Raw genomic sequence first — 56,671 nt, 5'->3', positions numbered from 1 at the left:
CGAAGGTACGGAACGTTTGGTTCTCAATATCGCGCGTCACATAGGTCAGATCCGCCACGCCAATCACCATCGCCAGGCTGGTGTTTTTAAACAGCAGCACCGTGTGGTTGATCACCGCGGGCAGCGCGTTGCGAATGCCCTGCGGCAGAATCACGCCGCGCATGGCGCGCACGTAGCTCATGCCCAGTGCGCGCGCGGCTTCGTTCTGGCCGTTGGGAATGGCGCGCAGGCCGCTGCGGATATCTTCAGAGAAGTACGCCGCCTGACACAGGCCCAGCGCGGTGAGGGAGAACAGGAACTCGGCGTTGTAGTTGTTGATCCACATCTGCAGCGCTTCCGGCAGCAGCGTGGGAATGGCGAAGTACCACATCATCAACTGGATCAGCGTCGGCACATTGCGGTGATAAGAGACATAGGCTTTGACCAGCCCGACCGCGATGCGGTTTTCAGTCAGACGGATCACCACCAAAAGCAGCGCCAGCACCATTGCCAGCAGCCAGGCACCCAACGCCAGTTCAAGGGTGATCACCGTTCCGTCAACGATCATCTGGCCGTATTGGCCGGTTATCACACTGCTGAAATCGAGAGCCATTCTGTTACCTCATGGTCGCAAATTACGCGCTGTGGTCGCCCGGTCGCATAGTGGAAAGACCGCCCGGCACCTGCAGCGTTGGGGTGATTTCGATGTTGCCAATATTCACCGCCAGCGGTGCCGCGAGCGCGAAGGCGACGCAGTCGGCGATATCTTTGGCCTGCGGCAGTTCAAAGCCATCAATGAAGCGGCGGCGCGCCTCTTCGTGATCGCCTGACACGTTGCCGAAGATGTCGGTGGCGACGCGGCCCGGACAGATTTCGGTGATGCGCACGCGTGCACCGTAGCAATCGACGCGCAGCTGGCGCGAAAGGGCATGCACACCGGCTTTGGTGGCGTGATATACCGAGTTGCCGTTGAAGTTGTAGATGGCAGCAATTGAGGTGATGTTGAAGACGTGGCCGCGATCGCGTTTCACCATGCCCGGCACCAGCAAACGGCACAGATGCAGCACCGCACGCAGATTGACGTCAACCTGGGTTTCAATCACGTTCTCATCGGCATCAAGGATCGATCCCGGATGCGACAGGCCCGCGTTGTTGACCAGAATGTCGATTTCGAGATCTTTGCACAGCGCGGTCAGCGCGTTGACGTCGCTGACATCCACCGCGTGCGGAATACAGCCGGTACGATCGGCCAGCGCCGCCAGTTGCTCTTTACGGCGCGCCACCGCGTGCACGGTGATGCCCTCTTTGCACAAGCGCTCAACGATCGCTTCGCCCATTCCCGCGGATGCGCCGGTTACCAGCGCGGTTTTGTAATCTGAAAATGGCATCTGCCTCTCCTCGTTATGGCGTCTTTTGACTGTATGCAGTTATGCCGCAAGGGCATAAGACATAAAAATTTTGAGGCAATAAGCGCCCCTTATAACCCTGTTCGCCCGCCATTTATGGCGACCGAAACGTCAACAGGTCCTCGTCATACTCCACCGCTGACAAATGCTCTGCCGCGAACGACTGCACCGTGCCACTATCCGGACTGATCACCGGCACATACAGCGGCCCAACCTGCACCAGCGCCACCACTTCACCGGCCACAATCTGCTGGCCGGGCGCGACAAAATCCTGCTGGCTATGCGGATGGCGGCGCAGCAGCGTGCCGGGCATCGGTGCGCCGATGCGTTGCGTGATGGGGAGGATTTCAGCGGCGGGAACCGTGGCAGGCGCGGGCGCGGCTGGCGTGGCGGCGAAGGTCAAGCGCACCGACCAGTGCTTGCCATCGAGCGCCAGGCTGTTCAGCCCGGAGGATTGCATCTTGCGCGCCAGCGCGCGCAGCGTCGGCAGCGGTATTGCGGTTTTATCCATGGAATTCCCGTCAAAGCGAAACACGCCCGCCAGAGCGGGCAAAATCGTAATCTAGCGCGTTCGCAATACGGGCAGTAAGAGGGTTTCGCTTTGCGGCAATAAGCGGGACTTATCCCACTAAGGTCAGTGGATGATTCTCAACGTTGCGGCGCGACATCAGCGACAGCAGGATCGATTTCACCGCTTCGGCCGGCTGTGACAGCGGCAGGTGATCCGACATGCAGAACGACAGCGATACCTGCACATCCGGATCGACGATCTTCGCCATCCACGCATCGCCGCTTTTCAGCATCGCGCGCGCAGCGGATTCAGGCATGATGGTGGTGCCGAGACCGGCGCTCAGGGCGGCATTCAGCGTGGTTTGTGACTCGATCTCGCATTTCACGCGGTACTGCAGATTGTTGTGTACGAAGGCATCGTCGAGCACTTTGCGCATGATGTTATAGACGCGCGGCAGGAACAGATCGTATTGCGCCACCTGCGCCAGCGGGATCTCTTTCACCGGTTGCGCGAGGCTGAACGGGCAGACGAAGTAGAGATCCTCTTTCATCAGCGGCATAAAGCGCAGGCCGTGAATGGTGCGGTGATCGTAAATCACTGCCATATCCATGCGGCCATTCATGATCAGTTCGCTCAGCGTGGTGCCGAAGTTCTCATTGAAGTAGAGCACGATGCCGGGATGCTGCTGCTGCACTTCCATCATTAGCGGCAATGCGAGGTTTTGTGCGGCGGTGCCCGGCGCTAAACCAACGGAGACGCTGCCGCTCAGCGAAGCGCCAACCAGCTCAATGGCACTTTGTGCCTGTTCGCACTGGCGCAAAATCGCCTGCGCGTGGGAATAGAGCGTTTTACCGGCTTCGGTCGGCGTCACGCCGCGCTTGGTACGAATGAGCAGTTGCTGATTCACTTCCCCTTCCAGCGTAGCCAGCTGCTGGCTCAGCGCGGGCTGGGCAATATGCAAAATATCGGCGGCTTGGGTAAGGCTGCCCACATCAACAATTTTAACAAAGTACTTCAGGCGACGAAGATTCATGAACGCTTCCTCCAACAGAACGCATAGCGGGTATCAAGCAAACTTGATGCCAAAATAAGCTTTCGCGAGTGAACTCAGACAGGAGGGTAGAGCCACAGTGCCTCCTAAGGCCGATGCTGAGTTGGACAGTTGCCGTGACGGCGAGGGTAAAACAGCGACCTTTGCACTGGTATGGTGCGATTCACTCATTAGATTTGGCGATGATGGGAGTGAGTAAACGGGCATTGCGCGCTGTTAACCGGCACTCAAAGTAACACTCTATTAACATTGCGTCAGGCGCTGGCGCGTGACCTGCCGCGCATTTCCACATCAGGCTCGTCACCTTTATGGCGAAAGTGTGCGGTCGGTTCAGTCATCGCTTTGTGTTATATCACCACAACAAAGCACTATTAACCGACGCTTCGGGCAAAAACCTATCCTCTGGTAAACGTCGTGTTTGCAGCTTGCTGCAAGCCGTTCATGCTGACACTGAGCCAGGATTAACCCATGCCCGAGATAGCCGATCGATTAAAGAATGTCACCGTTTCTGCCTCTGTTGCTATGACCCAAAAGGCCCGCGATCTCGCCGCGCAGGGCATTGATGTGGTAGCGCTTTCCACCGGTGAACCCGATTTCCCCACGCCACCTCATGCGATTGAAGCCGCTTACGCCGCCGCGCGCGCCGGAGATACGCGCTATCCACCTACCGACGGCACGCCAGCACTGCGCAAGGCGATCCAGCTGAAGTTCAAACGCGATAATCAGCTAGATTACGACGTCAGCCAGATCCTCACCGCCGGCGGCGCTAAGCAGATCATCTTTAACGCGATCCTCGCGACCATTAATCCGGGCGATGAAGTGGTGATCCCGACGCCGTCGTGGATCAGCTATGCCGATATCGTCAAATTCGCCGGTGGCGTTCCAGTGGCGCTGCCATGTGCGCAGGAGAACGGCTTCAAGCCGCTGCCTGCCGATTTAGATGCTGCCATCACCGACAAAACCAAATGGCTGCTGCTCAACTATCCGAGCAATCCCACCGGTTCGGTGGCGAGCAAAGCGGAGCTGCACGCGCTGGGCGAGGTGCTGTTGCGCCATCCGCAGGTGTGGATCATGACCGACGATATCTACGAACACCTGATTTATGACGATGTGCGTTTTTACACGCTGGCGCAGGTTGAGCCGCGTCTCTATGACCGCGTACTGACGGTGAACGGCGTGTCGAAAGCCTGGTCAATGACCGGCTGGCGTTTGGGCTTTTGCGGCGGCCCGGCACCGTTGATCAAAGCAATGAGCAACGTGAATACGCAGAACAGCGGTGGCGTTTGCACCTTAACCCAGGCAGCGGCGGTAGCGGTGCTGGAAGGCCCGCAGGATCTGCTGCAGGAGCGCGCGCACATCTATCGTCAGCGCCGCGATTACGTGCTGGAGCGCCTGACGTCGATTGACGGCCTGCGCTGCCACAAACCGGAGGGTGCGTTTTATCTGTTTGTGAATATCGCGGGTTACATTGGCAAAACCAGTGCCGGTGGCCGGTTGATCACTAATGATGCCGATTTTGTGCTGGCGCTGATTGAGGAGCAGCACGTGGTGACAGTGCAGGGCGAGGCGTACGGCATGAGCCCGTTTATCCGGTTGTCGTATGCCACGAGCATGGAGCGGTTAGAGACGGGATGCGATCGTATTGCGGCGTTTTGTGGTGGTTGTGTTTGATGTCCAGGTCGCCATAAATGGCGTAATGCCGCTCAGTTAAGCGCAGAGCGACTTTCGTTCGCCATGTGCAAAGCAGTTGCAGCACCTTGGTGCGGCGACCGAGCAGAGGGCGTCCTGGCCACGCCCTCTGCACTCCCGGGCCCTGCGCCAGCCCAACCCGCCGCTGCGCGGTACCTTCACTCATTCACGATTCCTGACGGACCGGTGGCGATTCGCTCCTGCTCAGCGCCACCTCTCGCCGCATCCATGCGGCTCGCCCTGGAATCCCTCATTCGCTCAGCGGTTTGGGATGTCGCCTCAACACCCGCGCTGCAGTAGCAATGCAATTTTCTGACTCACAATCGTGACTAATTCCGTAGGGTCGCCATTCATGGTGGCCTGGTGCGCATGAATGCGCACCCTACGAAAAACCCGTTCGGGTACTGTCATTGTTGCGCGATAACTTCTGCGGCCGGAGCGACCTGATGGCCGCAGGCTTCGATTTCGCTGCGCACAATGGTGGCGAGCGCCAGTGAACCTGGCGTGTCGCTGTGAACCAGAATCGAGCGCGCTCGCACCGCAATCTCTTCTCCTTCAATCGTCGTCACCGTGCCGTGCTGCAAAAACTGGCGCACGCGGGCGCGCAAGGCGGCTTCCTCTTTGATCACCGCACCGTTAATGCCGCGTGGAACTAAGCGGCCTTGTGCGTCATAGGCGCGGTCCGCCAGAAACAGCGTCAGCGTCTTCAGGCCAGCCGCCTGCGCGGCGGCTTCGATGATGGTATCGGGCTGGGCGAAGATGATCAGATCGCTATTGATGCGCGCCACCAATTCCATCACCTGTTGCGCCAGCGCGGCATCGCGGTTGACGATGTTGCCCATCGCGGCGTGGAAACTGAAGTGGGAAACATAGGTGCCTTCCGCGCGGGCAATCGCCGTGAGCGCGCCGAGCTGATAGGCCACTTGCTGGCAAATCTCTTCGGCGCTAAACGGCAGTTCGCGGCGGCCAAAACCCTGACGATCCGGTAAACCGGGATGCGCGCCAATCCCAACGCCGTGTGCCTTCGCCAGCCGCACCATGTTGCTCATGATCGCCGGATCGCCGGCGTGAAAGCCGCAGGCAATATTGGCCGATGACACCACTTTCATCAGCGCGGCGTCATCGCATAGCTGGTAAACGCCAAAGCCTTCGCCCATATCGGAATTCACATCTATCTTCATGCCTGGTTTCCTTGTGCGGATTATACGGTAAGTGCTTTACGCAGTGGCTGGCAGCTGAGACGCAAGCGGCTCAGCCAGCGCGTGACTTCCTGTTCGATGGCGATCGCTTCACGCACATCACATTGGATCAGCTGGATCGACTGGCCCGGCAGCACTTGTCCAAGCCGCCATAGATCCTGCTCGATCACGCCAGCGATCTTCGGATAGCCGCCAGCGGTGTTGGCATCGCTCAGCTGGATGATCGGTTCGCCGCCCGGCGGCACCTGCACAATGCCGGGGATCAGCCCGTACGATCGCATCTCAACGGTTTCTGACGGGAAGATCGGATCGCCTGAAAGCCGATAGCCGGTGCGATTGCTTTGATTCGATACCTGCCACGACTGCTGCCAGAAACGCGCGGCATCGGTGGCAAACAGCGGGTATTCGCCGGAGGGAATGGCGCGCAGCTGAATGTCTCCGGCGCGGTTGCGGGGAAAACTGGCGCGTAATGCGCTGTCTGGCGGTTCGATGCCGATGCCGCTTTGAGGCAGTGCCGGGCTGCGACTTTCGCCGAGCGCCAGCCGATCGCCACGCTGCAGCGGGCGTCCTTCAACGCCGCCGAAGCCGCCGCGCAGCGCGGTACTGCGCGAGCCGAGCACCAGCGGCACATCAATGCCGCCAGCAATACACACATAGCCACGCGCGCCGCTGCGTGGATAACGCAGCTCCAGCACTTGCCCGGCGCGCACGCCACAGCCCCACCACGGCGGCAGCGGCGTGCCATCCAGCGTGGCGCGGCAATCGGCACCGGTCACCGCGATGCTGCTGTTTTGCAAAAAACGTACGCGGAACGGAAACAGCTGCACTTCAATCGCCGCTGCATTTTCGTCGTTGCCGAGCAGGAGATTACCGGCACGCAGCGCCAGCGGATCCATCGCGCCGCTCACCGATACGCCCATGTGGCGATAATTGAAGCGTCCTAAATCCTGCACCGTGTTCAGCGCACCGCTCTGTTCGATCTCAATCACAGCTCAATCCTCTGCGGCAGAAAGCGGATGCGATCGCCCGGTGCCATCAGCGCGGGTGATGCTGCCAGCGGGTCAAATACCGCCAGCTCGGCAAAACCAATCGCGTTCCAGCCGTTCGGACCGGTCAGCGCCGAAACGCCCGCCTGTGCGCCGCCGATGGTGACGGTGCCTTTTAGCATGCTGAGCGACGGCACTTTCTTGCGCGGTGTTGCGAGAAGCGGATCCAAACCATGCAGATAACCGAAGCCCGGCGCGCTGCCCAGCGCAAACACCGTGTATTCGCTTTGATGGTGCAGGCGTACCACTTCGCGCGGGCTTAAGCCGGTATGGCGACATACCGCCTCGAGATCGGTGGCATGTTCACCGCCGTAATGCACTGGGATTTCAATCAGTTTGCCCTGCGGACTTACCGCCTGCGCCTGATCCCAGGCAGCGTGCAGCTGCATGCGCACGGCGGTTTCATCGGCTGGAATATGGCGGAACAACACCAGCAGATTGGTGACGCCGGGGATCAGCGCTTCAATTGCTTCGTCGGCATGCAGCAGGCGCGCCAGCGACCAAATGCGCCGCTGTGCCGGGAGATCGAAACCGCCTGGCGCTTCCACCAGCCACGCGCGTGCGCCAATGGTGGAGAGCTTGATATCAGAGGAGCAAGCCAGCGCGGGGGCGCTGGCGGGCGGGAGAGCAGAGTGCGACTTCACGGGCATGGTTATTCCAGCGGTTCAAATTTCAGACTGGAGAGCGGCTGTACGCGTTCTTCGCGCACCATTTTGTATTCGGTGTTGGGCCCAATCCACGTATCCCAGATTTTGTCGATGGTGCCGTCATCGTCCATCGCCTTCAGGCTGCTGTTGACGCTGGCCAGCAGCGCCGGTTCATCACGCTTCATGCCGACACCAATCGGCTCCAGCGCCATCGGCTCTTTGATCATCGCCAGATTGATGCCGTCTTTTTTCGCCTGTGAAATGGTTTTGATGCCGGTCATGGTGTTGGTGACGAAGCCGACCGATTTGTTCTGCTCCAGCGCGAGGAAAGCGGAGGCCGAATCCTGGAAGGTCACCGCTTTGCCGCCTTTAATGTGGATCGACTGCTCAGAGGTGGTGCCTTTGGTGGCGCTGATGCGTTTGCCCTGGAAATAGCTCAGCGGCTTGTCGGCCAACGGCGCTTTCACCAGCAGCATCTCTTTGGCGACGTAATAAGGATCGCTGAACTGAATCTGGTTGCCGCGAGTTTTGGTGTAGGCAAGGTTAGCGATCAGCACGTCGGCGCGACCGGTGGCAATCACCGCAATACGCGCTTCCACCGAGGTGGGCACCAGCGTCAGTTTGACGTTCATCTGCTTCGCCAGTGCGTTGCACAGATCGATATCCATGCCCGCCAGCTGACGCGTTTTCGGATCCGGGGAAGAGAAGGGCGGCACGTCCGAATAGACCGCGCACTTTAGCTCGCCGCTGGATTTGATGTTCGCCATCATGTCTGCATGAGCAGCCGAAATAGCCAGCAGCGGCAGCAGTGCCAGCCCGATGGTGGTACGTCTTTTCATGGTCATGTGAACTTCCTCAATGATGAATACCACGGCGTCACCGGGACGGAGCGCCTGATTTCTCGCTTTTCTGGACTATATCGGCTTTGTTTTCAGACGAAAAAGAGGGAAACCCTGTCGTGCAATAGCAAAAAAATATGGCTAAGCGGCGCATAAGTTCTTTCTATTCGGGCAGAGCAAAAAAGTGTTATCCAGCGCACACTTTTCTCGCCAGGCTGTTCGCATGTCCTCTCGGCAGTCCCGCCGATTGCATGTGGTAGAGAGAATAGAAAAAGCATGAATGCCCGATTAGGCGTGTTATTGAAGATAGTGGCCGCGCTGTGCGCCACCTTGATGCTGGCGTGTGTGAAGGGGCTGAACGGTGCCATTCCCACCGGCGAAGTGATTTTTTTCCGCAGTTTTATCGCGCTGTTTCCGCTGCTGATTTGGCTAAAAATGCAGGGTAACGTGCTGGAAAATCTCAAGACGCATAACCTGTTTGGTCACTTTATTCGTGGCTTCTCCGGCACCGGCGGCATGTATTTTAACTATCTGGCGCTGGTGTATATCTCACTCGCTGATGCCACCGCGCTGAGCTATGCCGCGCCGCTGTTTACCGTGATCATGGCGGCAATATTGCTGAAAGAGCGGGTGCGGGTTTCACGCTGGATCGCGGTGGTGGTGGGATTATCCGGCATTCTGATCATGCTCTCTTCCAGCCTGAGCGCCAGCGGTGCGCTGCTTTCTCAAGGTGCCAGCAACGCGACGGCGAGCCTTGGCGTGGCATTTGCGCTGATTGCGGCGCTGTGTTCCGCGACCTCTAACGTGCAAATCCGCTTCCTCAACGGCATCGAAAAGCCGGGCGCGATTGTGTTCTATTTCTCTGTAATGACGACCCTTATTGGCCTGGCGACGGCGCTATTTGGCTGGAGCAAACCCAGCGCATTACAACTCTTGTTGCTGGTGGGCTGCGGCCTGTTTGGCGGTCTGGCGCAGATTCTGGTGACGCTCAGCCTGCGTTATGCCGATGCCTCACTGCTGGCACCGTTCGATTACACCACGCTGGTGTGGTCGATGCTGATTGGTTATCTGTTCCTGAACAGCCTGCCGAGCAGCACCACCTTGCTGGGCGCATCGATTGTGGCGCTGGCCGGGATTTTTGCGGTGTGGCGTGAAAATCGGCAGCGTAAGCTGGCGATGGTGAGTAGTACGCCGTAGGGTTGCCATTTATGGCGACCTGGTGCGCATGAATGCGCACCCTACGACGGCGAAAGATTAGCGGAACACATCATCAATGATTTCAACCTGCTTGGTGCGCAGCGTCTCGTCCAGCCAGCTACGTTCCAGCGCGCCGGTTTTGGCCAGCTCGAAGTTGTGTTCATCAACAATGAGATACGCCTGCGCCGCTTCGAGAATGCGTGCGGCATCCTGGCGAGGAATCACAATCACGCCATCCGCATCGCCCAGTACGATATCGCCCGGCGATACGTGAATTTTGCCGCAGGCAATCGGCACGTTGATCTCGCCTGGACCATCCTTGAACGGGCCGCCCGGCGTGTGACCGGCGGCGTAGATGGGGAAGTCCATGCGTGACAGCCCTTCGATGTCGCGGACTGGGCCGTCCAGCACAATGCCTTCCATACCGCGCTGTCTGGCGTAGGTTGCCATCACTTCACCCATCAGCGACTGACTGCGATCGCCTTCGTTCGACAGAATAATCACATCGTTTCGGCCCGCCATATCCAGCGCTTTGTGCAGCATCAGGTTGTCGCCGGAACGCGCTTTAACCGTCACCGCCAGGCCACACATGATCGTCTGGCGCGGCGCGGTTTTCAGACTGATCTCCGCAGACAAGGCGGGCAAGCGGCTCATGCAATCCGCTACCACCGCCGCCGGTAAACGGCGAAAGGCTTCCAGCAGCGGTTCGGCATCGGCGGGACGGCGTAAATAGATTCGGTTTCCTGCGCTCATGGTTATTTTCCTGTAGGGAGTGATTTAATTAATCGAATCGTGTTTCTGAATAAATAATTAAATATGAAAGTAAGTGATTTTATTTTTCGTTTTATCAGTCATTACTTAAATGATTAGAGCGTTAAGCTAACAAGCTGAATCAGCAGGTGATTACTGGTATGAGATTAAGCTTACGCGATTGCGAAGGTGTTACGTATGGGATGTTACGGCTAACCGAGGCAGGATCACGAATTAATATTTCGGGTTGGTTTAACTCACTGATAATTAATTTTATTGGATTTTATTATGGTGAGATAGATTAAAAGTATTAGCTGAGTCGTTAATTTATTTTCAGAAGCGTCTCTCAAATCTAAGACGTTCAGTACATCGGCAAGCAGAAATCATGATGCAAATCATCTCTCAAAATATAACTTCCAGTTTATATGGTGTCGATATAAACTACAGTTTATGAGAGGCAATTTTGAACAGTTGGGAAGTCGAAATTACTTTGCTCTTTGCAGCATGGCTGCAAGAACAAGATGATGAAATGGTTGAAGATGTGTTGTCGAGTCTCGAAGTGCTAAAGGTGTTTGGCCCAATGTTGGGGCGACCGGATGTCGATACGGTCACCGGTTCTCGTTTTGCCAACATGAAGGAACTTCGCGTCCAAAGTAATGGAAGGCCGATTCGCGCATTTTTCGCGTTTGATCCTGCAAGGAAGGCTATCGTGCTGTGTGCGGGGGATAAAACCGGTGTTAATCAGAAGCGCTTCTACCAATCGATGATCAAACTGGCTGATAAAGAGTACAAGCAGCATCTGGAGGAATTAACCAATGCCAAAACTTGAAGAGCTGATCGCACAGCGTTCTCCTGAGTCCCAGGAGCGCATTAAAAATAAGGCAGACCAAAAAATTCTGGAGATCCGCCTGCGTCAGTTGCGTGAAGAGCTGGAACTTTCACAGGTGCAGCTGGCTGAAAAAATGGGTATCTCGCAGCCTGCTATCGCCGCGATTGAAGCGCGAGGTGACGAGATAAAACTTTCCAGCCTGAAAAAGTATGTCGAGGCGTTAGGCGGTAAGTTGAGTCTGAATGTTGAACTTCCCACTGGAGATGGTCGGATATTTCAGATCTGATATGGAGGAAGATGTACGTGAGAAACCGGCATCTTTTTCAGAATGCAGAAAAGCAAAAACCCAGCCATAAGCTGGGTTTTCAGAATGTTGGTGCCCGGACGCGGAATCGAACCACGGACACGGGGATTTTCAATCCCCTGCTCTACCGACTGAGCTATCCGGGCAACGGGGCGCATTAAACCCTAATGGCTTATCGTCGTCAACGGCTTTCGTCAAAAAAGCGTAGCAATCGTGATTGATTGCTTGCTTTTCAGACAAGATGGATAAAAAGGCTACGCCAGCGCACCATTTTTGCGGCACAGCGCGATACCGAGTACATCTTCCGCCAGGCGGCGCGCCGTCGCCACATCCTGCACGTTGCGTTTCACCAGCAGTTTGCTCAGGCAACCTTCCAGAATCAGCTCCATCTGATCGGCCACCATGGTGGGATTATCCAGCGCCAAATCGACCAGAATTTCATGGGTAAATTGCCAGGAACTGCGCTTTTGCTGTTCGGCTAGCTGATGCACCGGCTGATCGGGTTGCGGATAGAAGCTGCAGGCGGCGATAAACAGGCAGCCGGGAAAGCGGCCTTTGCTGACGTGTTCACTCAGCACTTCGTAGCGGGCTAACAGCTTTTGTTCGGCGCTGAGATGTTCATTGAGCTGCACCTGACGACGCCAGCTATCAATCTGCTGGCCGTGATAGCGCAGCGCGTCGTACAGCAAGGCATCACGATCGGGCCAGAAACGCGTTAGCTGTTCCGCTTCAAGACCGGTTTCGCCAGCCATTTGGCTCAGGGAAGTGGTGGCGGCCAGGCCGCTCTGTTCGAGCACATTCAACGCATGCTCGAGTATTTGTTCACGTTGCAAGTGACTCTCCTCTGGAATGCGGGCCCACTCGCGGACGAGCGGGCAGTGTTCTGCTGACAGTGTCGTTTAACGTGACAAATTCTGCAAATGCGTGCGGAAATCGGCGGCGTTAAGGAAGCCGGTGACGCGCGAATCAGGGATCTCTTTGCCTTGCGCATCGAAGAACAGAATGGTCGGCAAACCTAAAACCTGCAGATGCTGCAACAGCACGTTGTCCTGCGCGTTATTGGCGGTGACATTGGCTTGCAGCAGTTGCACCTGACTTAACGCGTTGCGCACGCCCTCATCGCTGAAGGTGTATTTCTCGAACTCTTTACAGGCCACACACCAGTCGGCGTACAGGTCGACCATGGTGATGCGGCCTTGCGCCTGCTGCAGCGCGCTGTCGAGCTGCTCGCTGCTATTGATGGTATGGAACGGCAGATGCGCCACGGCTTGCGCGCTGTTACTGCTGCCAAACGCCCAATCCTGTAGCGGACGCGCACTGACCAGCGCGGCGGCGAGCATGATGATCTGCAGCACACGCCATTTACCGCTGGCGCGCAGGCTGAGGCTGAATGCCCAGGCAAAAAACGCTACGCCGAGCAGACTCCACAAGCGTAAGCCCCACAGATCGCCGATCACGCGTTCCAGCAGGAATACCGGCAGCGCCAGAATCACAAAGCCAAAACCTTCTTTGACGGTTTGCATCCACGGCCCGCTTTTCGGCAGCAGCTTGTTGCCAAACATGGTCACGGCAATCAGCGGCAGGCCCATGCCGAAGGCATACAGCCACAGCGTGCCAGCACCGGCCCACAGATTACCGCTCTGCGCGATATACAGCAGAATGGCGCTGAGCGGCGCCGTGGTGCAGGGCGAGCAGATCAATCCCGCCAGTGCGCCCATCATGAATACGCCGGGCAGCGAGCCACCTTGCTGGCGATTGCTCCACAGCGTCAGGCGCGTTTGCAGGCTGGCAGGCAATTGCAGCGAGAACAGGCCAAACATCGACAGCGCCAGCACGATAAACAGCGCCGACAAGCCCATTAATACGTAAGGATGCTGCAGCGCCGCCTGGAAGCGTAATCCCGCCGCTGCAACCACCATGCCGAGCACGGTGTAGGTTAGCGCCATACCTTGCACATACACCATCGCCAGCGCGAATAGTCGCCCCATCGAATAGCGGCGCGGGCCACCTAAAATGATGCTGGAGATCAGCGGATACATCGGCAATACGCACGGCGTGAAAGCGACGCCAATACCAATCAGCAGCGCCCACAGCGGTGAAAACGGCAGCGGCGTGCTGTTTTTAGCAGGCTGCGCGCTGACTGCGGGCGCAGCCTGATTGGCGGCAACCGCGCTCAGCGGCACGGTGCGGGTTTCAGGCGGATAGCAGAAACCGGCGGCGGCGCAGCCTTGATAGGTGACGGTGACGGTCGCGCCGGTATCGGCCTGGCGCAGCGTGATCGGCAGTTGCAGATCCTGCGGGTAGATTTCACTTTTGCCGTAGAACTCATCTTCGTGCGGCTGGCCCGGCGGCAACGTCAGCGGGGCAATCTGCGCTTTTTGCGGCGTGACATGGATTTGCTGGCGATAGAGATAGTAGCCATCCTTCACTTTCCAGCTGAGCGTCAGCTGATTGCCCTGCTGCGAGAAATCGAAGCCAAACGCTTGATCAACCGGCACAAAGCGGCTGTTGTTGTTCGGGGAGAAGAGTGAGGCTTGTGCCGAAAGGCAGAAAACCAGCGCCAGGCAAAAGCCGGCAAGGCGAAAGAGTCGTGCAGCCATAGCGAATGAATGAGCTCCGGTGGCGAATAGGCCGTGATAATAGCACGACCGCTTCGCCACGAGGTTTTCAGGATGTAACGGCGCTACAGAATCAGGCTGCCAAACAGGAAGCCGAACGCCACCGAGAAGGCAATTGCCAACACGCCGGGAATAATAAAGGAGTGGTTAAACACAAACTTGCCGATACGGGTTGAACCGGTGTCATCCATTTCGACGGCGGCCAGCAGCGTAGGATAGGTCGGCAGCACGAACAGCGCGGAAACTGCTGCAAAGGAGGCGACGGCGGCCAGCGGCGAGACGCCCAGCATCAACGCGGCAGGCATTAACGCTTTGGTGGTGGCGGCCTGCGAATAGAGCAGCGTGGCGGCGAAGAACAGCACCAGCGCCAGCATCCACGGATAACCTTGCAGCATGTCACCGGCTAACGCCTGGATATCGTTAAGGTGTGCTTTGACAAAGGTATCGCCCAGCCACGCGACGCCCATCACGCAGATACAGGCGCTCATGCCTGACTTAAAGGTGCTGGCGCTGAGGATCTCACCGGTATCGACTTTGCAGGTCAGGCAAATTAGCGTGGCAACGGTCAGCATAAACACCACGATGGCTTCGTTGCGCGGCAGCACTGGATTGGTGATGAGGCCAACGCTGTCGCTTATCGCGGTGGCGTAGAGCACCACGGCGGCGATGCCGATCAGGAAGAGGAAGACAGCACGCTTCGCGCCCGGTTTGATGTCATAAACCTGCTCGCCGCGTAGCTTCACTTCACCTTTTGCTAAACGCGCCTGGTAAACCTCATCATCCTTAAGTTCTTTGCCGAGGAAGCTGGTGATGATGGCGGCGCAGAAGATTGCTGCCATGGTGGAGGGAATCGCGACACCTAACAGCGCCAGATAACTTACGCCGCGCGGTTCAAGAATGGAGGCGAAAAACACCACTGCCGCAGAAAGCGGCGACGCGGTGATGGCTATCTGCGAGGCGACAACCGCAATCGACAGCGGACGAGAAGGGCGCACGCCTTGCTCTTTCGCCACTTCAGCAATCACTGGCAAGGTGGAGAACGCGGTGTGACCGGTACCGGCCAGCAGCGTCATGACGTAGGTGACCAGCGGCGCGAGAAAGGTGACATAGCGCGGATGACGGCGCAGCAGGCGCTCCGCCAATCCCACCAGATAGTCGAGACCGCCAGCAATCTGCATCGCGGCAATCGCGGCAATCACCGCCATGATAATTTCGATCACATCGAAGGGAATCGCGCCGGGCTTTAAGCCGCAAATCAGCGTCAACGCCAGCACACCTAAACCGCCCGCGAAACCGATGCCGATGCCGCCAAGACGCGCACCGAGCCAGATCGCCAGCAGGACAATAACTAACTCCACTACTACCATTCGTTCCGCTCCCTGAGCCGTGGATCAATTTCGACTCTTAAAGTTGTAGCCGCCAAAATGAAAAAAGCACGCCGCATTGTATACGGGCGTGCTTTTGGCAACTTGATCCGGAACGGATTACTGTTCGTTTTCGTCAGTGTAGCGTTTGGCTTTATATACTGGATGCATCAGGTTCTGAATGGAGAAAATATCGTCCAGTTCGGTTTCCGTCAGCAGGCCGCGCTCCAGCACCACTTCACGTACGCTCTTGCCGGTTTCGGCACAAATCTTACCGACGATGTCGCCGTTGTGATGGCCGATGTACGGGTTGAGGTAAGTGACGATACCAATCGAGTTGAACACGTAAGCTTCACACACCGCTTTGTTGGCGGTGATGCCGTTAACGCATTTTTCCAGCAGGTTGAAGCAGGCGTTCGTCAGGATGCTGATCGATTCGAACAGCGCCTGGCCAATTACCGGCTCCATCACGTTGAGCTGCAGCTGACCCGCTTCAGACGCCATGGTGACGGTGATGTCATTGCCGATCACTTTGAAGCACACCTGATTCACCACTTCTGGCACCACTGGATTCACTTTGGCGGGCATGATTGATGAACCGGCCTGCAGTTCTGGCAGGTTGATCTCATTCAGGCCGGCGCGCGGACCGGAAGAGAGCAGGCGCAGGTCATTACAGATTTTCGACAGTTTCACCGCCAGACGTTTCAGCGCCGAGTGCACCATCACGTATGCGCCGCAGTCGGACGTGGCTTCAATCAGATCTTCTGCAGGCACCACCGGCAGATTACTCACTTCCGCCAGACGCTGTACCGCCAGCTGCTGGTAGCCATCTGGCGTGTTGAGACGTGTACCGATGGCGGTAGCGCCAAGGTTCACTTCCAGCAGCAGTTCGGCGGTGCGCAGAATGCTGCGGGTCTCTTCATTCAGCAGCACGTTAAACGCGTGGAACTCCTGGCCGAGCGTCATCGGCACCGCATCCTGTAGCTGGGTACGGCCCATTTTCAGGATGTTTTCGAACTCCACCGCTTTGCGCTGGAAACCTTCGCTCAGCTGATTGATGCCGTCGAGCAGTTTCAGAATCGAGGCGTAAACCGCGATACGAAAACCGGTTGGATAAGCGTCGTTGGTGGACTGACACTTGTTCACGTGATCGTTGGGATTGAGGTACTGATATTCACCTTTCTGATGGCCCATCAGCTCCAGACCGATGTTGGCCAGCACTTCATTGGTGTTCATGTTGACCGAGGTGCCCGCGCCGCCCTGATAGACGTCAACCGGGAACTGATCCATGCATTTACCGTTATTCAGGACTTCATCACAGGCCTGAATAATGGTGTTGGCGATATTGCGGGGAATGGTCTGCAACTCTTTGTTGGCGAGCGCGGCTGCTTTCTTCACCATCACCATACCGCGGACAAACTCCGGTATGTCGCTGATTTTACTATTACTAATATAGAAGTTTTCAATCGCACGCAGAGTATGAACACCGTAGTAAGCGTCTGCCGGAACTTCGCGCATGCCTAACAGGTCTTCTTCGATACGAATGTTGTTCGCCATGATTACCTTCTTATTATTGCTGCCTGGTTACTGCCGGGCGCCCGGATGGACGGGCGGCAATTAACGTGCAGGTGAAGCGATTATATTGTCGTGGAATGTCAGCGCCGACATATTATCCATCTTCGCGCTGACGGGCACGATCATATTCTGATGTTACAGAATTGTTTGTGCACAGATCACTTTACGGGCTTTTACAGGCCCAGCGGTAATAACGATATGTGATGTACTTCGCAATTTTAAGTCAGTGGGAAAAAAATGGCAGGATCGGTTGAAAATGCCGGTGCAAATGCCCATCTCTATCAATACGGTCCTACAGACCATCCCTTTCTGCTGCCTGGCAATTTGCGGGGCAGCTCCAACTCACAGGAGAATTCGGTGCGCTGGTTACCGTTAGTGATTTTTTTTGTTTTGGCCTGGATTGAAATCTCAATCTTCATTCAGGTCGCGCATGCGCTGGGTGTGCTGCTCACCATGCTGCTGGTGATCTTCACCTCGTGTATTGGTGTTTCGCTGGTGAAAAATCAGGGCATGAAGAACTTCCGGCTGATGCAGGAGAAGCTGGCGCGTAACGAAAGCCCGGCGGCTGAGATGACCAAAAGCGTTTCGCTGATCATCTCCGGCTTCCTGCTGCTGTTGCCCGGTTTCTTCACCGACTTCCTCGGTTTACTGCTGCTGTTGCCGCCGGTGCAGAAGCATCTGACCTTGAAGCTGATGCCACATCTGCGCATGTGGCGTGGACCGGGCGCCGGTCCGGATGCCGGTTTCACCGTGGACGGTGAATACGAGCGCAAAGATCAGGACAGAATTGGTCACGATAAGGACCAATAAATTCATCAAGGCGGCGCAAGCCGCCTTTTTGCTGCATTTTTCGCCATCTGTTGCAGAAACGAAAATATTTATATTTTTTGCCCTTGAAAGCCCACTTATTGCCCCTATCTCTTCCAGCACGAGGCCGGAAGCCATGCAGTCCGGTTCAACCCCAAAAAATGAATGATTGGACTTCTCAAAGGAGAGCTATCAAATGAAAATTCGTCCATTGCACGATCGCGTCATCGTCAAGCGTAAAGAAGTTGAAGCTAAATCAGCGGGCGGCATCGTGCTGACCGGTTCAGCTGCCGGTAAATCTACCCGCGGTGAAGTCCTGGCTGTTGGCAAAGGCCGCATCCTGGAAAACGGTGAAGTTAAGCCACTGGACGTAAAAGTGGGTGATCTGGTGATTTTCAGCGAAGGCTACGGTGCAAAAACCGAGAAAATCGACAACGAAGAAGTTCTGATCATCTCCGAAAGCGACATCCTTGCAGTAGTTGAAGCGTAATTTACGCGTAATTCACTGAACGAAACGAATTTAAGGGATATTTGAAATGGCAGCTAAAGACGTAAAATTCGGTAATGACGCACGCGTGAAAATGCTGCGTGGCGTAAACGTACTGGCAGATGCAGTAAAAGTTACCCTGGGCCCGAAAGGCCGTAACGTGGTTCTGGATAAATCTTTTGGTGCACCGACCATCACTAAAGATGGTGTTTCTGTTGCGCGTGAAATCGAGCTGGAAGACAAGTTCGAAAACATGGGCGCACAGATGGTGAAAGAAGTGGCCTCTAAAGCGAACGACGCAGCAGGCGACGGCACCACCACCGCAACCGTTCTGGCTCAGGCAATCATCACCGAAGGCCTGAAAGCTGTGGCTGCGGGCATGAACCCGATGGATCTGAAGCGCGGTATCGATAAAGCAGTTATCGCTGCCGTTGAAGAACTGAAAGCGCTGTCTGTACCTTGCCAGGATTCACGCGCTATCGCACAGGTTGGTACCATCTCTGCTAACTCCGACGAAACTGTTGGTACTCTGATCGCTGACGCGATGGATAAAGTGGGCAAAGAAGGCGTTATCACCGTTGAAGAAGGCACCGGCCTGCAAGACGAGCTGGACGTAGTTGAAGGTATGCAGTTTGATCGCGGCTACCTGTCTCCGTACTTCATCAACAAGCCAGAAACAGGCGCAGTTGAGCTGGAAACCCCGTTCATCCTGCTGGCTGACAAGAAAATCTCTAACATCCGCGAAATGCTGCCAGTGCTGGAAGCCGTTGCTAAAGCCGGTAAGCCACTGCTGATCATTGCAGAAGACGTGGAAGGTGAAGCACTGGCAACGCTGGTGGTGAACACCATGCGCGGTATCGTGAAAGTGGCTGCGGTTAAAGCACCTGGCTTCGGCGACCGTCGTAAAGCCATGCTGCAGGATATCGCTATCCTGACCGGCGGTACCGTGATCTCTGAAGAGATCGGTATGGAGCTGGAAAAAGCTACCCTGGAAGATCTGGGTCAGGCTAAGCGTGTTGTGATTAACAAAGACACCACCACCATCATCGATGGTGTGGGCGATCAAGGCGCTATCTCTGGCCGTGTTACTCAGATTCGTCAGCAGATCGAAGAAGCGACCTCTGATTACGACAAAGAGAAACTGCAGGAGCGCGTAGCGAAACTGGCAGGTGGCGTTGCCGTTCTGAAAGTGGGCGCAGCAACTGAAGTTGAAATGAAAGAGAAGAAAGCACGCGTTGAAGATGCCCTGCACGCGACCCGTGCTGCGGTTGAAGAAGGCGTGGTTGCAGGTGGTGGTGTGGCGCTGGTTCGCGTTGCAGCGAAAATCGCAGCATCTGGCCTGAAAGGCGACAACGAAGATCAGAACGTGGGTATCAAAGTTGCGCTGCGCGCAATGGAAGCGCCACTGCGTCAGATCGTTTCTAACGCCGGCGAAGAGCCTTCAGTTGTTGCTAACAACGTGAAAGCGGGCGACGGTAACTACGGTTACAACGCGCAGACCGAAGAGTACGGCAACATGATCGACTTCGGTATCCTGGACCCAACCAAAGTGACCCGTTCTGCGCTGCAGTACGCTTCATCTGTTGCGGGCCTGATGATCACCACCGAAGCGATGGTGACCGATCTGCCTAAAAACGATGCACCTGATTTAGGTGGCGCTGGCGGTATGGGTGGCATGGGCGGAATGGGCGGCATGATGTAATTGCCCCTGACTGCTTAAGTCATCTGGAAAACCCCCGATCGGAAACGGTCGGGGGTTTTTCTTTTGCTGGGGAACAAGGTATAAGTAAGGGCGCAATACTTCGGCTTTACGGGTTTAGGGCAATGAATGTTCAGAAAAAAAGTGCGCTTTTCTGCTACGCTGCCGCCCGACACTGATGATAATAAATGGGGATTACAATGCGGATTAACCTCTTGCTCGGTCTGGCAGTCGGAACTTTACTGCTGGCGGGCTGTAGCAGCTCCAATCAACTGAGTGCTGGCGGCGAACGTGTGACCTTCGTCGACCAACAACCCGCGAGTCAATGTCAGCTGCTGGGAACGCTTACCGGCTCCCAGAGCAACTGGCTGAGCGGTTCAGGCGGTGAAGGCAGTTCACTGCGTGGCGCAGCTAACGACCTGCGTAACCGCGCGGCTGAAATGGGCGGCAACGTGATTTATGGCGCCACCAGCCCGACGCAGAATTTGCTGTCAGCTTTCGCGCCGCTCGATAGCAAAATGACCGGCCAGGTGTATAAGTGCCCGTGATTTTTCCGGCCTAATTGCCTGAAAGGTCCAATGCAAAATGGCCGAAGCGATTCGGCCATTTTGTTACTTCCTCAATGCGGACATCTCATTCCGCACCCGCGCCAGCTCTTCTTGTGCTTCAGCGAGTTCCTCTTGTTTATCTTCTAGCTTACGCTGATATTTGCGAATTTTTTTCGCATCTCCATCTGCGCGTGCGCGTTGTAAATCAAACTCGATTTCACGAATAGATTTCTGCTTATCCGCTACTTTATCGTTGAGTTTATCGAGTTGGCGTTGAGTATCTGAAATGACGTTACTGCGAGTGCAATGCGTATCCAGTTCTGCGAGAGCGCTGCGCAGTCCGTTGATACGCGAATAATTATTATTGGCCTCAGCGTAACGTAATTCTTCACTAATTGCCGCGTGACGCGTGGCACAATCCTGAGCGGCGTGGGTTTTCATACTAAAAACCAAACTCACTGACAACAGTGCCAGCAGCGTTAATGCCACCTTTTTCATACATGCTCCTGTATAACCTAAGCACACCATGTGCCTAATAATTTCAGGAGCTGTTATAGCGGAATGCTGAGTAGGAAGCGTTAAGGCGGGTCTTGGTTACTCTTGCCGTAACTGTAAATCCAGCGGCGTCTTGCTTGGCTCGCCGCCAATCTCACGCGCCAGTTTTGGCACCATATAACCGGACACCATCACCAGCAGCTGGCGCACCAGCACGCGCGCTTCCTCATCTGAAACAAAGAAGTGCGCCGCGCCTTGCACCTTATCCAGCACGTGCAGGTAGTAGGGCAGAATGCCGGCATCAAACAGCGCATTACTAAGATCCGCCAGCGTCTGCGCATCATCATTCACATCACGCAGCAACACGCTCTGATTAAGCAGCGTAACGCCTGCACGCTTCAGCATCTGCATGCCGTAACGCAGCTCGTCATCAATTTCCTGCGCGTGGTTGATATGGCTCACCATCAACACCTGCAGACGCGTGTCGGCCAGAATCTGACACAAGCCTTCAGTGATGCGCGCCGGGATCACCACCGGCAAGCGGGTGTGAATACGCAGGCGTTTGAGGTGCGGGATTTTTTCCAGCGCGTCCACCAGCCATGCCAGCTCATGATCTTTCGCCATCAGCGGATCGCCGCCGGAGAAGATAATCTCATCCAGTTCCGGATGCGTGGCGATGTAATCAATCGCCGCCTGCCAGTTGCGCTTGTTGCCCTGGTTATCCTGATAGGGAAAATGACGGCGGAAACAGTAGCGGCAGTTGACCGCACAGCCGCCTTTTACCAGCAGCAGCGCACGGTTTCTATACTTATGCAGTAAACCCGGCACCACACTGCTTTGTTCATCCAGCGGATCGGTGCTATAACCTGGCGCATCAATAAATTCCTGACGGCTGGTGAGCACTTGCAGCAGCAGCGGGTCCGTTGCATCGCCTTTTTTCATGCGTGCGATGAAGGCGCGCGGTACGCGCAGGGCGAAAAGCTTGCGTGCATCAGCGCCTGCAGCCAGATCAGCATGCTGATCAAGAGATAAAAGTTGCAGTAATTCAGCAGGTTCGGTGACAACATCAGCTAGTTGCTGCAACCAATCTTCTCTGACGGGGGGATTTAGGGTTACAATGTGTGCCATTTTTTTGGCTATTTACCAGTTCAATATTTACAGAGGGCCTTTATGGCGACTTATCTTAGCAACGATTTCCGTCCCGGTCTTAAAATCATGTTCGAAGGCGAGCCATATGCCATCGAAGCCAGTGAGTTCGTTAAGCCGGGTAAAGGCCAGGCATTTGCGCGCGTAAAAATGCGTCGTCTGCTGACCGGTTCTCGCGTTGAGAAGACCTTCAAATCTACTGACTCTGCCGAAGGCGCAGACGTTCGTGATATGACGCTGCAATACTCTTACAACGACGGCGACTTCTTCTACTTCATGCACCCGGAATCTTTCGAGCAGTATCAGATCGAATCTAAAGTGCTGGATGACGTGACCAAGTGGCTGCAGGACAATGCAGATTGTATCGTTACCCTGTGGAACGATAAAGCGATCGCTGTTCAGCCACCAAACTTCATCGAAGCTGAAGTTATCGAAACCGATCCAGGCCTGAAGGGTGATACCGCAGGTACCGGCGGTAAGCCAGCTACGCTGTCGACTGGCGCGGTAATCAAAGTGCCACTGTTCGTACAGATTGGCGAAGTGGTAAAAGTGGATACCCGCTCTGGCGAATACGTTTCTCGCGTAAAATAATCGTCAAATCAGGCGCATCATTGATGCGCCTTTTTTCTCTCTGTGTGTTTCCCTTCTCTTTTTTCATCCGCCCAATCCGCAGTTTTACAGATCAAGACTATGCTTTAAGAGCTGTACTTTTACTGCAACCAAAAAGGATATGGCTATGTTAAAGAAAAGTATTGTCGCGATTTTTTCCGTGCTGGTGCTCTCATCCGTTCTGACCGCTTGTAACACCACGCGTGGTGTTGGCGAAGATGTTCAGGCGGGCGGCAAAGCGATTCAGCGCAGCGCACAGTAAGATATTCCGGTGTGAAAGCGACTTTCGCACCGGTTCTCTCTATTTCTGCTCCACCCAAATCAGTTCATCCACCGGGAATCCGGCACTTCTGGCCTGTTCAACCAAACGTTGTTTAACGCTTTCATCCAGTTGCGGCGTACGCGACAAAATCCACAAGTAGCTACGATTCGGTCCGCACACCAGCGCATAGCGATAGTCAGGATCCAAGGCAATCACGTTGTAACCGCCATAGAACGGGCCAAAGAATGACACTTTAAGCGAGGCGCGCTGTTTATCGCCGGTGAAGTAGGCTTTGCCCACGCTCTCCTGCCAGCGCTGTTTCTGCTGATTGTAGCCACGGTTGATCACCTTCAAGCCGCCATCGTCGCGCGGACTATAATTGGCAGTAACCTGTTGTAATCCGCGCTCAAAGCGGTGATCGAGGCGGGCGATTTCATACCATTGGCCGAGATAGCGTTGACTATCGAAACCTTCTACCACCGTGACGCCTTTGGGCGGTGTGGTTGAGCAGGCAACGGAGAGAAAGGCACTCAGGCTGGCGAGCAGGGTTTTCCATGGGGACATTGTGGGATTCCTTTACAATTTTAATGGGTTAAGTATAGCTGCCCGATACCAAATTGCTGCCTGCGCCCGCTGTCGTTGTTTGCTATCGGCAATGCGGGTAGACTTCCACCCCTTATCTGTATGAGGAGTCATCAACATGAGCGAAACGGCAAGCTGGCAGCCGAGCGCATCCATTGCCAATTTGTTGAAACGCGCCGCTATCATAGCGGAAATACGTCGTTTCTTTGCCGATCGCGGCGTGCTGGAGGTTGATACCCCGGCGATGAGCCAGGCGACCATCACTGACATCCATCTGGTGCCGTTCCAGACGCGTTTTGTTGGGCCAGGCGCAGCCGAAGGGCGCGATCTGTGGCTGATGACCAGTCCGGAATATCACATGAAGCGCCTGCTGGCGGCCGGAAGCGGCCCGATTTACCAGATGGGTCGCAGCTTCCGTAATGAAGAAGCCGGGCGTCACCACAATCCCGAGTTCACCATGCTGGAGTGGTATCGTCCGCACTACGACATGTACCGCCTGATGAATGAAGTTGACGATTTGATGCAGCAGGTGCTGGAGTGCGATAGCGCGGAATCGCTGTCGTATCAGCAGGCATTTATCCGTCATCTGGAAGTGGATCCGCTGTCAGCCGATAAAGCACAGCTGCGCGAAGTGGCGGAGAAGCTGGGCGAGGGCGAGCTGGCGAATCGTGAAGAAGACCGCGATACGCTGCTGCAACTGCTGTTTATGCTGGGCGTTGAACCGAAAATTGGTAACGATAAGCCGTGCTTCGTCTACCACTTCCCGGCAACACAGGCCGCGCTGGCAGAGATTAGTACCGAAGATCACCGCGTCGCCGAGCGTTTCGAGGTCTATTACAAAGGGATTGAGCTGGCGAACGGTTTCCGTGAGTTAACCGATAGCCGTGAGCAGCGTCAGCGTTTTGAGCAGGACAATCGTCGTCGTGCGGCGCGTGGCCTGCCGCAACATCCTATCGATACCAATTTGCTGGATGCGCTGGCGCACGGTATGCCTGCCTGTTCTGGCGTGGCGTTGGGCGTAGATCGTTTGATCATGCTGGCGCTGAAAGCCAGCTCGCTGAGCGAAGTGATCGCCTTTCCGGTCGATCGCAGCTAAATCATAAGGGCGCGCAAGCGCCCTTATGGCGTGGTGGTGGCGGGCGCGGTCACTTCCGGGAATTCCTGAATCGTCACCGGCAAGGTCATTTTCTTTTCATTGCGCAAAATCTGCACGTCAATCACCGAACCCGGACGAATTTCTGCCACCTGATCCATGGTTTCCTGCGCTGAGAGCGCCGGTTTGCCATTCACTTCCAGCAGCACGTCATTAGCCTGAATGCCGGCGCTATCGGCGGGGCCGCCCGGCGTGACGTCGCTAACGATAATGCCCTGTACGCGATCGAGATTATTGCCCTGGCCATGCAGCGGCGGCAGTTCGCGTCCGGTAATGCCGATATAGCCGCGAATCACCCGGCCATCACGAATCAGCTTATCCATGATTTTGCTCGCCAGCGCGGTAGGAATGGCGAAACCAATCCCTTCCGGCGTTTCGCCATCGCTGCTTTTATCAAACGTCAGGGTATTAATGCCCATCAGTTCGCCCAGCGAGTTAATCAATGCGCCGCCCGAGTTGCCCTGATTGATTGAGGCATCGGTTTGCAGGAAGTTTTGTCGTCCGGATGAGCTCAGGCCCACGCGTCCGGTGGCGCTGATAATGCCTTGCGTCACGGTTTGGCCGAGATTATACGGATTGCCGATCGCCATGACGACGTCGCCGATGTGCGCGATACGTTTGGCGTTGATGGGGATAACCGGCAAGTTAGAGGCGCTGATTTTCAACACCGCTAAATCGGTCATGGCATCGGAACCCACTAAGGTGGCTTCGAAGAAGCGTCCATCCTGCAGCGCGACGATGATCTGATCGGCGTTATTAATCACATGTTTATTCGTGAGGATGTAGCCTTTGCCGTTCATGATTACGCCGGAGCCGAGCGTGGTGATGCCGCGATTATTGTTGCCATGGGCGCTGCGGTTATAGACGTTGACGACTGCGGGCACGGCGCGTCGCACACCCTGATTAAAACTAACGGGTGCTTCATCGTCGCTATTGTCATGTTCAAAGGTGATGTTGCTGCCCATACGCAGCGCAGGGATCGCGACAAGCAGTAAGCCAGCCACGATCAGGCCCATCACCACAGAACGCAAAAGTTTAAGAAACATGGTGTTATTTCAAGCCAGGTGAGATCGCAGGGCAGAATAGCATGAGAAAGGCGGACAAACACCTGCTTGTCCGCCTGATGCGAGGATTATCGCAGAAGCAGGTAAATACTCTCTTCGCCGCGCACCACGTTCAGTGCCAGCACCGGCGGTTTGCCTTCCAGCACTTTGCGCATTTCGGCAATTGAAGCGACGCGATTACGGTTCACGCCGATGATCACATCGTCTTTCTGCAAACCAACTTGCTCTGCTGGTGTGCCTTTTTCGATGGCATCGACTTTCACGCCTTTATCACCGGTTTTGGTCGTGCCGTCGCTCAGCGTTGCGCCTTGCAGTGCCGGAGACATCAATTGTGCGCTGGCGGTGGTTTGCGCGCTCTGTTCCAGTGTAACGGTGACGTTTACCGGTTTGCCTTCACGCAGCAGGCCGATTTTCACGTCCTGGCCCGGCGGCGTGGTACCGACTTTCACGCGCAGCTCAGCAAAGCTGGTGATCGGCTTATCATTGATCGAGGTAATGATATCGCCGGCTTTGATGCCTGCTTTCTCGGCGGCTGACTTCGGCAGCACTTCCGAAACAAAGGCACCGCGCTGCGCATCAACGTTAAACGCTTTGGCGATATCGGCGGTCATTTCCGTGCCTTTGATGCCGAGCTGGCCGCGCTTCACTTCGCCGAACTGAATCAGCTGATGCGCCAGATTCATCGCCATGTTGGCAGGAATGGCGAAGCCAATGCCGATGTTGCCGCCGCTCGAGGCCAGAATCGCGGTGTTGATACCAATCAACTCGCCATTCAGGTTCACCAGCGCTCCGCCGGAGTTACCGCGGTTAATTGCGGCATCGGTCTGAATGAAGTTCTCCAGTCCTTCCAGATTCAGGCCGCTACGACCCAGCGCGGAGATAATGCCCGATGTGGCCGTTTGACCCAGACCAAACGGATTTCCGATGGCCACGGCAAAATCACCCACTTTGAGCGAATCGGAATCGGCGATTTTTATCTGCGTGAGATTTTTCGCGCCTTCAACCTGAATCAAGGCGATGTCGGTTTGTTCATCGTGACCAATTAACTTAGCGTCATATTCGTTACCGTCACCCAATTGAACGCTGATTTTATCGGCGTTGCTGACCACATGATTGTTGGTGAGGATGTAGCCTTTAGCGGCATCGATGATCACGCCAGAACCCAGACCTTCAAAGGGCTGCGGCTGTGATTGTCCCGGTGCCTGACCAAAAAAGCGCTTCAGCGGTTCAGGAATCTCCTGCGCCTGCTGGCCGCTGTCGGTACCTTCAACACGCACGCTCACTACTGCGGGCAGAACTTTTTCCAGCATCGGTGCCAGGCTTGGCAATGCTTGTCCCTGAATCTGGGCGGGAAGAGTCGCCAGCGCACTCGGCGCCGCAGCCAAACTCATCCCGATACCCAAGGCTAATGCGCTTAACAGACGTGCTTGTTTTTTCATTGCTACAACGCTCTCGCTGCGAAAGGGATAAAAGAAGTGTGACAGTAGTTTGTGGTTTGTGTTCGAAAACAAAAAGGGCACAGCCAAGCTGTGCCCCAAAAGGATTAATTACGCGGTGCGCGGTCGCTGCCACGTAACAGGCCGGATGCGCCTTCAGAGTAATCGCGCGGCATCTGTACCGGCGCCTGATCGTTATCCGCTTCGGCTTCCGTCAGCTGGTAGGCAAACGGATTTTTTTCGCCTGGCAGATTTGGCAGCAGGTCATTAGACCCTTTCGCCATGTGCTGATACAGCTGGCGATAATCATGCGCCATGTTGTCCAGCAGCTCGGCGCTGCGGGCGAAGTGGTTAGTGAGCTCCTCGCGGTAATCCGCCAGCTCCGACTTCGTTTTTTCCAGTTCATACTGCATGCTACGCTGCTCGCGCAGCTTCTTGTTGCCAAAACGCATGACGACTGCGCCGACAATAATGCCAATCACTAAACCAATCAGCCCGTATTCCCAGGTCATAATGACTCCCGTGTAATTTCCGTTGTTTCGTAGGGCATTGCTTCTGTTGCAACATCAACTTCAATAGCAGCCACTATACCCAATAATCTATTGGAAGTGGAACTATCGGGCTGCATCGCTTAGTGTAGAGCGGCCTAATTTTCGTCAACCGACCCGTGAATCGGACTTTTTCAGGGATTCTGAGAGAACCATGCAAACCTCATCTCCGCTTGCACGCTACGAGCAGGCGCTGTCGCAGGGCGAATTCCGCCCGGATGACGTACAACGAGAAGCGATTACCCGCTTAGATACCATCCAGCAAGGATTGATTGCCCGCCAGCAACAGGTTGAACCGGCTGCCAAAGGTCTGTTTGGCCGCTTGTCTAAGATGATCAATAAAGAGAAAAGCACCCACGAAGCGCCAGTACGCGGCCTCTATATGTGGGGCGGTGTGGGTCGCGGTAAAACCTGGGTGATGGATCTGTTTTTTCAGTCAATTCCTGGTGATCGTAAGCTGCGCCTGCATTTCCACCGCTTTATGCTGCGTGTCCATCAGGAGCTGACGCAGCTGCAAGGCCACAGCGATCCGTTGTTGATTGTTGCCGACCGCTTTAAAGCGGAAACCGACATTCTCTGTTTCGATGAGTTTTTTGTCTCGGATATTACCGATGCGATGCTGCTGGGCACGCTGATGGAAGCACTGTTTGCGCGCGGCATTTCGCTGGTGGCAACCTCGAATATTCCGCCTGATGAACTCTATCGCAATGGCCTGCAGCGCCCGCGTTTCCTGCCAGCTATCGAACAAATCAAGCGTCATTGTGAAGTGATGAACGTTGACGCCGGCATCGATTACCGCTTGCGCACCTTAACCTCGGCGCATTTGTGGAACTTCCCGCTCAACGATGCCACGCACAGTGAAATGGAGCGCATGTTCCGCGCGCTGTCAGGCAAAGCGCGTGAAGACGCGCCGGTGCTGGAGATCAACCATCGTCAGATGCCGACGCTCGGTGTGCATGAAGGCGTGCTGGCGATCAATTTCCTGACGCTGTGCGGCGAAGGGCGCAGTCAGCACGACTATATTGAGCTCTCACGCCGTTTTCACAGCGTCTTGCTGTATGATGTGCCGGTGATGATTTATAAGACCGAAGATCAGGCGCGCCGCTTCCTGGCGCTGATCGATGAATTCTACGAACGCCACGTGAAACTGGTTGTCGCGGCTGAAACATCACTGTTTGAAATTTATCAGGGCACACGCTTGAAGTTTGAGTATCAGCGCTGCTTGTCGCGTTTGCAGGAGATGCAGAGCGAAGAGTATTTGCGTCTGCCGCATCTGCCCTGATGACGTGGCATAAATCGTAGGTTTTAGATGCAAAAAGGTTCGATCTTTGAGTTCGACTTCTCTATAATCTTGCGACCCCACGTTACAGCATCGGTTTTCTTTCCCAAGAACTCGATGTGATCCGGTAACTCACTTGAAGGGGTGGCTTGCTGGGCAAAATGGTCGTGTGAGCCTCAATCGTTTACTTAGCGTTTGGGATTTCACCAACGTGTAACTTTTTATTTGGGTAAGCTTTTCAATGAAAACTTTTACAGCTAAACCAGAAACCGTACAGCGTGACTGGTATGTTGTTGACGCAACGGGCAAAACCTTGGGTCGCCTGGCGACTGAACTGGCGCGCCGTCTGCGTGGTAAGCATAAAGCGGAATACACTCCGCACGTTGATACCGGTGATTACATCATCGTTCTGAACGCAGAAAAAGTTGCTGTAACCGGCAACAAGCGTACTGACAAGATTTACTATCACCACACTGGCCACATCGGTGGTATCAAGCAAGCGACCTTTGCAGAGATGATCGAGCGCCGTCCTGAGCGTGTGATTGAAATCGCGGTTAAAGGCATGCTGCCGAAAGGCCCACTGGGTCGTGCTATGTACCGTAAACTGAAAGTTTACGCAGGCAACGAGCACAACCACGCGGCGCAGCAACCGCAAGTTCTTGACATTTAATCGGGATTATAGGCAATGGCTGAAACTCAAAACTACGGCACTGGTCGCCGCAAAAGCTCTGCCGCTCGCGTCTTCATCAAGCCGGGTAGCGGTAACATCGTAATTAACCAGCGCTCTTTGGAGCAATACTTCGGTCGCGAGACTGCACGCATGGTCGTGCGTCAGCCGCTGGAGCTGGTTGATATGGTTGGTAAATTTGACCTGTACATCACTGTTAAAGGTGGTGGTATTTCTGGTCAGGCTGGTGCGATCCGTCACGGTATCACACGCGCTCTGATGGAGTACGACGAGTCTCTGCGTTCTGAACTGCGTAAAGCGGGCTTCGTTACCCGTGATGCGCGTGAAGTTGAACGTAAGAAAGTCGGCCTGCGTAAAGCACGTCGTCGTCCGCAGTTCTCCAAGCGTTAATTGTTTGCTGCTTTGGCAGCGGCAGTTGGCTCAAAAAACCCGCTTCGGCGGGTTTTTTATTACCTGCATTTATGATTTTTTCCCACGAAAAACGCGAGCTTTACCCGCATTTTGCCCGCAAATCATCACGCCCGCCCCACAAGCTGCTTAAAATCTGGTAAACTCACTGTCACTTTGCGCCTGCGAGAAGCAGCGTTGTGCTTGTCGTTCCTGTCGGGAAGACCGGACGATGCGACTAACGCTGACGGTAGGCGAATCTGATGAGCCGGTGAGTCGCCGCGTGGTTGGCTATTCGCAGTATCTTTTTGTGAACAAACTTGGAGGTTTTCATGGCTGTCGCTGCCAACAAACGTTCGGTAATGACGCTGTTTTCTGGTCCGACTGACATTTTCAGCCATCAAGTACGTATCGTACTGGCTGAGAAGGGCGTCAGCGTGGAGATCGAGCAGGTTGAAACGGATAACCTGCCGCAGGATCTGATTGACCTCAACCCGTATCGCACCGTACCGACGCTGGTCGACCGTGAACTGACGCTGTATGAATCACGCATCATCATGGAATACCTCGATGAGCGTTTCCCGCATCCACCGCTGATGCCGGTTTATCCGGTCGCGCGCGGTGAAAGCCGTCTGATGATGCACCGCATTGAGCAGGATTGGTACAGCTTGATGCGCACCATCGAAACCGCCAACGGTGCAGAAGCCGATGCAGCGCGCAAGCAACTGCGTGAAGAGCTGCTGGCGATTGCGCCACTGTTCGCACGCACGCCGTTCTTCATGAGCGAAGAGTTCAGCCTGGTGGATTGCTATCTGGCGCCGCTGCTGTGGCGCTTGCCGCAGATGGGTGTTGATCTGTCTGGCGCGGGTTCTAAAGAGCTGAAAGGCTATATGACGCGCGTGTTTGAACGTGACTCTTTCCTTGCGTCACTGACTGAAGCAGAACGTGAAATGCGCCTGCAAGCTCGGGGCTAATGTATGGAAATGTCGCAACTAACGGCGCGTCGTCCTTACTTGTTGCGGGCGTTCTACGACTGGTTGCTTGATAATCAGTTGACGCCGCATCTGGTGGTCGACATCAATCTGCCTGGTGTGCAGGTGCCGCTGGAATATGCGCGTGATGGGCAGATCGTTCTGAACATCGCGCCGCGTGCGGTAGGCAATCTGGATCTCGCCAATGATGAAGTGCGTTTCAACGCGCGTTTCGGTGGCGTACCGCGTCAGGTTTCTGTGCCGATGGCTGCGGTTCTGGCGATTTATGCCCGTGAAAACGGCGCTGGCACCATGTTCGAACCGGAACCGGCTTATGAGCTGGCAACGGACGATCAGGATGGTAGCGGTCAGGAAGAGACGATGATGTCTGTGATTGATGGCGATCGTCCGGATGATGCGACTGACGAAGATCACTCGCCAGATGATGAGCCGCCGCCGCGTGGAGGACGACCTTCACTGCGAGTGGTGAAGTAAAACGTGCAATAAAAAACGGGCCGCTTGGCCCGTTTTTTTATGCCTGCGCGTCTTAGTAGACGTCGCGCAAGTAGCGTTTATCTTTCTTCAGCTGATCAACGTAAGCCGCCGCACGCTCGCTGGACAAGCCACCGAACTGACGAACCACTTCATACAGCGCCGCATCAACGTCTTTTGCCATGCGTGATGCATCGCCACACACGTAGAAGTACGCGCCATCCTGCAGCCAGGCGTACAGCTCAGCGCCTTTCTCCAGCATGCGATTTTGCACGTAGATCTTCTCTTCCTGATCGCGCGAGAAGGCCAGATCCAGATTAGTCAGCAGACCTTTCTCCTGCCATGCCTGCAGCTCTTCTTCGTAGATGTAATCGTGTGCCTGATGCTGGTCACCGAAGAACAGCCAGTTTTTACCTTCTGCGCCCGTTGCCTGACGTTCCTGCAGGAAGGCGCGGAACGGTGCGATACCGGTGCCTGGTCCAACCATAATCAGCGGCGCATTGCCGTTTGACGGTACGCGGAATGCTTTGTTCGGCGAGATGAAGATCGCCGGCTTTTCGCCGCGACGTACACGTTCAGCCAGATAGGTTGAGCACACGCCTTTACGTTCGCGACCGCCGCTATGGTAGCGCACGGAAGCGATGGTCAGATGCACCTGATTTGGATGCGCTTTCGAGCTCGACGAGATGGAGTAAGCGCGATGCTGCAGTGGACGCAGCATGGCAACGAATTCCGGCACCGACAAGCTGCGCGTCAGCTCAAGCTGCAGCAGATCCAGCGTGTCTTTGCCCCACAGCCAAACGGCAAGGGTATCTTTGTCGTCGTGCTGCAACACGTGACGCAATTCCTGGTTGGTGGTGTTCTGACCAACCCATTCAATCAGTTTGCGTGACGGCTCGGAAATTTCGAACTGATAAGTCAGCAGATCGCCAAGGTTACGATCAAAGCCAGGTACCGGCGTCTCGTAGTCTGCTTTCAGCTGGGTCAGCAGCAGTGAAACCAGTGACGCGTCGTTCACCGGGATAACACCCAGCGCATCGCCCGCTTCATATTTCAGACCGCTGTCGGTGAGATCAAACTCAAAGTGACGAATATCTTTCGCCGACTCTTGAGCCGACAGGCGCTTGTTGGTCGCCAATGCGGCCGCATAAGGGTTTTGTTTGTTGCTGCCCGGAATGACAGGGGCTTCTGGCGCGCTTTCTAATGCATTACCGCTGCTGCCCGCACTGGCGGCGAATTGCGGCATTGCCGTGCCAATCCATTCGCTGGATGGTTCTTCGAAGTCGATATCGCAGTCGATACGATCGGCGACGCGTTTCGCACCGAGCTGCTCCAGACGCATATCGATGAATTTACCAGCCTGGCAGAAACCGTCGTAGCCGGTGTCGCCAATCGCCAATACCGCAAAGTGCATCTGCTCCAGACGCGGCGCGGTGCTGGCTGAAATCGCGTTCCAGAACAGCTGAGCGTTATCCGGCATTTCGCCTTCGCCGTAAGTCGAGGTGACGATCAGCACGTGACGCATGGTAGCGAACACATCCAAATCCACTTCGCCCAGCGCCTGCACCACCGGCACCAAACCTTTGGCGCGTGCGGCTTTAGCTGCTGTTTGCGACAACGCTTCAGCGTTACCGGTCTGTGAACCGAACAGGATATGCAGCTGGGTGTTTGCACCCGCAGCCGGTGCGCTCTGCTTGTCTTCTAATACCAGCAGGCGCGAATGGAGACCGGCGAGGAAGCCCGCCAGCCAGTATTTCTGCTCACCGTTAAACGGTGCATCTTCAGGAATGTAAGGAATTTTCATCGGTAAGGCACTCAATCCTGTTCAATCAAAATATAAAAACTAAATTACACATGTTCAGTAGCACTGTAATCAGGAAAGTTTCCCGACTGCAGCTGCGATTTCTGGCAGTGCAGCACGCGCAAACAGCTCTTCAAAATCAGGCAGATGGCCCAGTACTTCACGGTTGCAGGCATCCTGATAAATGATCCAGCCATATGTCGCCAGGCTGTCCATGGAGCGAATGTTGCGCTGCGTTAATGCCGCTTTGTAATCTGCCATACGTTTAGCGGCGATCAGGCTTGCCAGCTCGTCATCGCTGTAGCTCTCAATCGCAGAGCGTGCATGACGTTGCAGTCGGCTTATTAAGGTGAAATCTTCGGTCATCAGCAGATTGCGTACCGCTTTTTCCACCGCCGGATCTTCCACCGCCGTGCCTTTCGGCAGTTTGCCCAGCGCCAGCTGCTGCGCGAGGCTGAGAACGGTGTAGTTGTTCAGCAGAACAAACATCTCCAGCGTATCTGTCGCGCCGTAAGCCGGAACAGCACCGTTAGCAATGGTTTTACCGTCACGCCAGGCCGATTTGAACTTCGTCACCTGATGCGCAGCCAGCGACGTTGAGAGCTCTTCGAGCAAGTCTTTACGTGATTTGGCTTTGAGGATTTCGGTGCCATCCTGATACAGCAGCAGCGAACGCGGCATCACATATACAAAGTGATGGCACTCGGTTTCCCAGTTATCCAGCAGCCAGGCCGCGCGTGGCGATTGGGTTGCTTCCAGATGCCAGTTAAGCATGGTCAGCACCGCTTGTTTGTGCACCTGCGCCATTTCATCTTCATCGGCGATGGAGCCAAACAGCACCGAATCACCTGCCGCGTGCGCAGCCAGCGATCCATACGGGTCGTACTGGTAAGCGAAACCGCCGCTCATGCCGTTGCCGAAGCCTTTACCAAAGGTGCCAAGGTTAAGAATGGCGCCGTTGGTCATGTATTCGCAGCAGAAGTCACCAACGCCTTCAACTACCGCAGTTGCGCCGGAGTTACGCACGGCGAAGCGGTCACCCGCCTGGCCCTGAACAAACAGACGACCGCCGGTCGCGCCAAACAGCGCGAAGTTACCGATCAACACGTTGCCATCGCTGTCCTGTGCGCCACCGCCCGGTGACATCACCACCAGTTCGCCGCCGCACTGGCCTTTGCCAACGCCGTCGTTGCAGGTGCCGTAATGCTTCATTTGCATGCCGTCATTGCAGAACGCGCCGAACGACTGGCCGGCAGAACCGCTGGTATTAATCAGCACGCTACGCGGTGCCAGATAATGACGACCGCGATCGTCTTTCATGACCGCTGGCAATGCTGCCAGTTGATCTTTAGGTAATTCATGGTTCAGCATGCGCTCGATATCGATCGCCAGCTGACCACCCACGCTCTTGTTACGGTTGTTCAGGGTGATGCCCGCGCCCAGCGCGATTTCACGGCTTGCCGCGCCAACCAGCTGCGTTTTCAGCTCGTTAACCCAGCCATCATCCAGTTCAAAATCTTTTTCCAGATACACCGGCTTAGCAATTTTCTGTTCTGGCACCACGGTCAACATCGCGCGCAGATCCAGTTTGCCGACTTCCAGCGGGTGATCCATCAAGTGCAGTAGATCCGAACGGCCACGCGCTTCACGCAGAGAACGCAAGCCGAGGCGGGCGAGGAACTCACGCACTTCCTGCGCCACGTTGATGAAGTACTGCGCCAGCTGACGCGGATCACCATCAAAGGCTTCGGCGTTGGTGGTTAAACCGGCCGGGCATTTGACGTTACAGTTTTTCGCCATCACGCATTTCAACATCATCAGCGCGGTGGTGCCGAACTCGAAGCTGTCGCCACCGAGCAGGGCTGATTTGATCACATCGCTGCCGGTCTGCTGCGCGCCGGAGCAGCGCAGCTGCACTTTGTCGCGCAGGCCGTTAGCACACAGCGCCTGATGCACTTCAGCGATACCGATCTCCGCGACGCGGCCGGTATATTTCAGGCTGGTAACGGAAGCTGCGCCGGTGCCGCCGGTATTACCCGCGACGTTAATCACATCCGCGCCGGCTTTCGCCACGCCGACGGCGATGGTGCCGATACCTTCAGATGAAACCAGCTTGACGATGACGCGCACGCGCGCGGCTTTACAGTCATGGATCAGCTGTGCCAAATCTTCGATGGAGTAAGTGTCGTGGTGCGGCGGCGGTGAAACAAGCTCGACGCCCGGCGTGCCGCCGCGCGCTGCGGCAATCTCAACGGTCACTTTCGGTGCCGGCAACTGACCGCCTTCACCGGGCTTCGCGCCCTGACCGATTTTGATCTCCAGCTCTTCCAGCATCGGGTCAGCCAGATAAGCCGCCCACACGCCGAAACGACCGGATGCCAACTGCTTGATACGTGAGGCGCGGATGGTGCCGTGACGTGAATAGTGCTCGCCACCTTCGCCGCAGTTACTCATGCCGCCAACCATGTTGGTACCGTGCGCGACAGCTTCGTGCGCAGGCGCCACCAGCGCACCGTGGCTCATCGCACCGGAAGCAAAGGTACGCGTGATTTCATGTGCCGGTTGAATCTCTTCCAGCGGCAGCGATGGCAGCGCGGTGAAGATCAGTGACAGATAATCAGCAGCTTTGCCGTAAGCGGTGATGTGCAGCACGCCATCCGCCACGCTGCTGCTTTCGATATCGTCGGTGAAACGGGTTTTCAGCGCACGCGCCAGCGCTTCAAGGCGCTCGTTCTCTGATTTCAGACCTGCAATCGCATCAATGAGACGCAGCTCGAACTGGTTCAGGCTGCCGTTCACCGCTTCACACTTCAGGCCACGCGTAGCGAAGCCGTTGTTCACCAGCGAGTAGCGGCCCAGTTTGCGGCCGAATTCGGCTTCGCTATCAACGTGGGTCAAATCGCATGGCAGCGCCAGGATGTCGCGCAGCGCCGCAGGACGACGTTTACGCTCGGCATGCATCAGGCCGGAGAACTGACGGTAATCTGGCGTAATGGCAAAGGTGTCGATCACATCATTCGGAATACGCTCGAAGCTGCTGTCTTTAAAGGCTTCTGCTTTGATGTTGAACGCGTTATCCAGTTTGGCCAGCGTCATCAAACGAATAAAGTTGTCCTCTTCGCGCTCTTTATTAGCAAAGCGAATCGGCTGTTCCGTCATATCGATAAAGGTACGTACCGCGATGGTACCGTACGAGTGTCCCGCGCCTTCAGCACGCTCTTTGAACAGGCCGAGCAATGGCACTTCCGCTTCGCCCTGAATTTTCAACGAGCTCTGGTGCCAGTCAACTGCCATCTGAGCGATCGCCGGGAAGCCCGCGCCGCCGACAGGAGTTTTGATATTCGGGAAATATTTCTTCAATACCGGATCGTCGGTATTCAGGAAGTTCGGCTCGAAGAACTCGCCGCAGCTGTAGCTCTCAACAGTACACAGGCCGACTTTACCCATGGTTTTCATCAGCGCTTTTTCGGCTGCTTTGGCATAGCGTTTAAAGGCTTTGTTGCCTTCTTCGCCTTCACCAAATTTCTCTTCCGCACGCATCTGCACGCCGAGTGGGTAAACGGCAGAAGCACCGAAGCCCAGCGTCGCCGCGATGTGGTGTGAAGAGATGCTTTGACCACTTTCGACTACCAGCGAAACATCCAGACGCAGACCTTCCTGCACTAAGCGCTGGTTGATCGCCGACACCATCAGCAGCATCGGAATCGCTGCGTGCGTTGAGGAGATATGACGGTCGGTGATCACCGCGATGCCGCCTTGCTGGCGTGCGAAATCCACCACCTGCTGGGCTAAGTCATCAATGGCTTTTTCCAGCGCGTTGGCGTTGGCCGCACGGCTGACGATATCTTTGCCAACGACTGGCTCGTACAGCATCTCGAAGCGCGCATAAGGTGCGACGGTTTGCTCGCGCAGGCGCAGCATGTCTAGGTGGGTCAGGATTGGCGTCGGGACAATGATTTGCTGGCCTTTGCTGCGGCCGAGATGCGGTTTTGCACCTAGAGCAACACGCAGCGTCATGCCGTCCGCTTCACGAATCGAATCGAGCGGTGGGTTGGTGACTTGCGCAAAACGTTGTGAGAAGTAGTGCGCCATGCCGCCTTCGTGATCGGACAGGCCATTGATGGCGTTGCCGTAACCCATTGCTGAGATCTTCTCAGCGCCGGTTTGCAGCATCGGGTCCATCATGAATTTGAAGCTTTCCTGGTTGTAGTAGTAGGCGACAAAACGCTGATAGGTTTTGAGGTCACCACGATAACGCAGCGGCGAGCCGAGTTGCTCCGCCTGAATTTCCGGCAGGTCGGCGAGATCGATACGCGCTTTGCTCAGCAGCGACAGGTAATCTTTTTCGGCTGCCAGTTTTTCCAGCGCTTCAACCGTGGTGTAAGAGCGTTTCTCTTTGTGATCGTAATAGAGCATGCCGCCCGCTTCGATGCGGCCACGACGCAGAACGCTTTCCGGTGGGAAGGCGATCTGGCCTGCTTCAGACATCGCACCGATGTATTCCTCAGTTTCAACGGAACGCAGCGGACGCAGGCCGAGGCGGTCAAGACGCGCGCCGATCACTTCACCGTTACCGAAGATCAGTGCAGCTGGGCCATCGTTTTTCTCTTCATATAAAGAGAAGTATTCGAGCATGGCGCGCACTTCGTTTGAGAGTGACGTATCGTTCTCCCACGCCGGCGGCATCATCGAAACCACGGCGTTGATCAGATCGAGATTATCTTCCATCAAACGGCTGTGGATGCTCTGGTCGAGACGTGAGCTGTCTGACTGACCTTTTGGACGCACGATTTTTTTACCGCGCGCCAGCATCAGTGCCGCTTCAGCAATGCGGTTTTTACGATCGGTGTTCAGCTCGCCGTTGTGCGCCATTAAACGGAACGGTTGCGCCATGGTGGTATGCGGATCGGTGTTGGTCGAGAAGCGGGTGTGGAAAAACAGCCCGCGCACCTGATGGTCCGCATCGGTCAAATCTTTGAAGTACGGGATCACTTCGTTGGAGTTCAGGCGTGCTTTAAACACCTGCGTGCGCGAAGAGAGCGACAGCGGATAGAGGCCGCCGAATTCGCTTTCGGTAAAGGCGCGTGCTTCGATATCCAGCAGCGCGCGATAAATCTGGCGCTCGAATTCGAGTTGTTCAGTCACTTCCTGCGGCGCGGCAAAAATCCACTGCACAATTGGCAGCTGGAATTGCAGGGCGGCCGGGCGCGTCACGCTGCCGTCGAGCGGCATATCGCGTTTCACTAAGATCGGGAAGTTATGCGCCGCCAGCGTTTCTTCAACCAAACGCTCAGCGTTGGCGCGCAGCTCTGCATCTTTTGGCACAAAAAAGTTACCGACGCCGAAACGGCCGGCTTCCAGCGCCAGACCGGTAACCTTGCGGAAGAAGTTCAGGGAGAGATCGACGTTTACACCCGCGCCATCGCCCACGCCTTCGGCAGACATGCCGCCACGGTGCGGGACTGTGCATAGCGCGCTATGGGCCATCCGCAGAATCTCATGAGTCTGCTCGCCGTCCTTACGGGTAATGAAACCTACACCACAGCTGTCACTTCCGGCTGATGGGTCATACAAACCATAGGGATTCGGTTTTTGCGTGGACATTGAGAGTCTCCTTAAACTTCTTTTGACATTACCTGCATTATTTCGCGTACCGCAGCGTGGCATTTAGAGCCAACGCGGCGGTATCAATTCTTGTGCCGCTCAGTAAAGAGCGGGCGTCGCAGCACCGAGCAAGGGCTCTCAAGACACTGTTGTCACGTCCTTAATGAGCTGCTCTTTTTATTCCGGTCTCTTTCGGGAGATAGCTTGCATCCAGAGGGAGGCTTCTTGCTGCATAGATATGCCGAGACACAGGCCCACCAGGAAAGCTTCCAGTGGAATTCCAACTTATCGGGAAAGCGAACTCAGGTCAAATAGCCAGCTTTGTTGCGGGTAATTGGCTTTTTCGTCACTTAATCAAATGATTATTAAGGTTTTTTTGCGTAAATTTATGTCAATCTCCCGCTGCGCATTCCCCCAGGAAGTGTGAGCCGTCTCACTGTGACCCAGCCCTCTAATATCCAAACAATGCTGGCAGGAAGGGTTATAACAGCATTTAATTCTGTTGGGGGCAGTTGATACACAGCATGTATCTGTTTTTCTTATGGCGTCATATTTGAATCAAAATGGGGCTGCCATTAGTAAAATTAATCACGCGAGGCGTGCTTAAAAAATCACTTAAGTTGAATGGGTATGCAATAAAGAGGTGCAACCATCAGGAAAAATGGCTGCCAGGGTGCTGATTAGCACAGGATGTTGAGATAAGGCCCGCAAAAGCGCGGCCCTCCAGATTATTCAGTTGGCAGAATTAGTCAAGCGCTTTGCGCATATAGAAGGGAACGTCGGCGAAATCGCGCTGCGATGCACCATTACAGGGCATAACCCGCGTGATATGGCAGGGTGAAGCGGGGCAGCGCAGCGATAATTACGCTATCATGAGCCAGATTTCGTTCAGGGAGCTCGTAATGAAACAGATTCGTCTTTTAGCGCAGTACTACGTTGATTTGATGGTCAAACTCGGCCTGGTGCGTTTTTCGCTACTGTTAGCCTCGGCGCTGGTCGTACTGGCGATGGTGGTGCAGATGGCCGTCACCATGGTGTTGCGCGGACATGTGGAAAGCATCGACGTTGTCCGCTCCATCTTCTTCGGTCTGTTAATTACGCCCTGGGCAGTCTATTTCCTCTCGGTGGTGGTCGATCAGCTGGAAGAGTCGCGCCAACGCCTGTCAAAACTGGTGGATAAGCTGGAAGAGATGCGTACGCGCGATCTCGAGCTTAATCAGCAGATGAAGGAGACCATCACCCAGCTTAATCAGGAAATTAACGATCGTATTAAAGCTGAGCAGGCGCGTGAGCAGGTGATGGATAAGCTGCGCGAAGAGATGGCACGACGCGAGCAGGCGCAAATCGAGCTGGAACAGCAATCCTCCTTCCTGCGCTCTTTCCTCGATGCATCACCGGATTTGGTGTTCTACCGCAACATTGATAAGCAGTTCTCCGGTTGTAACCGCGCCATGGAACTGCTAACCGGAATGAGTGAAAAGCAGTTGATAGGCCTGACTCCGCGCGATATCTACGATGACGAAGCCGCCACTAAAGTGCTGGAAACTGATGAGAAGGTGTTCCGCCACAATGTATCGCTGACGTACGAACAGTGGCTGCAATATCCCGACGGTCGCAAAGCCTGTTTCGAAATCCGTAAAGTGCCCTATTACGACCGTGTGGGTAAACGCAGTGGCCTAATGGGCTTTGGCCGCGATATTACCGAGCGTAAGCGCTATCAGGACGCGCTGGAGAACGCCAGCCGTGAGAAGACCACCTTTATTTCTACTATCAGCCACGAGCTGCGTACGCCGCTGAATGGCATCGTTGGGCTGAGCCGCATCCTGCTGGATACCGATCTCAATCAGGAGCAACTCAAGTACCTCAAAACCATCCACGTTTCAGCCATCACGCTGGGCAACATCTTCAATGACGTGATCGAAGTGGACAAAATCGAGCGCCGTAAAGTGCAGCTGGATAATCAACCGCTGGATTTCACCGGCTTCCTCGCCGATCTGGAAAATCTCTCTGGCCTGCTGGCGCAGCCAAAAGGGCTGAAGTTTGTCATGGCGCCAGAGTTGCCGCTGCCGCATAAAATCTCGGCGGATGGTACGCGCTTGCGTCAGATTCTGTGGAACCTGATTGGCAACGCCGTGAAATTTACCCAGCAGGGCGAGATTGTGGTGCGCGTCGCCTATCGTCAGGATGAAACGCTGCACTTTGAAGTGCAGGATTCCGGCATGGGCATTCCGGAGGAAGAGCAGGATAAGATCTTCGCGATGTATTACCAGGTGAAAGATCAACATGGCGGCAAACCAGCGACGGGCACCGGCATCGGTTTAGCGGTTTCGCGTCGTCTGGCACAGGCGATGGGCGGCGATATCAGTGTCAGTAGCGTCGCGGGGCAGGGTTCCTGCTTTACCGTCGAGATTAACGCGCCACGCGTCGCTGAGGAAGTAGAAGACGACAATCTGGATGACAGCATGCCGTTGCCGGCGCTGCACGTGTTGCTGGTGGAAGATATCGAGCTCAACGTCATCGTGGCGCGTTCAGTGCTGGAGAAACTGGGCTGCAGCGTTGACGTCGCGATGACCGGAACAGACGCGCTGGCGATGTTTGATCCGCAGGAGTTCGATCTGGTGCTTCTCGACATTCAGCTACCGGATATGACCGGCCTCGACGTGTCGCGCGCTATCCATCAGCGTTATGCCGATGTGGCGCTGCCGCCGCTGGTGGCATTGACCGCTAACGTGCTAAAAGACAAAAAAGAGTATCTCGATGCCGGCATGGATGATGTGTTGAGCAAGCCGCTTGCCGTGCCAGCGCTGACGGCGGTGATCAAGAAGTTCTGGGACTATCAGCCTGAGCAGGAAGAGATAGCCAGCGAGTCATCAGACGAGCAGTCACGCACGCTGTTGGATGTGGCGATGCTGGAACAATACATTGAGCTGGTTGGCCCAGGATTGATTACCCAAAGCCTCACTATGTTTGAGCAGATGATGCCGGGTTATCTCGACGTGCTGGATTCCAACATGATGGCGCGCGATCAAAAAGGCATAGCTGAAGAAGGGCACAAGATTAAAGGTGCAGCAGGTTCGGTTGGCTTACTGCATTTACAGCAGTTAGCGAAACAGATTCAGTCGCCGGAATTGCCAGCGTGGTGGGACAACGTGCAAGAGTGGGTCGACGAATTAAAACATGAATGGCTCAATGACGTGAACGTGTTACGTGAATGGGTTGCAGAGCGGGAAAAATTACAGGACGTTAGAAAAAAATGACCCCAGTCGAAACTGGGGTGCGCGAATACTGCGCCAACACCAGGGAAATGGGTACTGCTGCTATTATTAGAAATCGAATAAGAAAGCAACAGTTCGGTATTGGTTAACGCTTCAAAATCACCTTAACAAATTCGCCAATGCTTGCGACAAGATTCATTAAATTGTGTGATGTTGAGCAGCGATTAAATACAGAAAACATTAATTTGCTGACACAGTCAAGCAAGGAATTAATTTCTTTGCCATATTGCACTTTTTTTGACCAAATGTTCTGCTTTTTGCCTGGTTTTGCTGCAGTGACCGGCAGGAAAAGCCTGACACAAGCATGGAAAATCTGATTCTGACAAAAAATTGAGGTTAAGTAAGATTAACACTCTGATATTGATGGATAAAAACAGATTTTTCGGCGGGTTATCCAAAACGTTTTGGAAACCTTAAACGGAAAGTTCCAGTTTATAGTTTATTGAATAATGTAAACCAAACGTGCGGTAAATCGCTTTACCATCCGTGAGGTCGAATGCATGCAGGATCAGACAGATTTGGGCGCATTTTTCAGAATGGTCTCTGTTATCAATGAACAAGTTCGCACAACAATAAAATTGATAGTTAAGCATCATGAAAGCATTTACGTGAGCGATATCACATTCAGTTAAGTGTTCATGCATGCAGCATTTGATCTATTGATCGTTATGGAACCGATTCCTTTTTGGCGGAAGTGCTTGATGTGATTGGCTCTAATAGAGGAACACTGATTGCGATGGCAACAATTTTTCAGGCGTCTTTACCAGTCTGAGGATAAAATTTAGTGGTTAATCGTTGGTATTCGCTATCGTGACTTGGGTGATTGATTAATACAGGGAACAGGTAAGAGAAAATTGCATGAGCAAGAGTAAAGGGACATTGGGAAAACGTATTAAAGTGCTGATTGCTAAAGCGCTACTGGCATGGCTTGGCATCTGGTTAGCGGGCATTTTGCTGTTTGCTTTTTTACCGGTACCGTTCTCAGCGGTGATGGTGGAACGGCAAATCAGCGCCTGGTTTACTGGGCGCTTTGATTATGTGGCGCACTCGGATTGGGTCGGCATGGACGAAATCTCGCCGTGGATGGCATTAGCAGTTATCGCTTCTGAGGATCAAAAGTTTCCCGAGCATTGGGGCTTTGATGTCGATGCCATCCAGTCAGTGCTGGATAACGATGGCAATGAACGCATGCGCGGTGCTTCAACGCTTTCACAGCAGACGGCGAAAAACTTGTTTCTGTGGGATGGTCGTAGTTGGTTGCGTAAAGGGCTGGAAGCAGGATTAACGGTGGGAATCGAAACCGTGTGGACTAAGCGGCGTATCCTGACGGTTTATCTTAATATCGCAGAATTTGGCGACGGCGTGTTTGGCGTGGAAGAAGCTTCACAGCGCTATTTCCATAAACCCGCTAGCCGCCTGACGATGTCTGAAGCGGCGTTACTGGCAGCGGTGCTGCCCAATCCGATCCGTTTCCGCGCCGATGCGCCTTCAGGCTACACGCGGCAGCGGCAGCAGTGGATTATGCGGCAGATGCGCCAGTTGGGCGGCGAGGGTTTCCTCAATCGCTACAAGCTGCACTGATAGGTTTAATCCTCGTCAAAGCCCGCTTCAAACAGTTCAATAACCGCTGCCAGCGCATGCTCTTCCTGCGGGCCGCTGGCTTCAATCTCAATATGGCCGCCTTTCGCTGAGTCGAGCATCAGCAGCGCAATCACGCTGCTGGCTTCGGCTTCGGTGCCCGATTCGTTACGCAGCAACACTTCAGCATCAAAACTCTGCACCAGCTCGAACAGCTTCATTGCCGGGCGCGCGTGCATGCCCAGCTTGTTACGAATCTCAACGGTTTGCTTCACGGTCATGATTTGCGTTTTTCCAGAGTGCGATGACGAGATTGCACGTTTTTACCGCGTGAACGGAAATAATCCGCCAGTTGTTCAGCGATATACACTGAACGATGTTTTCCGCCAGTACAGCCGATGGCGACGGTGAGATAGCTGCGGTTATTGGTTTCCAGCATCGGCAGCCACAGTTCCAGATAGCTGCGCGTTTGATAGATAAAGTTGTGCACTTCGGTGTGACGATCGAGGAAGGCGGCAACCGGACGATCCAGGCCGGTCATCGGACGCAGCTTAGGATCCCAGTGCGGATTCGGCAGGAAACGCACATCGAAGACATAATCGGCGTCGATCGGAATGCCGTGTTTAAAGCCGAATGACTCAAACACCATGGTCAGTTCACGCTCGCGCTTGCCCAGCAGGCGCGTACGTAGCATTTCCGCCAATTCATGAACCGACATCTCGGACGTATCGATAATCAGATCGGCGCGTGAGCGCAGCGGCTCCAGCAGATCGTTCTCTTCATCGATAGCACTCTCCAGCGACAGATTTTTGCTGGAGAGCGGATGCAGACGACGCGTATCGCTGTAGCGGCGAATCAGCGTGTTGCGATCGGTATCGAGAAACAGCAGCTGCGGCGAGAAGGTATCCGGCAGATTATTGAGCGCGGCCTCAAAGACTTCCGGTGATTCCGGCATGTTGCGCACGTCAATGCTGACCGCCGCAGAGATATTGCGTTCGGTTAAGGTATTCGCCAGCTCCGGTAGCAATACCACCGGCAAGTTGTCGACACAGTAGAAGCCCATATCTTCAAGGGCACGCAGCGCGACTGATTTTCCTGAGCCTGACCGACCGCTAACGATCATCAGCACCATCACATTTCTCCCGTTTTAAACCGGCGAACAGGCCGGTAAAAGTGTTTCTCGCTTAAGAGTGTGCTTCCTGAGCTTCTGTGATAATGGCGTAGAGCTCTTCGTCGCTCTGTGCCGCACGCAAACGACGACATACGGTTTTATCCGCCAGACGTTTGGCAACCAGCGAAAGCGTGTGCAAGTGGGTTTTACACTGGTCCGCAGGTACCAGCAGGGCAAACAGCAGGTCAACCGGCTGATTGTCTACCGCATCAAAAGCGATAGGCTGATCGAGGCTGATAAACACGCCGACAGCGCGTAAGGTGTCCTCCTCCAGCTTGCCATGTGGAATGGCGATGCCGTTGCCAATACCGGTACTGCCCATACGTTCGCGGGTCAGGATGGCTTCGAAAAGCGTCTGGTGCGGCAGATTGAGCTGCTTCGCTGCCAGCTCGCTGATAATTTCCAGCGCGCGTTTTTTACTCTGGCAGTGTACGCCGCTACGGGTACAGTCCAGTGAAAGGACCGAGCTCAATTCCAGTGTTAGATCGTTGTTCATCATCGTTTCACTTGCGAGTTCACATAGCCGCGAGGTTCAGGCGATTGATTTCATTGCCCTTCGTCCGCTGGCGCTTGCGCAGATGACAAAACGGGGCGGTAATATCCGCCCCATTTATGCTCTAAGTGCCGAATCAGTCAGCACTCTGCAAGCGTGAAGGTTAGTGTTTTTTCAGTTTGTCTTTGTGTTTGGTCAGCTGACGGGAAAGCTTGTCGATTAACCCGTCGATGGCCGCGTACATGTCTTCCGCTTCCGATGTGGCGTGCAGCTCCCCGCCGTTGACGTGAAGTGTTGCATCCGCAATCTGCGTCACCTTCTCTACCTTCAGAACAATATAAACCTGATTGATGCGATCAAAATAGTGTTCCAGTTTGGCAAATTTGGTATTTACAAATTCACGCAGAGGTTCGGTAATCTCAACATTAAGTCCGGTAAGGTTTAGCTGCATAGGTCTTCCTTCTTCGTTCGGTCAAACTAGCTGTTTACGCTGGTTTGATGGCGGTATAGATAAAGACTCGCGATATTTAGCAACCGTACGTCGCGCTACCATGATGCCCTGTTCGGATAACATGGAGGTCAGTTTGCTGTCGCTCAAGGGTTTTGCGGGGTTTTCCGCCGAGATCAATTTTTTCACTAATGCACGAATCGCCGTGGACGAGGCTTCGCCGCCGCCTTCGGTGTTGACGTGACTGGAGAAAAAATACTTCAGTTCAAAGATGCCACGCGGGCTGTGTAAATACTTTTGCGTGGTCACGCGGGAAATAGTGGATTCGTGCATATCAACAGCCTGAGCGATATCCGCCAGCACCATCGGACGCATGTACTCCTCACCCTGCTCAAAAAACGCCTGCTGCTGTTCAACGATACAGCGTGTCACTTTCAGCAGCGTGTCGTTACGGCTCTCCAGGCTCTTAATCAGCCACTTGGCTTCCTGTAAGTTGCTACGAATAAACTGATTATCGCTTTCATTACGGCCTGCTCCGCCCATCGCAGCATACTGCTGATTGATTTTCAGGCGCGGCATGCTGTCGGAATTCAGTTCAACCGTCCAGCGCTTGCTGATTTTGCGCACCAGCACATCGGGAATAACATATTCCGGTTCGCTGGTATTGATTGACTGGCCAGGGCGCGGATCGAGTGACTGAATCAGCAACATCGCCTCTTTCAGCACCTCTTCCTTCAGACGCGTTACGCGCATCAGGCTGCGGAAGTCATGGTTGGCCAGCAGATCAAGATGTTCGCTCACAATCAGGCGCGCTTCCGCCAGCATGGGCGTAGCGGCATCATATTGCGAAAGCTGCACTAACAGGCAATCACGCAAATCACGCGCACCGACGCCGACCGGATCGAAACGCTGCACCCGTTTGAGCACGGCTTCAACTTCTTCTAGCGTCAGCTCTTCATCGCCAATACTGTCATAAATATCTTGTAAGCTGACGGTGAGATAGCCGGTGTCGTCAATGGCATCAACAATGGATGTAGCGATGGCGCGATCGGTATCAGTGAACGGCGTTAACTCAACCTGCCACATCAGGTAATCCTGCAGCGATTGCGTGGTTTCGCCCTGATAGATTGGCAGTTCGTCATCCTGGTAATCGGTGCCGGTGCCTGACGGCGTGCCCGCAGTGTAGATTTCGTCCCAGGTGGCGTCGAGCGGGAGATCTTCAGGCATGTCTTTCTGTTCAAGAGCTTCACGCGTGTCTAATGAATCACTCTCTTGTTCCTGAAATTCGCGCGCGTCGACTTCTTCGTGCAGATCGGTTTGTTCAAGCAGCGGATTGCTTTCCAGCGCCAGTTGGAGTTCTTGCTGGAGTTCAAGCGTAGAGAGTTGCAGCAAGCGAATGGCTTGCTGCAACTGTGGAGTCATCGCCAGCTGTTGGCTGAGCCTGAGTTGCAAACCTTGCTTCATAATTCGGTTAGAATTTCCTAAGCAAACGTAGGGTGTTACGACACCTTATCAGAGTCTGAACTCTTCGCCCAAATAAACACGCTTAACCTGCTCATCTACAAGAATTTCATCAGGCGTGCCATGGGCAATTAAATGCCCCTGGCTAACTATATAAGCGCGTTCACACACCGCGAGGGTTTCACGCACGTTGTGGTCGGTAATCAGCACGCCAAGGCCGCTGTCACGCAGATGCTCGATGATTTTCTTGATGTCGATAACCGAAATGGGGTCAACACCGGCAAAAGGCTCATCCAGCAGGATGAATTTAGGATTAGCCGCCAGCGCGCGAGCAATTTCTACACGACGGCGTTCACCACCCGACAGCGCCTGGCCCATGCTGTCGCGCAGATGGCCGATATGGAACTCTTCCATCAGCTCGTTGGCACGATCCTGACGCTGCTCTTCTGTCAGATCATCACGGATCTGCAGCACCGCCATCAGGTTGTCGTACACGCTCAGGCGACGGAAGATCGAGGCTTCCTGCGGCAGATAGCCGATACCGCGACGGGCACGCGCATGCAGCGGCAGGATGCTGATGTCTTCATCATCAATTACGATGCGGCCCGCATCGCGCGGCACAATTCCGACCACCATGTAAAAGGTGGTGGTTTTACCGGCACCGTTTGGGCCCAGCAGGCCGACAATCTCGCCGGATTTTACCTGCAGGCTAACATCTTCCACCACGCGGCGGCCTTTGTAGGCTTTCGCCAGGTTCTCAGCGATTAGTGTAGCCATAGCAATCAGTTACTCTTTTTAGGGCTCGCGGACGAACCGTTTTTGTCCTGCAGCTGCGACGGAACCAGAACGGTGGTCACGCGCTTGCTGTCACCCTGGCTGAACGCCTGCATCTTCTGCTCTTTCACCAGGTAAGTGATGCGGTCGCCTTTAATGTTGCTATCCTGCTGCTGAATGAAGGCATTACCGGTCAGCTCAACAAAATCATTCGCCAGTTCATAGTGCAGTTTACTGGCGTGGCCTTGCACCGGCTTACCGTTATCCTGCATCTGATAGAAGGTGGCTGGCGTGCCGTAAGCATCAACGATGGTTTTCTTGCTATCGCCGCCCGGACGGGTGACGACCACTTTATCGGCGGTAATCTTGATGGAACCCTGGGTCACAATCACGTTGCCGGTAAAGGTCGCGACGTTGCCCTGCAGATCCAGCGCCTGGTTGACGGAGTCAATATTCACCGGTTTGTCTGAGTCGCCGGTTAATGCCAGCGCAGGCAGGCTCGTTGCCAGCAGCGTACTCACCAGCAATAACTTAAGGCTATTTTTGTTCATTTTGAATTTCATAGGAAGTTTTGACCTTTTCAAGCAGCTCAGCATGTTTCGTCCGTAAATTGCCGCGCATTTTCATGCCAGTGGAATTAAAACTGCGGCCAAAAAGGGTGACTTGATCGTCAGATGTCACATCCTGGGTGACCAAATTAACCTGAGCGTTATCGGTAAGGATGCGCTCAAGCTGTGAATCCTGGGTCAAAGTATTGACGACAACGTTGCCATAAAGATAAAGCATACGATCTTTAGTCAGCTTTGCCTTATCGGCGCGCACCGACCATGTCGCGACTTTGTTTACGTCATAGGTGGTCATCACCGGATTATCGAACCAACTTATCTCATCGGCAGCAAAGTAGGTGACTTTATCGGAGACCAGCTTATAGCCCAGCGCGCCTGTTGGGTTATACACCACCGTGTTCGATTTCTCGCTGGTGTAGGTTGGCGCTTGATCGTTAGTCGCCACCGGCGTTCGGTCGTCATCCTGGTTGGTGAGATTCCAGCCGATCAGCACTAAGGCGATCAAGGCCAGGATCAGCGTCATCCAACGCCTGCTCTTACTCATATTGATTGCCCTTTGGCATCCTCAAATTTGTTCTGCGCCATCAAGATCAGATCGCACAACTCACGTACCGCGCCGCGGCCACCGGCAATGCGGGTAACATAATGCGCACGCGGCAGTAAAATCGGGTGGGCATCGGCAACGGCCACGCTCAAACCCGCCTGCGCCATCACCGGCCAGTCGATCAGGTCATCGCCAATGTAGGCGACCTGATCGGCGGTTAATGACAGTTTATCCAGGAGTTCCCGCCAGGCCAAAAGCTTATCCGATTGTCCCTGGTAAAGATGCGTAATGCCGAGCGTCTTACAGCGATCTTCCAGCAGTTTTGCTTTGCGGCCGGTAATAATAGCCACTTCGATGCCGGAGGTCAGCAAGCAACGCACGCCATAACCATCGCGCACGTTAAAAGCCTTCAGCTCTTCACCGCTGTTGCCCATGTAAATCACGCCATCCGACATCACGCCATCGACGTCACAAATCAGCAGGCGAATCTTCGCAGCACGCGCCATGACGTCCGCGCTCACCGGACCGTAGCAAGTCTCGACCATCGCCGTTTCAGCACTCATTGTTTCTTCCTGTTCAGACTACGCCAGCGCGCAGCATGTCATGCATATGTACCACACCGAGCAGGCGATCGTCATCGGCCACCAGCAGGGCGGTGATGTTTTTGTTTTGCATCAGATTAAGGGCATCGACCGCGAGCATATTCGGGCGCACGCGGATACCGCCGCTGGTCATCACTTCCTGAATGGTGGCTTTCTGGAAATCGATGCCCATATCGAACACGCGGCGCAAGTCACCATCGGTGAAGATGCCTTCGATTTTCATCAGGTCATCAACAATCACCGTTAAACCAAGATTCTTGCGGGTAATTTCCAGCAGCGCATCGCGCATTGAGGCATCACGGCTGACGTGCGGGATTTCATCGCCGCTGTGCATGATATCGCTGACGTGCAGCAGCAGTTTGCGGCCCAACGCACCGCCGGGATGCGATAGCGCAAAATCTTCCTGGGTAAATCCGCGCGCTTCCAGCAACGCCACGGCCAGCGCATCACCCATGACTAAGGTGGCGGTGGTGCTGGTGGTCGGCGCCAGGCCGAGCGGACAGGCTTCCTGCGGCACTTTCACGCACAGATGCACATCCGCCGCGCGGCCCATCGCGCTGTCCGGACGGCCGGTGATACAGATCAGCTGTACCTTCTGGCGCTTTAACACCGGCACCAACGCAAGGATTTCGCCGGATTCACCGCTGTTGGAAATCGCTATCACCACATCATTGGTGCTGACCATGCCGAGATCGCCGTGGCTGGCTTCACCGGGATGCACAAAGAAAGAGGGCGTACCGGTGCTGGCAAAAGTCGCGGCCATCTTTTTACCGATATGTCCGGATTTGCCCATGCCCATCACCACCACTTTGCCACGGCAGGCAAAGATCATCGCGCAGGCGCGATCGAAATCATCATTGATATATTGATCAAGCTGCTCCAGCCCTTCGCGTTCGATGCGCAGCACCGCTTTACCTGCTTGCTGAAAATCGAAATCCGGTTGCTGATGTGACATGGTCAGTCCGTCCTTAATAGCTTGTGATAAGCATGGGGCTAAGCCACAGCCATAGCACCCACGCGATAAAACCACCTAATAATAGTGTGCCTGCGATACGACCAATACGGCGTTTACGCAGCAGGCAGAGCAGGGCGAACAGCACGCTCACCGCCAGCATCACCCAGTAATCACGCGCGAAGGCATGCGCATCAACGCTACCGGGATGAATCAGCGCTGGCAGGCCGAGCACAATCGCCAGATTGAAAATGTTGGCGCCGATCAGGTTACCGATAGCGATATCGTCCTCACCTTTCAGCGCGCCGGCCACAACGGTGGCCAGTTCGGGCAAGCTGGTGCCGACGGCAATCAGCGTCAGGCCCATCACCAGTTCGCTTACACCGAAGTAGTCAGCAAAGACGGTGGCGTTGTCGATCACCATACGCGTCGACATCGGCAGAATAATTAGCGCCACCGCCAGCCACAGAAAGGCCACGGTATTGCCGGCTTCATCGCGCGGTAGTTCGGCCAGTTGTTCACGGGTGAGCGTGTCGTTATTGTCACGTTCAGCACGGCGAGCAATGCGGATCACCACCAGCAGATAACCCAGCGCGATCAGTAGCAACGCAACGCCATCGAGACGGCTGAGGTGATTATCAAACAGCATGATGCCGCTGAGCAGTGAGACTAGCAGCATTAATGGCAGTTCGCGCCGAATCAGATTGGAGTGTACTGTCAATGGATGGAGCAACGCTGCGCCACCCAGAATCAAGAGAATGTTGGTGATGTTCGAGCCCAGCGCGGTGCCGACCGCTAAATCCATTTGTCCATGCTGCGCGGCTGAAAATGAGACAATCAATTCCGGCAATGATGTGCCAATGCTCACCACCGTCATACCTATGATCAGCGGTGGGATGCCAAAGGATCGACAGAGGATCGCGGCGCTAAATACCAGACGGTCGGCGCCGTAAACCAGTAAAATCAATCCGATAAACAGCAAGGCAGAGGCTACGAACATTAAAAATCCTTGATGGATGGAGGTGTCGGCGAACCTTGTCCGACAGGTAAAAACATTCTGCACGCACTAACAGGCGCTGATTTTGACTGTCTGAGAGGCAAAAGTAAATTTTAAGGCCGTTTTCGCCACACTAAGTGGGTAAGTTTCTGTAAAACTATCGTGCATTCGAGGCTACCAGGCTACCATCCACCGCTTTGATAGCGCCCGATCCGCATAAAGAGGTAAAGATGATCCAGCAGCAAACGAATCTGGTTGAGGTTCGTGGCGTCAGTTTCACGCGCGGAGATCGTACAATCTTTGACGATATCTCGTTAACGGTACCCGCCGGCAAAGTCACCGCGATTATGGGGCCGTCCGGAATTGGTAAAACCACGCTTTTACGTCTGATTGGCGGGCAATTACAGCCCGACAAAGGCGAGATTTGGTTCCGCGATCAGAATATCCCGACGCTTTCCCGCACGAAATTGTACGAAGCGCGTAAAAAAATGAGCATGCTGTTTCAGTCAGGTGCGCTGTTTACCGATCTCAACGTGTATGAAAACGTTGCCTGGCCGTTGCGTGAACATACGCAGTTGCCGCCAGAACTGTTGCACAGCACCGTATTGATGAAGCTGGAAGCGGTGGGATTGCGTGGTGCTGCGAAACTGATGCCTGCCGAACTCTCTGGCGGTATGGCGCGCCGTGCGGCGCTGGCGCGTGCTATCGCGCTGGAACCGGAGCTGATCATGTTCGATGAGCCATTTGTCGGCCAGGATCCGATCACCATGGGCGTGCTGGTAAAGTTAATTGATGAACTGAATCATGCCTTGGGCCTGACCTGCATTGTGGTTTCACACGATGTGCCTGAGGTATTGAGCATTGCCGATCATGCCTATATTGTTGCCGGACAAAAAATTATTGCTCAGGGCAGCGCGCCGGAACTGCGGGAAAATCCCGATCCGCGTGTGCGCCAGTTTATCGAGGGTCATGCGGATGGTCCGGTGCCGTTTCGCTTTGCCGCTGGCGATTATCTCAGCGACTTGACCCGCTCAGGGAGAACGTAAACTGATGTTGTTACAGGCGCTAGCGTCATTTGGACGTCAGGGAATTAATACCTGTGCCGCTTTTGGCCGCGCAGGCCTCATGCTATTTCATGCGCTGGTGGGTAAGCCGGCGTTTCGTCGCCATGCGCCGCTGCTGGTAAAACAGCTCTACAGCGTGGGCGTGTTATCGTTGCTGATCATCGTGGTATCAGGCCTGTTTATTGGCATGGTGCTGGGTCTGCAAGGCTATCTGGTGCTCACCACCTACAACGCTGAAACCAGCCTTGGCATGCTGGTGGCGCTCTCGCTGCTGCGTGAACTCGGTCCGGTCGTCACGGCGTTGCTGTTTGCAGGCCGTGCAGGTTCAGCGTTAACCGCTGAAATCGGGCTGATGAAAGCCACCGAACAGCTCTCCAGCATGGAGATGATGGCCGTCGATCCGTTACGTCGTGTGGTATCACCGCGCTTCTGGGCCGGCTTTATCAGCATGCCGCTGCTGGCGCTGATCTTTACCGCCGTCGGTATTGCCGGTGGCGCGCTGGTGGGTGTGAGCTGGAAAGGGATCGATCCTGGTTTCTTCTGGTCGGCGATGCAAAATGCGGTGGATTTCCGCACTGATGTCGTTAACTGCATGATCAAAAGCGCGGTCTTTGCCGTCACGGTAACCTGGATTGCGCTATTTAATGGCTATGATGCCATCCCGACCTCGGAAGGGATCAGTCGGGCGACGACGCGTACCGTGGTGCATGCTTCACTGGCGGTACTCGGTTTGGATTTTGTGCTGACAGCACTGATGTTTGGGAATTGATGCAATGCAAAGCAAGAAAAACGAAATCTGGGTTGGCGTCTTCATGCTGGCTGCGCTGCTGGCGCTGTTATTCCTCGCCCTGCGCGTCGCCGATCTCAAAACAATCGGCACCGAACCGACGTGGAAGATGTATGCCACCTTCGATAATATCGGCGGACTGAAAGTCAGTTCTCCGGTAAAAATTGGCGGCGTGTTAATTGGTCGGGTGTCAGATATCGCGCTGGATGAGAAAACCCTTTCACCGCGTGTAACCATGGATATCAGCGATAAATTCGCCAATAAGATTCCAGACACCAGCTCATTAGCCATTCGCACCCAAGGTCTGCTTGGTGAGCAGTTCCTGGCGTTGAATTTAGGTTTTGACGATCCCGAGCTTGGCTCATCGATGCTGAAAGATGGCGGCACCCTGCGTGACACCAAATCGGCACTGGTGCTGGAAGACCTGATTGGTCAATTCCTCTATAAGAGCGGCGATAACAAACCCGACAACAAATCCCAGGGCGCGGAGAGCGCACCAGCAGCACCTGCAACAACGGAATAACCTACGAGGTAAAACATGATGTTTAAACGTTTACTGATGATTGCCGTGTTGGCAATCGCACCGCTGGCAGCCAACGCCGCAGCGGATCAAACTAATCCTTACAAGCTGATGAACGAAGCGGCGGATAAGACCTTCACCCGTCTGAAAAACGAACAGCCGAAGATTAAGCAGGATCCGAACTATCTGCGCGAAGTGGTGCGTCAGGAACTGATGCCGTACGTACAGGTAAAATATGCCGGTGCGTTGGTTCTCGGCCGCTATTATCGTGATGCGACACCGGCGCAACGTGATGCCTACTTTGCCGCGTTCGGTGATTATCTGGCGCAGGCTTACGGCCAGGCGCTGGCGCTGTATAACGGTCAAACTTACCAAATCCAGCCGGAACAGCCGATTGGCGATGCCAATATCGTGGCGATTCGCGTCACCATTATCGATCCGAACGGGCGTCCGCCAGTGCGTCTCGATTTCCAGTGGCGTAAGAACAGCCAGACCGGCAACTGGCAGGCGTATGACATGGTAGCCGAAGGCATCAGCATGATCACCACCAAACAGAATGAGTGGGGCGATCTGCTGCGCACCAAAGGCATTGATGGCCTGACGGCTCAGCTGAAAGTCTATGCAGCACAGCCGATCACCCTGGATAAAAAGCAATAATGAGTGAACCGTTACGCTGGCAGCGTACTGCCAGCACGCTGGCCTTAAGCGGCAAATTAGATCGTGATACCCTGCTGACCTTGTGGCAGGAACGTAACACTGCGGTGGCGGATATCACCACCATTGATGTTGCCGGGCTGGAAAGGGTGGATTCAGCGGGTTTAGCGCTGCTGGTGCATCTGCGTGAAATCGCGCGAGCCCAAGGCAGCGCGCCACTTTTCTCTGGGATCTCAGATAAACTCCAGTCACTGATCACGCTGTATAACCTGCAGCAGATTATTGTTTCTGCGGAAAAAATCGCCTGATCTGCGGATGTTGAAGCTAAGCCCCTGATTTTTTCAGGGGCTTTTGCGTATTTAAGAGTCAGGCGCTTTCCTCTAAGATGGCAGCCTTATTATTATTAAGCGAAGTAACGAGCAATGGAAAATAGTGAAGTTCAGGCCGTGCTGATGCAGGCGCTGGCATTAGAAGAAGTACACGTACTCAGCAACGATGGCAGCCATTTTCAGGTCATCGCGGTGGGCGAAATGTTCGGCGAACTGAGCCGCGTGAAAAAGCAGCAGGCTGTGTACGCGCCACTGATGGAATATATTGCGGATAACCGTATTCATGCGGTTTCCATCAAAACTTATACCCCAGCCGAGTGGGCGCGCGACCGTAAACTCAACGGTTTCTAAGTGCCTCACCGGTTGTTTTATTGATAGATAATTGAGAGCCGTGTTAATGGACAAATTTCGTGTGCAAGGCCCCACTCGTTTAAGTGGTGAAGTGACCATTTCCGGGGCGAAGAATGCTGCGTTGCCGATTCTGTTTGCTGCACTGCTGGCTGAAGAGCCGGTAGAGATTCAGAACGTACCGAAGCTGCGTGATATCGATACCACCATGAAGCTGCTGAATCTGCTGGGTGCGCGCGTTGAGCGCAATGGTTCGGTCCACGTTGATGCTCGCGAAGTTAATGTTTTCAGTGCGCCTTACGATTTAGTGAAAACCATGCGTGCTTCGATCTGGGCGCTGGGTCCACTGGTGGCGCGCTTTGGTCAGGGCCAGGTTTCACTACCGGGCGGTTGCGCTATCGGTGCGCGTCCGGTCGATCTGCACATTACTGGCCTGGAACAGCTGGGTGCGGAAATTAAGCTGGAAGAAGGCTACGTTAAAGCTTCTGTCAATGGCCGCCTGAAAGGCGCGCACATCGTGATGGATAAAGTGTCTGTTGGCGCTACCGTCACCATCATGAGCGCGGCTACGCTGGCTACCGGCATCACCATTATTGAGAACGCCGCGCGTGAGCCGGAGATTGTCGATACGGCAAACTTCCTCAACACGCTGGGCGCGAAAATCACGGGCGCAGGCACAGACAAAATCACCATCGAAGGTGTTGAGCGTCTGGGCGGCGGCGTTTATCGCGTTCTGCCAGATCGTATCGAAACCGGTACTTTCCTGGTCGCAGCAGCGATCTCACGCGGCAAAGTTGTTTGCCACAATACCAAGCCAGATACGCTGGATGCGGTGTTGTCTAAATTGCGTGAGGCTGGTGCAGAGATCGAAGTGGGCGAAGATTGGATCAGCCTGGATATGCACGGCAAGCGTCCAAAAGCGGTGAATATCCGCACGGCGCCGCATCCTGGCTTCCCAACTGACATGCAGGCGCAGTTCACGCTGCTCAACCTGGTGGCAGAAGGAACCGGTGTGATTACCGAAACCATCTTCGAAAACCGCTTCA

General features: G+C 54.7%; 57 protein-coding genes and 1 tRNA gene (2 of these 58 cut by a window edge). 25 read left to right on the top strand and 33 right to left on the bottom strand.

Going from position 1 to position 56,671, the window contains the following annotated elements:
- The 4 genes from FHW71_RS12660 to nac all read right to left on the bottom strand — a co-directional run.
- Positions 1-592: the 5' portion of an amino acid ABC transporter permease gene (locus tag FHW71_RS12660; protein ID WP_179451870.1), read on the bottom strand. 104 nt of this gene lie to the left of the window's left edge; the window shows 592 of its 696 coding nt (coding positions 1-592); it begins with the start codon at positions 590-592; the stop codon falls past the left edge of the window.
- A 22-nt stretch (positions 593-614) separates the two neighbouring features.
- Complete coding sequence (locus FHW71_RS12655) at positions 615-1,367, bottom strand: SDR family oxidoreductase (RefSeq protein ID WP_008106954.1); 753 nt, start codon at positions 1,365-1,367, stop codon at positions 615-617.
- Positions 1,368-1,479: 112 nt separating this feature from the next.
- Positions 1,480-1,896 carry an acetyl-CoA carboxylase biotin carboxyl carrier protein subunit gene (locus tag FHW71_RS12650; protein WP_179451871.1) on the bottom strand — a complete coding sequence of 139 codons (417 nt, stop codon included), beginning with the start codon at positions 1,894-1,896 and terminating at the stop codon, positions 1,480-1,482.
- Between the two features lie 109 nt (positions 1,897-2,005).
- Positions 2,006-2,929 (bottom strand): nitrogen assimilation transcriptional regulator NAC, encoded by a 924-nt coding sequence (nac, locus tag FHW71_RS12645; RefSeq protein ID WP_049851333.1) that lies wholly within the window; start codon positions 2,927-2,929, stop codon positions 2,006-2,008.
- A gap of 486 nt (positions 2,930-3,415) precedes the next feature.
- Between nac and FHW71_RS12640 the strand changes: the two genes are divergently transcribed.
- Positions 3,416-4,618 carry a pyridoxal phosphate-dependent aminotransferase gene (locus FHW71_RS12640; protein WP_179451872.1) on the top strand — a complete coding sequence of 401 codons (1,203 nt, stop codon included), beginning with the start codon at positions 3,416-3,418 and terminating at the stop codon, positions 4,616-4,618.
- A gap of 425 nt (positions 4,619-5,043) precedes the next feature.
- Here FHW71_RS12640 and FHW71_RS12635 read toward each other — a convergent pair whose 3' ends face one another.
- The 4 genes from FHW71_RS12635 to FHW71_RS12620 are packed head-to-tail and all read right to left on the bottom strand — an operon-like array spanning position 5,044 to position 8,373.
- Complete coding sequence (locus tag FHW71_RS12635; RefSeq protein WP_179451873.1) at positions 5,044-5,817, bottom strand: 5-oxoprolinase subunit PxpA; 774 nt, start codon at positions 5,815-5,817, stop codon at positions 5,044-5,046.
- A 20-nt stretch (positions 5,818-5,837) separates the two neighbouring features.
- Entirely contained in the window at positions 5,838-6,824 is a 987-nt protein-coding gene (locus FHW71_RS12630) for a biotin-dependent carboxyltransferase family protein (protein WP_179451874.1), read from the bottom strand.
- Complete coding sequence (gene pxpB, locus FHW71_RS12625) at positions 6,821-7,531, bottom strand: 5-oxoprolinase subunit PxpB (protein ID WP_061718306.1); 711 nt, start codon at positions 7,529-7,531, stop codon at positions 6,821-6,823. Before pxpB ends, FHW71_RS12630 begins: the two co-directional genes overlap by 4 nt.
- A 2-nt stretch (positions 7,532-7,533) precedes the next feature.
- Positions 7,534-8,373, bottom strand: a complete 840-nt coding sequence (locus FHW71_RS12620) for a transporter substrate-binding domain-containing protein (RefSeq protein WP_061718305.1) — start codon at positions 8,371-8,373, stop codon at positions 7,534-7,536.
- 270 nt (positions 8,374-8,643) lie between these two features.
- On the opposite strand from FHW71_RS12620, the gene FHW71_RS12615 reads away from it, so the two are divergent.
- The gene (locus FHW71_RS12615; RefSeq protein ID WP_179451875.1) at positions 8,644-9,564 is read left to right on the top strand and encodes a DMT family transporter; all 921 of its coding nucleotides are present in this window, start codon (positions 8,644-8,646) and stop codon (positions 9,562-9,564) included.
- 57 nt (positions 9,565-9,621) lie between these two features.
- Here FHW71_RS12615 and FHW71_RS12610 read toward each other — a convergent pair whose 3' ends face one another.
- The gene (locus tag FHW71_RS12610; protein ID WP_008109611.1) at positions 9,622-10,317 is read right to left on the bottom strand and encodes an RraA family protein; all 696 of its coding nucleotides are present in this window, start codon (positions 10,315-10,317) and stop codon (positions 9,622-9,624) included.
- Between the two features lie 481 nt (positions 10,318-10,798).
- Here FHW71_RS12610 and FHW71_RS12605 point away from each other — a divergent pair, with 481 nt between their 5' ends.
- Together FHW71_RS12605 and FHW71_RS12600 are read left to right on the top strand one after the other, a co-directional pair.
- Positions 10,799-11,143 carry a type II toxin-antitoxin system RelE/ParE family toxin gene (locus FHW71_RS12605; RefSeq protein ID WP_255348927.1) on the top strand — a complete coding sequence of 115 codons (345 nt, stop codon included), beginning with the start codon at positions 10,799-10,801 and terminating at the stop codon, positions 11,141-11,143.
- Complete coding sequence (locus FHW71_RS12600; RefSeq protein WP_176970147.1) at positions 11,130-11,429, top strand: helix-turn-helix transcriptional regulator; 300 nt, start codon at positions 11,130-11,132, stop codon at positions 11,427-11,429. Before FHW71_RS12605 ends, FHW71_RS12600 begins: the two co-directional genes overlap by 14 nt.
- Positions 11,430-11,517: 88 nt before the next feature.
- Here FHW71_RS12600 and FHW71_RS12595 read toward each other — a convergent pair.
- The 5 genes from FHW71_RS12595 to aspA form a co-directional block, all read right to left on the bottom strand.
- Positions 11,518-11,593: transfer RNA gene (locus tag FHW71_RS12595), tRNA-Phe, on the bottom strand.
- A 108-nt stretch (positions 11,594-11,701) separates the two neighbouring features.
- Positions 11,702-12,280, bottom strand: coding sequence for a transcriptional regulator (locus FHW71_RS12590; protein WP_179451876.1), 579 nt, complete (start codon positions 12,278-12,280; stop codon positions 11,702-11,704).
- Positions 12,281-12,346: 66 nt separating this feature from the next.
- Positions 12,347-14,047 carry a protein-disulfide reductase DsbD gene (locus FHW71_RS12585; protein WP_179451877.1) on the bottom strand — a complete coding sequence of 567 codons (1,701 nt, stop codon included), beginning with the start codon at positions 14,045-14,047 and terminating at the stop codon, positions 12,347-12,349.
- Between the two features lie 83 nt (positions 14,048-14,130).
- Complete coding sequence (locus tag FHW71_RS12580; protein ID WP_154154544.1) at positions 14,131-15,432, bottom strand: anaerobic C4-dicarboxylate transporter; 1,302 nt, start codon at positions 15,430-15,432, stop codon at positions 14,131-14,133.
- A gap of 117 nt (positions 15,433-15,549) precedes the next feature.
- Complete coding sequence (gene aspA, locus FHW71_RS12575; protein WP_008104424.1) at positions 15,550-16,986, bottom strand: aspartate ammonia-lyase; 1,437 nt, start codon at positions 16,984-16,986, stop codon at positions 15,550-15,552.
- 375 nt (positions 16,987-17,361) lie between these two features.
- Here aspA and FHW71_RS12570 point away from each other — a divergent pair, with 375 nt between their 5' ends.
- From FHW71_RS12570 to FHW71_RS12555, 4 genes are all read left to right on the top strand, one after another.
- Entirely contained in the window at positions 17,362-17,814 is a 453-nt protein-coding gene (locus FHW71_RS12570; protein WP_179451878.1) for an FxsA family protein, read from the top strand.
- A gap of 193 nt (positions 17,815-18,007) precedes the next feature.
- Positions 18,008-18,301 carry a co-chaperone GroES gene (locus tag FHW71_RS12565; RefSeq protein ID WP_008104420.1) on the top strand — a complete coding sequence of 98 codons (294 nt, stop codon included), beginning with the start codon at positions 18,008-18,010 and terminating at the stop codon, positions 18,299-18,301.
- A 46-nt stretch (positions 18,302-18,347) separates the two neighbouring features.
- A complete protein-coding gene (gene groL, locus FHW71_RS12560) occupies positions 18,348-20,000 on the top strand; it encodes a chaperonin GroEL (protein ID WP_008104418.1) in 1,653 nt (550 codons plus the stop codon).
- 197 nt (positions 20,001-20,197) lie between these two features.
- On the top strand, positions 20,198-20,545 hold the full coding sequence (locus tag FHW71_RS12555; RefSeq protein ID WP_008104416.1) for a DUF4156 domain-containing protein: 348 nt from the start codon (positions 20,198-20,200) through the stop codon (positions 20,543-20,545).
- 63 nt (positions 20,546-20,608) lie between these two features.
- Here FHW71_RS12555 and FHW71_RS12550 read toward each other — a convergent pair whose 3' ends face one another.
- Together FHW71_RS12550 and epmB are read right to left on the bottom strand one after the other, a co-directional pair.
- Positions 20,609-21,043 carry a DUF1090 domain-containing protein gene (locus FHW71_RS12550; protein WP_061718296.1) on the bottom strand — a complete coding sequence of 145 codons (435 nt, stop codon included), beginning with the start codon at positions 21,041-21,043 and terminating at the stop codon, positions 20,609-20,611.
- 96 nt (positions 21,044-21,139) lie between these two features.
- Positions 21,140-22,168, bottom strand: a complete 1,029-nt coding sequence (gene epmB, locus FHW71_RS12545) for an EF-P beta-lysylation protein EpmB (RefSeq protein WP_179451879.1) — start codon at positions 22,166-22,168, stop codon at positions 21,140-21,142.
- Positions 22,169-22,210: 42 nt separating this feature from the next.
- Between epmB and efp the strand changes: the two genes are divergently transcribed.
- Together efp and FHW71_RS12535 are read left to right on the top strand one after the other, a co-directional pair.
- A complete protein-coding gene (efp, locus tag FHW71_RS12540; RefSeq protein WP_008104410.1) occupies positions 22,211-22,777 on the top strand; it encodes an elongation factor P in 567 nt (188 codons plus the stop codon).
- Between the two features lie 145 nt (positions 22,778-22,922).
- A complete protein-coding gene (locus FHW71_RS12535; protein WP_008104408.1) occupies positions 22,923-23,057 on the top strand; it encodes an entericidin A/B family lipoprotein in 135 nt (44 codons plus the stop codon).
- 39 nt (positions 23,058-23,096) lie between these two features.
- Here FHW71_RS12535 and FHW71_RS12530 read toward each other — a convergent pair whose 3' ends face one another.
- Positions 23,097-23,621 (bottom strand): lipocalin family protein, encoded by a 525-nt coding sequence (locus FHW71_RS12530; RefSeq protein ID WP_179451880.1) that lies wholly within the window; start codon positions 23,619-23,621, stop codon positions 23,097-23,099.
- Between the two features lie 136 nt (positions 23,622-23,757).
- Between FHW71_RS12530 and epmA the strand changes: the two genes are divergently transcribed.
- Positions 23,758-24,735 (top strand): elongation factor P--(R)-beta-lysine ligase, encoded by a 978-nt coding sequence (gene epmA / locus FHW71_RS12525; RefSeq protein ID WP_008104404.1) that lies wholly within the window; start codon positions 23,758-23,760, stop codon positions 24,733-24,735.
- Between the two features lie 23 nt (positions 24,736-24,758).
- Here epmA and degS read toward each other — a convergent pair whose 3' ends face one another.
- From degS to zapG, 3 genes are all read right to left on the bottom strand, one after another.
- Complete coding sequence (gene degS / locus FHW71_RS12520) at positions 24,759-25,838, bottom strand: outer membrane-stress sensor serine endopeptidase DegS (RefSeq protein WP_008104403.1); 1,080 nt, start codon at positions 25,836-25,838, stop codon at positions 24,759-24,761.
- A gap of 86 nt (positions 25,839-25,924) precedes the next feature.
- Positions 25,925-27,295, bottom strand: a complete 1,371-nt coding sequence (gene degQ, locus FHW71_RS12515; protein WP_179451881.1) for a serine endoprotease DegQ — start codon at positions 27,293-27,295, stop codon at positions 25,925-25,927.
- Between the two features lie 104 nt (positions 27,296-27,399).
- Positions 27,400-27,804, bottom strand: a complete 405-nt coding sequence (zapG, locus tag FHW71_RS12510; protein ID WP_008104398.1) for a Z-ring associated protein ZapG — start codon at positions 27,802-27,804, stop codon at positions 27,400-27,402.
- A 190-nt stretch (positions 27,805-27,994) separates the two neighbouring features.
- On the opposite strand from zapG, the gene zapE reads away from it, so the two are divergent.
- From zapE to sspB, 5 genes are all read left to right on the top strand, one after another.
- Positions 27,995-29,122: a cell division protein ZapE gene (gene zapE, locus FHW71_RS12505; RefSeq protein ID WP_179451882.1), complete on the top strand. Its 1,128-nt coding sequence runs from the start codon at positions 27,995-27,997 to the stop codon at positions 29,120-29,122.
- Positions 29,123-29,360: 238 nt separating this feature from the next.
- Positions 29,361-29,789 (top strand): 50S ribosomal protein L13, encoded by a 429-nt coding sequence (gene rplM / locus FHW71_RS12500; RefSeq protein ID WP_007886599.1) that lies wholly within the window; start codon positions 29,361-29,363, stop codon positions 29,787-29,789.
- Positions 29,790-29,804: 15 nt separating this feature from the next.
- Positions 29,805-30,197, top strand: a complete 393-nt coding sequence (gene rpsI, locus FHW71_RS12495; protein ID WP_007886600.1) for a 30S ribosomal protein S9 — start codon at positions 29,805-29,807, stop codon at positions 30,195-30,197.
- 329 nt (positions 30,198-30,526) lie between these two features.
- On the top strand, positions 30,527-31,168 hold the full coding sequence (gene sspA / locus FHW71_RS12490) for a stringent starvation protein SspA (RefSeq protein WP_008104394.1): 642 nt from the start codon (positions 30,527-30,529) through the stop codon (positions 31,166-31,168).
- Between the two features lie 3 nt (positions 31,169-31,171).
- On the top strand, positions 31,172-31,660 hold the full coding sequence (gene sspB / locus FHW71_RS12485) for a ClpXP protease specificity-enhancing factor (protein ID WP_179451883.1): 489 nt from the start codon (positions 31,172-31,174) through the stop codon (positions 31,658-31,660).
- 52 nt (positions 31,661-31,712) lie between these two features.
- On the opposite strand, the gene FHW71_RS12480 is transcribed toward sspB, so the two are convergent.
- On the bottom strand, positions 31,713-33,461 hold the full coding sequence (locus FHW71_RS12480) for a sulfite reductase subunit alpha (RefSeq protein WP_179451884.1): 1,749 nt from the start codon (positions 33,459-33,461) through the stop codon (positions 31,713-31,715).
- A gap of 69 nt (positions 33,462-33,530) precedes the next feature.
- Positions 33,531-39,062 (bottom strand): glutamate synthase-related protein, encoded by a 5,532-nt coding sequence (locus tag FHW71_RS12475; RefSeq protein ID WP_179451885.1) that lies wholly within the window; start codon positions 39,060-39,062, stop codon positions 33,531-33,533.
- 902 nt (positions 39,063-39,964) lie between these two features.
- Here FHW71_RS12475 and arcB point away from each other — a divergent pair.
- Positions 39,965-42,319 (top strand): aerobic respiration two-component sensor histidine kinase ArcB, encoded by a 2,355-nt coding sequence (gene arcB / locus FHW71_RS12470; RefSeq protein WP_179451886.1) that lies wholly within the window; start codon positions 39,965-39,967, stop codon positions 42,317-42,319.
- Positions 42,320-43,195: 876 nt separating this feature from the next.
- Complete coding sequence (gene mtgA, locus FHW71_RS12465; protein ID WP_061718271.1) at positions 43,196-43,918, top strand: monofunctional biosynthetic peptidoglycan transglycosylase; 723 nt, start codon at positions 43,196-43,198, stop codon at positions 43,916-43,918.
- A 5-nt stretch (positions 43,919-43,923) separates the two neighbouring features.
- On the opposite strand, the gene npr is transcribed toward mtgA, so the two are convergent.
- From npr to FHW71_RS12410, 11 genes are all read right to left on the bottom strand, one after another.
- The gene (gene npr / locus FHW71_RS12460) at positions 43,924-44,196 is read right to left on the bottom strand and encodes a PTS phosphocarrier protein NPr (protein WP_179451887.1); all 273 of its coding nucleotides are present in this window, start codon (positions 44,194-44,196) and stop codon (positions 43,924-43,926) included.
- Positions 44,193-45,047, bottom strand: a complete 855-nt coding sequence (gene rapZ, locus FHW71_RS12455; protein ID WP_008104378.1) for an RNase adapter RapZ — start codon at positions 45,045-45,047, stop codon at positions 44,193-44,195. The genes npr and rapZ overlap by 4 nt, the downstream gene beginning before the upstream one ends.
- 52 nt (positions 45,048-45,099) lie before the next feature.
- Positions 45,100-45,582 carry a PTS IIA-like nitrogen regulatory protein PtsN gene (gene ptsN, locus FHW71_RS12450; protein ID WP_175501705.1) on the bottom strand — a complete coding sequence of 161 codons (483 nt, stop codon included), beginning with the start codon at positions 45,580-45,582 and terminating at the stop codon, positions 45,100-45,102.
- A gap of 160 nt (positions 45,583-45,742) precedes the next feature.
- On the bottom strand, positions 45,743-46,030 hold the full coding sequence (hpf, locus tag FHW71_RS12445; protein ID WP_008104375.1) for a ribosome hibernation promoting factor: 288 nt from the start codon (positions 46,028-46,030) through the stop codon (positions 45,743-45,745).
- Between the two features lie 21 nt (positions 46,031-46,051).
- Positions 46,052-47,491 carry an RNA polymerase factor sigma-54 gene (rpoN, locus tag FHW71_RS12440; protein WP_154154511.1) on the bottom strand — a complete coding sequence of 480 codons (1,440 nt, stop codon included), beginning with the start codon at positions 47,489-47,491 and terminating at the stop codon, positions 46,052-46,054.
- A 48-nt stretch (positions 47,492-47,539) separates the two neighbouring features.
- Positions 47,540-48,265 carry an LPS export ABC transporter ATP-binding protein gene (gene lptB, locus FHW71_RS12435; protein ID WP_008104371.1) on the bottom strand — a complete coding sequence of 242 codons (726 nt, stop codon included), beginning with the start codon at positions 48,263-48,265 and terminating at the stop codon, positions 47,540-47,542.
- A 5-nt stretch (positions 48,266-48,270) separates the two neighbouring features.
- Positions 48,271-48,825, bottom strand: coding sequence for a lipopolysaccharide ABC transporter substrate-binding protein LptA (gene lptA, locus FHW71_RS12430; RefSeq protein WP_036648348.1), 555 nt, complete (start codon positions 48,823-48,825; stop codon positions 48,271-48,273).
- Positions 48,800-49,372: an LPS export ABC transporter periplasmic protein LptC gene (gene lptC, locus FHW71_RS12425; RefSeq protein ID WP_036648345.1), complete on the bottom strand. Its 573-nt coding sequence runs from the start codon at positions 49,370-49,372 to the stop codon at positions 48,800-48,802. The genes lptA and lptC overlap by 26 nt, the downstream gene beginning before the upstream one ends.
- Positions 49,369-49,935, bottom strand: a complete 567-nt coding sequence (kdsC, locus tag FHW71_RS12420) for a 3-deoxy-manno-octulosonate-8-phosphatase KdsC (protein ID WP_154154508.1) — start codon at positions 49,933-49,935, stop codon at positions 49,369-49,371. Before kdsC ends, lptC begins: the two co-directional genes overlap by 4 nt.
- Before the next feature lie 13 nt (positions 49,936-49,948).
- Complete coding sequence (kdsD, locus tag FHW71_RS12415; RefSeq protein ID WP_101762279.1) at positions 49,949-50,929, bottom strand: arabinose-5-phosphate isomerase KdsD; 981 nt, start codon at positions 50,927-50,929, stop codon at positions 49,949-49,951.
- Between the two features lie 13 nt (positions 50,930-50,942).
- Complete coding sequence (locus FHW71_RS12410) at positions 50,943-51,926, bottom strand: calcium/sodium antiporter (protein ID WP_008104362.1); 984 nt, start codon at positions 51,924-51,926, stop codon at positions 50,943-50,945.
- 227 nt (positions 51,927-52,153) lie between these two features.
- Here FHW71_RS12410 and mlaF point away from each other — a divergent pair, with 227 nt between their 5' ends.
- From mlaF to murA, 7 genes are all read left to right on the top strand, one after another.
- Positions 52,154-52,969 carry a phospholipid ABC transporter ATP-binding protein MlaF gene (gene mlaF / locus FHW71_RS12405; RefSeq protein WP_008104360.1) on the top strand — a complete coding sequence of 272 codons (816 nt, stop codon included), beginning with the start codon at positions 52,154-52,156 and terminating at the stop codon, positions 52,967-52,969.
- A gap of 4 nt (positions 52,970-52,973) precedes the next feature.
- On the top strand, positions 52,974-53,756 hold the full coding sequence (mlaE, locus tag FHW71_RS12400; RefSeq protein WP_007886633.1) for a lipid asymmetry maintenance ABC transporter permease subunit MlaE: 783 nt from the start codon (positions 52,974-52,976) through the stop codon (positions 53,754-53,756).
- 4 nt (positions 53,757-53,760) lie between these two features.
- On the top strand, positions 53,761-54,297 hold the full coding sequence (gene mlaD, locus FHW71_RS12395) for an outer membrane lipid asymmetry maintenance protein MlaD (protein WP_008104357.1): 537 nt from the start codon (positions 53,761-53,763) through the stop codon (positions 54,295-54,297).
- Between the two features lie 18 nt (positions 54,298-54,315).
- On the top strand, positions 54,316-54,951 hold the full coding sequence (mlaC, locus tag FHW71_RS12390) for a phospholipid-binding protein MlaC (protein ID WP_036648371.1): 636 nt from the start codon (positions 54,316-54,318) through the stop codon (positions 54,949-54,951).
- A complete protein-coding gene (gene mlaB / locus FHW71_RS12385) occupies positions 54,951-55,256 on the top strand; it encodes a lipid asymmetry maintenance protein MlaB (RefSeq protein ID WP_179451888.1) in 306 nt (101 codons plus the stop codon). The genes mlaC and mlaB overlap by 1 nt, the downstream gene beginning before the upstream one ends.
- A 114-nt stretch (positions 55,257-55,370) precedes the next feature.
- Entirely contained in the window at positions 55,371-55,628 is a 258-nt protein-coding gene (gene ibaG / locus FHW71_RS12380) for a BolA family iron metabolism protein IbaG (protein WP_008104351.1), read from the top strand.
- Positions 55,629-55,674: 46 nt separating this feature from the next.
- Positions 55,675-56,671 carry the 5' portion of a UDP-N-acetylglucosamine 1-carboxyvinyltransferase gene (murA, locus tag FHW71_RS12375; protein ID WP_008104349.1) on the top strand. 263 nt of this gene lie beyond the right edge of the window, so 997 of the gene's 1,260 nt are visible here — the first part of the coding sequence; its start codon is at positions 55,675-55,677; its stop codon lies off the right edge, out of view.

Source organism: Enterobacter sp. Sphag1F (assembly GCF_014193275.1).
Taxonomy (GTDB): domain Bacteria; phylum Pseudomonadota; class Gammaproteobacteria; order Enterobacterales; family Enterobacteriaceae; genus Pantoea; species Pantoea symbiotica.
This window is presented reverse-complemented; position numbering and strand designations above follow the sequence as displayed.

Bases quoted from the DNA above. Each gene is read 5' to 3' on its own strand.
- FHW71_RS12655 (WP_008106954.1), bottom strand. From the start codon at position 1,367: ATGCCATTTTCAGATTACAAAACCGCGCTGGTAACCGGCGCATCCGCG.
- FHW71_RS12650 (WP_179451871.1), bottom strand. From the start codon at position 1,896: ATGGATAAAACCGCAATACCGCTGCCGACGCTGCGCGCGCTGGCGCGC.
- nac (WP_049851333.1), bottom strand. From the start codon at position 2,929: ATGAATCTTCGTCGCCTGAAGTACTTTGTTAAAATTGTTGATGTGGGC.
- FHW71_RS12640 (WP_179451872.1), top strand. From the start codon at position 3,416: ATGCCCGAGATAGCCGATCGATTAAAGAATGTCACCGTTTCTGCCTCT.
- FHW71_RS12635 (WP_179451873.1), bottom strand. From the start codon at position 5,817: ATGAAGATAGATGTGAATTCCGATATGGGCGAAGGCTTTGGCGTTTAC.
- pxpB (WP_061718306.1), bottom strand. From the start codon at position 7,531: ATGCCCGTGAAGTCGCACTCTGCTCTCCCGCCCGCCAGCGCCCCCGCG.
- FHW71_RS12620 (WP_061718305.1), bottom strand. From the start codon at position 8,373: ATGACCATGAAAAGACGTACCACCATCGGGCTGGCACTGCTGCCGCTG.
- FHW71_RS12615 (WP_179451875.1), top strand. From the start codon at position 8,644: ATGAATGCCCGATTAGGCGTGTTATTGAAGATAGTGGCCGCGCTGTGC.
- FHW71_RS12610 (WP_008109611.1), bottom strand. From the start codon at position 10,317: ATGAGCGCAGGAAACCGAATCTATTTACGCCGTCCCGCCGATGCCGAA.
- FHW71_RS12600 (WP_176970147.1), top strand. From the start codon at position 11,130: ATGCCAAAACTTGAAGAGCTGATCGCACAGCGTTCTCCTGAGTCCCAG.
- FHW71_RS12585 (WP_179451877.1), bottom strand. From the start codon at position 14,047: ATGGCTGCACGACTCTTTCGCCTTGCCGGCTTTTGCCTGGCGCTGGTT.
- FHW71_RS12580 (WP_154154544.1), bottom strand. From the start codon at position 15,432: ATGGTAGTAGTGGAGTTAGTTATTGTCCTGCTGGCGATCTGGCTCGGT.
- aspA (WP_008104424.1), bottom strand. From the start codon at position 16,986: ATGGCGAACAACATTCGTATCGAAGAAGACCTGTTAGGCATGCGCGAA.
- FHW71_RS12565 (WP_008104420.1), top strand. From the start codon at position 18,008: ATGAAAATTCGTCCATTGCACGATCGCGTCATCGTCAAGCGTAAAGAA.
- groL (WP_008104418.1), top strand. From the start codon at position 18,348: ATGGCAGCTAAAGACGTAAAATTCGGTAATGACGCACGCGTGAAAATG.
- FHW71_RS12555 (WP_008104416.1), top strand. From the start codon at position 20,198: ATGCGGATTAACCTCTTGCTCGGTCTGGCAGTCGGAACTTTACTGCTG.
- FHW71_RS12550 (WP_061718296.1), bottom strand. From the start codon at position 21,043: ATGAAAAAGGTGGCATTAACGCTGCTGGCACTGTTGTCAGTGAGTTTG.
- epmB (WP_179451879.1), bottom strand. From the start codon at position 22,168: ATGGCACACATTGTAACCCTAAATCCCCCCGTCAGAGAAGATTGGTTG.
- efp (WP_008104410.1), top strand. From the start codon at position 22,211: ATGGCGACTTATCTTAGCAACGATTTCCGTCCCGGTCTTAAAATCATG.
- FHW71_RS12535 (WP_008104408.1), top strand. From the start codon at position 22,923: ATGTTAAAGAAAAGTATTGTCGCGATTTTTTCCGTGCTGGTGCTCTCA.
- FHW71_RS12530 (WP_179451880.1), bottom strand. From the start codon at position 23,621: ATGTCCCCATGGAAAACCCTGCTCGCCAGCCTGAGTGCCTTTCTCTCC.
- epmA (WP_008104404.1), top strand. From the start codon at position 23,758: ATGAGCGAAACGGCAAGCTGGCAGCCGAGCGCATCCATTGCCAATTTG.
- degS (WP_008104403.1), bottom strand. From the start codon at position 25,838: ATGTTTCTTAAACTTTTGCGTTCTGTGGTGATGGGCCTGATCGTGGCT.
- degQ (WP_179451881.1), bottom strand. From the start codon at position 27,295: ATGAAAAAACAAGCACGTCTGTTAAGCGCATTAGCCTTGGGTATCGGG.
- zapG (WP_008104398.1), bottom strand. From the start codon at position 27,804: ATGACCTGGGAATACGGGCTGATTGGTTTAGTGATTGGCATTATTGTC.
- zapE (WP_179451882.1), top strand. From the start codon at position 27,995: ATGCAAACCTCATCTCCGCTTGCACGCTACGAGCAGGCGCTGTCGCAG.
- rplM (WP_007886599.1), top strand. From the start codon at position 29,361: ATGAAAACTTTTACAGCTAAACCAGAAACCGTACAGCGTGACTGGTAT.
- rpsI (WP_007886600.1), top strand. From the start codon at position 29,805: ATGGCTGAAACTCAAAACTACGGCACTGGTCGCCGCAAAAGCTCTGCC.
- sspA (WP_008104394.1), top strand. From the start codon at position 30,527: ATGGCTGTCGCTGCCAACAAACGTTCGGTAATGACGCTGTTTTCTGGT.
- sspB (WP_179451883.1), top strand. From the start codon at position 31,172: ATGGAAATGTCGCAACTAACGGCGCGTCGTCCTTACTTGTTGCGGGCG.
- FHW71_RS12480 (WP_179451884.1), bottom strand. From the start codon at position 33,461: ATGAAAATTCCTTACATTCCTGAAGATGCACCGTTTAACGGTGAGCAG.
- FHW71_RS12475 (WP_179451885.1), bottom strand. From the start codon at position 39,062: ATGTCCACGCAAAAACCGAATCCCTATGGTTTGTATGACCCATCAGCC.
- arcB (WP_179451886.1), top strand. From the start codon at position 39,965: ATGAAACAGATTCGTCTTTTAGCGCAGTACTACGTTGATTTGATGGTC.
- mtgA (WP_061718271.1), top strand. From the start codon at position 43,196: ATGAGCAAGAGTAAAGGGACATTGGGAAAACGTATTAAAGTGCTGATT.
- npr (WP_179451887.1), bottom strand. From the start codon at position 44,196: ATGACCGTGAAGCAAACCGTTGAGATTCGTAACAAGCTGGGCATGCAC.
- rapZ (WP_008104378.1), bottom strand. From the start codon at position 45,047: ATGGTGCTGATGATCGTTAGCGGTCGGTCAGGCTCAGGAAAATCAGTC.
- ptsN (WP_175501705.1), bottom strand. From the start codon at position 45,582: ATGAACAACGATCTAACACTGGAATTGAGCTCGGTCCTTTCACTGGAC.
- hpf (WP_008104375.1), bottom strand. From the start codon at position 46,030: ATGCAGCTAAACCTTACCGGACTTAATGTTGAGATTACCGAACCTCTG.
- rpoN (WP_154154511.1), bottom strand. From the start codon at position 47,491: ATGAAGCAAGGTTTGCAACTCAGGCTCAGCCAACAGCTGGCGATGACT.
- lptB (WP_008104371.1), bottom strand. From the start codon at position 48,265: ATGGCTACACTAATCGCTGAGAACCTGGCGAAAGCCTACAAAGGCCGC.
- lptA (WP_036648348.1), bottom strand. From the start codon at position 48,825: ATGAAATTCAAAATGAACAAAAATAGCCTTAAGTTATTGCTGGTGAGT.
- lptC (WP_036648345.1), bottom strand. From the start codon at position 49,372: ATGAGTAAGAGCAGGCGTTGGATGACGCTGATCCTGGCCTTGATCGCC.
- kdsC (WP_154154508.1), bottom strand. From the start codon at position 49,935: ATGAGTGCTGAAACGGCGATGGTCGAGACTTGCTACGGTCCGGTGAGC.
- kdsD (WP_101762279.1), bottom strand. From the start codon at position 50,929: ATGTCACATCAGCAACCGGATTTCGATTTTCAGCAAGCAGGTAAAGCG.
- FHW71_RS12410 (WP_008104362.1), bottom strand. From the start codon at position 51,926: ATGTTCGTAGCCTCTGCCTTGCTGTTTATCGGATTGATTTTACTGGTT.
- mlaF (WP_008104360.1), top strand. From the start codon at position 52,154: ATGATCCAGCAGCAAACGAATCTGGTTGAGGTTCGTGGCGTCAGTTTC.
- mlaE (WP_007886633.1), top strand. From the start codon at position 52,974: ATGTTGTTACAGGCGCTAGCGTCATTTGGACGTCAGGGAATTAATACC.
- mlaD (WP_008104357.1), top strand. From the start codon at position 53,761: ATGCAAAGCAAGAAAAACGAAATCTGGGTTGGCGTCTTCATGCTGGCT.
- mlaC (WP_036648371.1), top strand. From the start codon at position 54,316: ATGTTTAAACGTTTACTGATGATTGCCGTGTTGGCAATCGCACCGCTG.
- mlaB (WP_179451888.1), top strand. From the start codon at position 54,951: ATGAGTGAACCGTTACGCTGGCAGCGTACTGCCAGCACGCTGGCCTTA.
- ibaG (WP_008104351.1), top strand. From the start codon at position 55,371: ATGGAAAATAGTGAAGTTCAGGCCGTGCTGATGCAGGCGCTGGCATTA.